The organism is Brevibacterium siliguriense, assembly GCF_900105315.1.
GTDB lineage: Bacteria > Actinomycetota > Actinomycetes > Actinomycetales > Brevibacteriaceae > Brevibacterium > Brevibacterium siliguriense.
Genome location: NZ_LT629766.1, coordinates 2,009,534 through 2,066,445, shown reverse-complemented (window position 1 = coordinate 2,066,445; position 56,912 = coordinate 2,009,534). Strand labels below are relative to the sequence as shown.

The 56,912-nt window shown below is 61.8% G+C and carries 52 protein-coding genes and 1 pseudogene (1 of these 53 cut by a window edge); 19 read left to right on the top strand and 34 right to left on the bottom strand.

Annotated features, from left to right (window positions below; genetic code table 11):
* The 6 genes in view from BLU88_RS09155 to BLU88_RS18665 are tightly spaced (at most 50 nt apart) and all read left to right on the top strand, a layout consistent with a single transcriptional unit that may run on beyond the window.
* Positions 1–938, top strand: partial view of a CobW family GTP-binding protein gene (locus tag BLU88_RS09155; RefSeq protein WP_092012748.1) — the 3' portion only. The gene continues 79 nt to the left of window position 1, outside the view; the window shows 938 of its 1,017 coding nt (coding positions 80–1,017); its start codon lies beyond the left edge, outside the window; its stop codon occupies positions 936–938.
* A gap of 27 nt (positions 939–965) precedes the next feature.
* A complete protein-coding gene (locus BLU88_RS09150; RefSeq protein WP_092012745.1) occupies positions 966–2,615 on the top strand; it encodes an ABC transporter substrate-binding protein in 1,650 nt (549 codons plus the stop codon).
* A 50-nt stretch (positions 2,616–2,665) separates the two neighbouring features.
* On the top strand, positions 2,666–3,658 hold the full coding sequence (locus BLU88_RS09145) for an ABC transporter permease (protein WP_197678120.1): 993 nt from the start codon (positions 2,666–2,668) through the stop codon (positions 3,656–3,658).
* Positions 3,655–4,563 carry an ABC transporter permease gene (locus BLU88_RS09140; protein ID WP_197678119.1) on the top strand — a complete coding sequence of 303 codons (909 nt, stop codon included), beginning with the start codon at positions 3,655–3,657 and terminating at the stop codon, positions 4,561–4,563. The genes BLU88_RS09145 and BLU88_RS09140 overlap by 4 nt, the downstream gene beginning before the upstream one ends.
* Positions 4,560–5,477: an ATP-binding cassette domain-containing protein gene (locus BLU88_RS18670; protein ID WP_231939330.1), complete on the top strand. Its 918-nt coding sequence runs from the start codon at positions 4,560–4,562 to the stop codon at positions 5,475–5,477. The genes BLU88_RS09140 and BLU88_RS18670 overlap by 4 nt, the downstream gene beginning before the upstream one ends.
* Complete coding sequence (locus tag BLU88_RS18665; protein ID WP_231939329.1) at positions 5,474–6,370, top strand: ABC transporter ATP-binding protein; 897 nt, start codon at positions 5,474–5,476, stop codon at positions 6,368–6,370. The genes BLU88_RS18670 and BLU88_RS18665 overlap by 4 nt, the downstream gene beginning before the upstream one ends.
* Positions 6,371–6,374: 4 nt before the next feature.
* Here the strand turns inward: BLU88_RS18665 and BLU88_RS09130 are convergent, their stop codons facing one another.
* From BLU88_RS09130 to BLU88_RS09085, 10 genes are all read right to left on the bottom strand, one after another.
* Entirely contained in the window at positions 6,375–7,142 is a 768-nt protein-coding gene (locus tag BLU88_RS09130) for an SDR family NAD(P)-dependent oxidoreductase (protein WP_092012742.1), read from the bottom strand.
* 65 nt (positions 7,143–7,207) lie between these two features.
* Positions 7,208–7,840: a TetR/AcrR family transcriptional regulator gene (locus BLU88_RS09125; protein WP_157689062.1), complete on the bottom strand. Its 633-nt coding sequence runs from the start codon at positions 7,838–7,840 to the stop codon at positions 7,208–7,210.
* Positions 7,841–8,025: 185 nt separating this feature from the next.
* Positions 8,026–9,204, bottom strand: a complete 1,179-nt coding sequence (locus BLU88_RS09120; RefSeq protein ID WP_092012736.1) for a lipid-transfer protein — start codon at positions 9,202–9,204, stop codon at positions 8,026–8,028.
* Positions 9,204–9,614 (bottom strand): MaoC/PaaZ C-terminal domain-containing protein, encoded by a 411-nt coding sequence (locus BLU88_RS09115; RefSeq protein WP_092012733.1) that lies wholly within the window; start codon positions 9,612–9,614, stop codon positions 9,204–9,206. The genes BLU88_RS09120 and BLU88_RS09115 overlap by 1 nt, the downstream gene beginning before the upstream one ends.
* Positions 9,614–10,081: a Zn-ribbon domain-containing OB-fold protein gene (locus BLU88_RS09110; RefSeq protein ID WP_092012730.1), complete on the bottom strand. Its 468-nt coding sequence runs from the start codon at positions 10,079–10,081 to the stop codon at positions 9,614–9,616. The genes BLU88_RS09115 and BLU88_RS09110 overlap by 1 nt, the downstream gene beginning before the upstream one ends.
* 1 nt (position 10,082) lies before the next feature.
* Positions 10,083–10,631, bottom strand: a complete 549-nt coding sequence (locus BLU88_RS09105; protein WP_092012727.1) for an FAS1-like dehydratase domain-containing protein — start codon at positions 10,629–10,631, stop codon at positions 10,083–10,085.
* Positions 10,628–12,331, bottom strand: coding sequence for an AMP-binding protein (locus BLU88_RS09100; RefSeq protein WP_157689060.1), 1,704 nt, complete (start codon positions 12,329–12,331; stop codon positions 10,628–10,630). Before BLU88_RS09100 ends, BLU88_RS09105 begins: the two co-directional genes overlap by 4 nt.
* 2 nt (positions 12,332–12,333) lie before the next feature.
* Complete coding sequence (locus BLU88_RS09095) at positions 12,334–13,419, bottom strand: acyl-CoA dehydrogenase family protein (protein ID WP_092012721.1); 1,086 nt, start codon at positions 13,417–13,419, stop codon at positions 12,334–12,336.
* Positions 13,416–14,591 carry an acyl-CoA dehydrogenase family protein gene (locus tag BLU88_RS09090; protein ID WP_231939328.1) on the bottom strand — a complete coding sequence of 392 codons (1,176 nt, stop codon included), beginning with the start codon at positions 14,589–14,591 and terminating at the stop codon, positions 13,416–13,418. Before BLU88_RS09090 ends, BLU88_RS09095 begins: the two co-directional genes overlap by 4 nt.
* Positions 14,592–14,723: 132 nt before the next feature.
* Positions 14,724–15,647: an SDR family NAD(P)-dependent oxidoreductase gene (locus BLU88_RS09085; protein ID WP_092012715.1), complete on the bottom strand. Its 924-nt coding sequence runs from the start codon at positions 15,645–15,647 to the stop codon at positions 14,724–14,726.
* 121 nt (positions 15,648–15,768) lie between these two features.
* Between BLU88_RS09085 and BLU88_RS09080 the strand changes: the two genes are divergently transcribed.
* Together BLU88_RS09080 and BLU88_RS09075 are read left to right on the top strand one after the other, a co-directional pair.
* Positions 15,769–17,958 carry an acyl-CoA dehydrogenase gene (locus BLU88_RS09080; RefSeq protein WP_092012712.1) on the top strand — a complete coding sequence of 730 codons (2,190 nt, stop codon included), beginning with the start codon at positions 15,769–15,771 and terminating at the stop codon, positions 17,956–17,958.
* Positions 17,959–18,048: 90 nt separating this feature from the next.
* Positions 18,049–18,987 (top strand): MaoC/PaaZ C-terminal domain-containing protein, encoded by a 939-nt coding sequence (locus tag BLU88_RS09075; protein ID WP_092012709.1) that lies wholly within the window; start codon positions 18,049–18,051, stop codon positions 18,985–18,987.
* A 195-nt stretch (positions 18,988–19,182) separates the two neighbouring features.
* On the opposite strand, the gene BLU88_RS09070 is transcribed toward BLU88_RS09075, so the two are convergent.
* Entirely contained in the window at positions 19,183–20,343 is a 1,161-nt protein-coding gene (locus tag BLU88_RS09070) for a steroid 3-ketoacyl-CoA thiolase (protein WP_092012706.1), read from the bottom strand.
* 217 nt (positions 20,344–20,560) lie between these two features.
* Here BLU88_RS09070 and BLU88_RS09065 point away from each other — a divergent pair, with 217 nt between their 5' ends.
* Complete coding sequence (locus BLU88_RS09065) at positions 20,561–21,304, top strand: SDR family NAD(P)-dependent oxidoreductase (protein WP_092012703.1); 744 nt, start codon at positions 20,561–20,563, stop codon at positions 21,302–21,304.
* Positions 21,305–21,401: 97 nt separating this feature from the next.
* Here BLU88_RS09065 and BLU88_RS09060 read toward each other — a convergent pair whose 3' ends face one another.
* Both BLU88_RS09060 and BLU88_RS09055 read right to left on the bottom strand, forming a co-directional pair.
* Positions 21,402–22,880: an MFS transporter gene (locus BLU88_RS09060; RefSeq protein ID WP_092012700.1), complete on the bottom strand. Its 1,479-nt coding sequence runs from the start codon at positions 22,878–22,880 to the stop codon at positions 21,402–21,404.
* 397 nt (positions 22,881–23,277) lie between these two features.
* The gene (locus tag BLU88_RS09055) at positions 23,278–25,293 is read right to left on the bottom strand and encodes an ABC1 kinase family protein (protein ID WP_092012697.1); all 2,016 of its coding nucleotides are present in this window, start codon (positions 25,291–25,293) and stop codon (positions 23,278–23,280) included.
* 393 nt (positions 25,294–25,686) lie between these two features.
* Here BLU88_RS09055 and BLU88_RS18140 point away from each other — a divergent pair, with 393 nt between their 5' ends.
* Positions 25,687–26,295 carry a hypothetical protein gene (locus tag BLU88_RS18140; RefSeq protein WP_231939327.1) on the top strand — a complete coding sequence of 203 codons (609 nt, stop codon included), beginning with the start codon at positions 25,687–25,689 and terminating at the stop codon, positions 26,293–26,295.
* Positions 26,296–26,603: 308 nt separating this feature from the next.
* Here the strand turns inward: BLU88_RS18140 and dctP are convergent, their stop codons facing one another.
* The 4 genes from dctP to BLU88_RS09030 form a co-directional block, all read right to left on the bottom strand.
* Complete coding sequence (gene dctP, locus BLU88_RS09045) at positions 26,604–27,881, bottom strand: TRAP transporter substrate-binding protein DctP (RefSeq protein ID WP_092012691.1); 1,278 nt, start codon at positions 27,879–27,881, stop codon at positions 26,604–26,606.
* Positions 27,882–28,022: 141 nt separating this feature from the next.
* Positions 28,023–29,615, bottom strand: a complete 1,593-nt coding sequence (locus BLU88_RS09040; protein WP_092012688.1) for a TRAP transporter large permease — start codon at positions 29,613–29,615, stop codon at positions 28,023–28,025.
* A complete protein-coding gene (locus BLU88_RS09035) occupies positions 29,612–30,103 on the bottom strand; it encodes a TRAP transporter small permease (RefSeq protein ID WP_092012685.1) in 492 nt (163 codons plus the stop codon). Before BLU88_RS09035 ends, BLU88_RS09040 begins: the two co-directional genes overlap by 4 nt.
* Positions 30,103–31,140 (bottom strand): LysR family transcriptional regulator, encoded by a 1,038-nt coding sequence (locus BLU88_RS09030; RefSeq protein WP_231939326.1) that lies wholly within the window; start codon positions 31,138–31,140, stop codon positions 30,103–30,105. Before BLU88_RS09030 ends, BLU88_RS09035 begins: the two co-directional genes overlap by 1 nt.
* A gap of 110 nt (positions 31,141–31,250) precedes the next feature.
* Between BLU88_RS09030 and BLU88_RS09025 the strand changes: the two genes are divergently transcribed.
* Positions 31,251–31,931 carry an aspartate/glutamate racemase family protein gene (locus BLU88_RS09025; protein ID WP_231939325.1) on the top strand — a complete coding sequence of 227 codons (681 nt, stop codon included), beginning with the start codon at positions 31,251–31,253 and terminating at the stop codon, positions 31,929–31,931.
* A 139-nt stretch (positions 31,932–32,070) separates the two neighbouring features.
* Entirely contained in the window at positions 32,071–32,295 is a 225-nt protein-coding gene (locus BLU88_RS09020; RefSeq protein WP_092012682.1) for a hypothetical protein, read from the top strand.
* Positions 32,296–32,427: 132 nt separating this feature from the next.
* On the opposite strand, the gene BLU88_RS09015 is transcribed toward BLU88_RS09020, so the two are convergent.
* From BLU88_RS09015 to BLU88_RS18660, 7 genes and pseudogenes are all read right to left on the bottom strand, one after another.
* Positions 32,428–33,213, bottom strand: a complete 786-nt coding sequence (locus BLU88_RS09015) for a hypothetical protein (protein WP_157689056.1) — start codon at positions 33,211–33,213, stop codon at positions 32,428–32,430.
* A gap of 63 nt (positions 33,214–33,276) precedes the next feature.
* Complete coding sequence (locus BLU88_RS09010) at positions 33,277–34,131, bottom strand: aminotransferase class IV (RefSeq protein ID WP_092012675.1); 855 nt, start codon at positions 34,129–34,131, stop codon at positions 33,277–33,279.
* Positions 34,128–36,554, bottom strand: coding sequence for an aminodeoxychorismate synthase component I (gene pabB, locus BLU88_RS09005; RefSeq protein WP_197678118.1), 2,427 nt, complete (start codon positions 36,552–36,554; stop codon positions 34,128–34,130). Before pabB ends, BLU88_RS09010 begins: the two co-directional genes overlap by 4 nt.
* Before the next feature lie 597 nt (positions 36,555–37,151).
* A complete protein-coding gene (locus tag BLU88_RS09000) occupies positions 37,152–37,895 on the bottom strand; it encodes a sulfite exporter TauE/SafE family protein (RefSeq protein ID WP_157689054.1) in 744 nt (247 codons plus the stop codon).
* 208 nt (positions 37,896–38,103) lie between these two features.
* Entirely contained in the window at positions 38,104–38,829 is a 726-nt protein-coding gene (locus BLU88_RS08995; protein ID WP_092012669.1) for a GntR family transcriptional regulator, read from the bottom strand.
* A 14-nt stretch (positions 38,830–38,843) separates the two neighbouring features.
* Entirely contained in the window at positions 38,844–39,653 is an 810-nt protein-coding gene (locus BLU88_RS08990) for a carbon-nitrogen hydrolase family protein (protein WP_092012666.1), read from the bottom strand.
* Positions 39,650–40,293 (bottom strand): annotated as a pseudogene (locus BLU88_RS18660) (RraA family protein). Before BLU88_RS18660 ends, BLU88_RS08990 begins: the two are co-directional and overlap by 4 nt.
* A 342-nt stretch (positions 40,294–40,635) precedes the next feature.
* On the opposite strand from BLU88_RS18660, the gene BLU88_RS08980 reads away from it, so the two are divergent.
* The 4 genes from BLU88_RS08980 (at position 40,636) to BLU88_RS08965 (ending at position 44,610) form a co-directional block, all read left to right on the top strand.
* Entirely contained in the window at positions 40,636–41,706 is a 1,071-nt protein-coding gene (locus BLU88_RS08980) for an extracellular solute-binding protein (RefSeq protein ID WP_092012663.1), read from the top strand.
* 29 nt (positions 41,707–41,735) lie between these two features.
* The gene (locus tag BLU88_RS08975; protein ID WP_092012660.1) at positions 41,736–42,875 is read left to right on the top strand and encodes an ABC transporter ATP-binding protein; all 1,140 of its coding nucleotides are present in this window, start codon (positions 41,736–41,738) and stop codon (positions 42,873–42,875) included.
* Positions 42,876–42,957: 82 nt separating this feature from the next.
* Positions 42,958–43,773 (top strand): ABC transporter permease, encoded by an 816-nt coding sequence (locus BLU88_RS08970; protein WP_231939324.1) that lies wholly within the window; start codon positions 42,958–42,960, stop codon positions 43,771–43,773.
* Positions 43,774–43,791: 18 nt separating this feature from the next.
* Positions 43,792–44,610: an ABC transporter permease gene (locus tag BLU88_RS08965; protein ID WP_092017355.1), complete on the top strand. Its 819-nt coding sequence runs from the start codon at positions 43,792–43,794 to the stop codon at positions 44,608–44,610.
* A gap of 116 nt (positions 44,611–44,726) precedes the next feature.
* On the opposite strand, the gene BLU88_RS08960 is transcribed toward BLU88_RS08965, so the two are convergent.
* The 3 genes from BLU88_RS08960 to pheS form a co-directional block, all read right to left on the bottom strand.
* Positions 44,727–45,608, bottom strand: coding sequence for an SDR family NAD(P)-dependent oxidoreductase (locus BLU88_RS08960; protein WP_092012657.1), 882 nt, complete (start codon positions 45,606–45,608; stop codon positions 44,727–44,729).
* A gap of 180 nt (positions 45,609–45,788) precedes the next feature.
* Entirely contained in the window at positions 45,789–48,374 is a 2,586-nt protein-coding gene (pheT, locus tag BLU88_RS08955) for a phenylalanine--tRNA ligase subunit beta (RefSeq protein WP_092012655.1), read from the bottom strand.
* Position 48,375: 1 nt separating this feature from the next.
* The gene (pheS, locus tag BLU88_RS08950) at positions 48,376–49,419 is read right to left on the bottom strand and encodes a phenylalanine--tRNA ligase subunit alpha (protein WP_092012651.1); all 1,044 of its coding nucleotides are present in this window, start codon (positions 49,417–49,419) and stop codon (positions 48,376–48,378) included.
* Between the two features lie 169 nt (positions 49,420–49,588).
* Between pheS and BLU88_RS08945 the strand changes: the two genes are divergently transcribed.
* Positions 49,589–51,220 carry an acetolactate synthase large subunit gene (locus BLU88_RS08945; protein ID WP_197678115.1) on the top strand — a complete coding sequence of 544 codons (1,632 nt, stop codon included), beginning with the start codon at positions 49,589–49,591 and terminating at the stop codon, positions 51,218–51,220.
* A gap of 41 nt (positions 51,221–51,261) precedes the next feature.
* On the opposite strand, the gene BLU88_RS08940 is transcribed toward BLU88_RS08945, so the two are convergent.
* Positions 51,262–51,921: a pentapeptide repeat-containing protein gene (locus BLU88_RS08940; protein WP_092012648.1), complete on the bottom strand. Its 660-nt coding sequence runs from the start codon at positions 51,919–51,921 to the stop codon at positions 51,262–51,264.
* A 72-nt stretch (positions 51,922–51,993) separates the two neighbouring features.
* Here BLU88_RS08940 and BLU88_RS08935 point away from each other — a divergent pair, with 72 nt between their 5' ends.
* Positions 51,994–52,413, top strand: a complete 420-nt coding sequence (locus tag BLU88_RS08935) for a VOC family protein (protein WP_092012645.1) — start codon at positions 51,994–51,996, stop codon at positions 52,411–52,413.
* 64 nt (positions 52,414–52,477) lie between these two features.
* Here BLU88_RS08935 and BLU88_RS08930 read toward each other — a convergent pair whose 3' ends face one another.
* From BLU88_RS08930 to infC, 5 genes are all read right to left on the bottom strand, one after another.
* On the bottom strand, positions 52,478–52,735 hold the full coding sequence (locus tag BLU88_RS08930) for a hypothetical protein (protein WP_092012642.1): 258 nt from the start codon (positions 52,733–52,735) through the stop codon (positions 52,478–52,480).
* Between the two features lie 178 nt (positions 52,736–52,913).
* Positions 52,914–53,735, bottom strand: coding sequence for a TrmH family RNA methyltransferase (locus BLU88_RS08925; RefSeq protein WP_092012639.1), 822 nt, complete (start codon positions 53,733–53,735; stop codon positions 52,914–52,916).
* Positions 53,736–53,926: 191 nt separating this feature from the next.
* Positions 53,927–54,316, bottom strand: a complete 390-nt coding sequence (gene rplT / locus BLU88_RS08920; RefSeq protein ID WP_039206669.1) for a 50S ribosomal protein L20 — start codon at positions 54,314–54,316, stop codon at positions 53,927–53,929.
* A gap of 128 nt (positions 54,317–54,444) precedes the next feature.
* Entirely contained in the window at positions 54,445–54,651 is a 207-nt protein-coding gene (rpmI, locus tag BLU88_RS08915) for a 50S ribosomal protein L35 (RefSeq protein WP_062244103.1), read from the bottom strand.
* 100 nt (positions 54,652–54,751) lie between these two features.
* Positions 54,752–55,333, bottom strand: coding sequence for a translation initiation factor IF-3 (gene infC, locus BLU88_RS08910; RefSeq protein ID WP_062861917.1), 582 nt, complete (start codon positions 55,331–55,333; stop codon positions 54,752–54,754).
* A gap of 348 nt (positions 55,334–55,681) precedes the next feature.
* Here infC and BLU88_RS08905 point away from each other — a divergent pair, with 348 nt between their 5' ends.
* The gene (locus BLU88_RS08905) at positions 55,682–56,053 is read left to right on the top strand and encodes a DUF1844 domain-containing protein (RefSeq protein ID WP_092012633.1); all 372 of its coding nucleotides are present in this window, start codon (positions 55,682–55,684) and stop codon (positions 56,051–56,053) included.
* A 110-nt stretch (positions 56,054–56,163) separates the two neighbouring features.
* Here the strand turns inward: BLU88_RS08905 and BLU88_RS08900 are convergent, their stop codons facing one another.
* On the bottom strand, positions 56,164–56,874 hold the full coding sequence (locus tag BLU88_RS08900) for a TetR/AcrR family transcriptional regulator (RefSeq protein ID WP_092012630.1): 711 nt from the start codon (positions 56,872–56,874) through the stop codon (positions 56,164–56,166).
* Between the last annotated feature and the right edge of the window lie 38 nt (positions 56,875–56,912).

Below are 56,912 nucleotides of genomic sequence, written 5' to 3'. Positions count from 1 at the left end.
ACGGTGAGCGCGTCGCGGTCATCGTCAACGACTTCGGCACGATCAACATCGATGCGGACATCATCGCCAACGATGACGGTCGGACGTGGGAGATCGCAAATGGGTGCATCTGCTGCGACCTCTCGGATGGGATGGCCGCCGCGATCGAAAGCATCCGGATCGCCTCTCCCCCGGTCACCCGCATCTTCGTCGAAGTCAGCGGGGTCGGCCAGCCCGAAGTCGTCGCCCGCTGGGGCGATCATCCCGGGTTCGTCCGAGGTGGAGCCCTCGTCTGCGCCGATGCCACCTCGATCCGCCGGGACGTCAACCGGAAGTGGGTGGGAGAGACGGTGCTGTCGCAGCTGCGCGGCGCCGACCGCATTCTGCTGACGAAGACGGATCTGGTCGATGGCCAGCAGCAGAGTGAGGTCGTCGACTGGTTGAAGACGGATCCGGGCATCACCGCCGAGATCGTCGCCCGGGACGACGTCGTGGCCGGTGGTCAGTCGCAGCGATCGACGACGGCACCCGGTGCTGATGGCGCAGTCGGCGAGGCCCGGCCACCGGTCGACGACGGGGACGGGTCCCGCTCCGCCGCAAGAACTCACAGTTCATGGTCGATCACGGCCGCCTCGGCGATCGCCCCGGAGGTGCTGTGCGATCTCATCCTCGACCTGCCGGATACCGTCGTCCGCGCCAAGGGGATCCTGCCCGACGAGCGGAGGCCCGGCCACCGGTTCCTCGTCCAATATGTCGGCACGAGGTGCGAGACCAGCGACATCACACCGGAGTGCGCGGACTCGGACGGCGACACGGTCGCCGACGGCCTGAGCACACGTGAGTCCGCGGCCCCCGACGCCTCGGGCCGCCTCGTCATCATCGCGGCCGGCGATCATGTCGGCCCTCCCGAGGCCGTGACCGCTCTGGCTCAGGCACTTCACGGGTGGGTCGGCAACTAGCCGGCCCCGAACATCAGAGAGGGAACAATGAAGTTCACCCGCAGAAAGAACGACGCGGAACGTCCGCGGCCACTCAAGCGGAAGACCGCCTGCCTACTCACTCCGGCCATCGCGATCACGGCGGCACTGGGGCTGGTGCTCGGCGGATGCGCGGCACCGTCAGCGCTGGTCGGCAGCAGCGATGACACGCTCATCTTCGGCACTGGTTCGGTCCCTCGCGTCCTCAATCCCGCGGTCCAGTCGGGGCTCGCAACGGCGACACCCGGCGCACAGCTCTTCGCCAGCCCGGTGCGACTCAACAGCAATATGGAACCCGAACCCTACCTTGCACAGTCGTGGGAAGAGTCGAAAGACGGGAAGACAGTGACCCTCCATCTCGTCGATGATGCGACGTTCCACGACGGCCGACCCATCACCTCAGAGGACGTGGCCTTCTCACTCGGGGTCGTCAAGCGTGAGCATCCCTTCGGAGCCAATCTCTTCGGCCCTGTCACCAGCGTGGACACCCCCGATGATCAGACCGTGGTGATCAATATGTCCCGCAGGCATCCGGCACTGATGACCGCGATGAGTCCGCCGTTCCTGCCTGTTATGCCGAAGCATGTCTATGGCACCGACGACACCGTCGTCGACCATCCCCAGAATGCGCACGACGTCGTCGGTTCGGGACCGTACCGGCTGCGCAGCAATCTTGAAGGAAAGCGGATCGTGCTCGACAAGGTCGATGACTTCTTCGTGCCCAACGAGGAGGCACCGCAGCAGGTGCTCATCGAGATCATCTCGGATGAGAACACCTTGGCGCTGGCTACGGAGAAGGGCGAGATCGACATGATGCTCTCGAACACTCCCTCGATCCTCTCGCGCATGGAGGACGTCGACGGAGTCACGGTTGCCGATGAGGGCTACGAAGGACTGGGTGCCCTCACCTGGTTGGGGTTCAATGTCAAAAGCGAGAACGTCTCGCACAAGCGGGTGCGCCAGGCAATCGCCTATGCGATCGACCGGGACTACCTTGTCAACGAGCTCCATCGAGGCCAGATCGAAGCAGCCACGAGCCCGATCGCCAACGGCAGCCCCTACTTCGACGATTCGCTGCCGAGCTACGACCGTGACCTCGACAAGGCCGCTGATCTGCTCGACGATGCCGGTTACCCGGTCGACGAGAACGGCAATCGCTTCACCGTCCAACTCGACTATGATCCGCTCAGCGCCGAGATGTCCTCGAGCATCGCCGAGACCATCAAAGCCAATCTCAAAGACGTCGGCATCACCGTGAAGATCCGCAGCTCCGCCGACGAACCGACCTGGGGCAATAGGGTGGCGAACTACGACTACGACATGACTCTGGACAACGTCTGGAACTGGGGTGACCCGGCAGTCGGAGTCGAACGCACCTACCTGTGCGACAACATCAAGAAGGGCGTGCTCTGGGCGAATATGTCCCAATACTGCAATGAGGACGTCGACCGGCTCTTCAAGAAGGCCGCAGCCGCGCCGGATGAGGAAACGCGCAGGGCCGATTATGCGAAGGTCCAGAAGATCCTCACCGATGAGCTTCCCGTGCTGCCGCTGGAGAACCAGCAGTACCGCAACATCTATTCGGACTCCGTGCACAATGCTCCCAATGGCCCGTTCGGCATCATGTCGCCGCTGCTGGACATTTCGATGGAAGGTTGACCATGTCTCTGACAGCTCCTCCGAAGATCAGACTCAAAGGGCGCAGAAGTATGGCCCTGTCGAGAACCCGCTCGATCGCCTCACGCATCGGGCAGGCCGTGCTCCTCCTTCTCGCCGTCATCATCTTCAACTTCGTCCTCATCCACCTCGCCCCCGGAGATCCGGCCACCGTCATCGCCGGCGAATCCGGCGGCACTACTCCCGAGCAGCTCGAAACGATCAGAGAGGCCTATGGGCTCAATGACCCGATCCTCGTCCAGCTCTGGCACTATCTCGTCAGAATCGCCCATTTCGACCTCGGATATTCGTTCTACTTCGGTCAGGATGTCACGGCGCTCATCGGCGAACGCCTGTATCCGACCGTGCTTCTTGCTGGCACTGGAATGACTGCAGGTCTCATCATCGGCACACTGCTCGGAGTGGTCGCCGCGATCAAACCGCAGGGAATCCTCAGCTACTTCGTCACCGTCATCGCCCTCGTCGGTTTCGCCGCACCAGTGTTCTGGACTTCCGTGCTGCTGCTGCTGGCTTTGTCGATCGCTCTGCCGATCTTCCCGGTGCAGGGGATGAACTCGATCATCGTCTCCCCTCATGTGCTTCCGCAGATGTGGGACACGGCGATGCACTTGGTCCTGCCCGCCACGGCGCTGGCGCTCATCTATGTGGCGCTCTACAGCCGCACGGCACGCACGAGCATGCTCGAAGTCCTCGACTCCGACTACATCCGCACGGCGTGGGCGAAGGGGCTGGGCGGCAAGGTCGTCATCTTCAAACATGCCCTGCGCAATGCCGTGCTTCCGGTCGTCACACTCCTCGGGCTCCACGTCGGTGCCCTGCTGTCGAGCGTGGTGCTCATCGAAGTCGTGTTCAACTGGCCGGGGCTCGGCTCACTGCTGCTCGAGTCGATCCTCCGCCGCGACACTCCCGTGATCCTGGGGATCCTGTTGGCCAGTTCCGTTCTCGTCATCATCGCCAATCTGGTCACCGATGTGGCCTATCGCATCATCGATCCGCGGATCGCCGTTTCAGGAGGGCCACAATGACCGACATCATGTCACTGCCGGGCACCGGTCAGGAACAGCCGGAGCCGCCGACGGAGGCTGCGAAGCGAAAGCGGCCGACGACGGCGTGGACCCTGTTCCGACGCAACCGTGTCGCCCTCATCGGACTGTCGCTGCTGGCCCTGATTCTGCTCGCCATCACCTTCGGCCCGATGATCTATCCGAACAATCCCTTCGAGATCGTCGGCATTCCGATGGAGGCCCCGGGCGAGTCCGATGTGCTGCTCGGCACCGATGCCCTCGGACGCGATCTGTTCGCCGAGCTGCTCTATGGCGGTCGCGCGACCATGCTCGTCGGCGTGGTAGCGGCCATCCTGTCGACGGCGATCGGGATCATCCTCGGCGGGTTCGCCGGCTATCACCGAGGATGGGCCGACTCTGTAGCAGTGCGCATCACCGAGTTCTTCCAAGTGCTGCCTCCGCTGCTGCTGGCCATGGTGCTCGTGACCCTGTTCACACCGAGCCTGCTGACGATCACGATCGCCATCGGCGTCGTCAGCTGGCCGGCGACCATGCGCATCACACGCGCCGAGTTCCTGCGCATCCGCGAACTCGACTACGTCAGGAACGACCGCGCTGCCGGAGCCGGAGACTTCTGGATCATCATGAAGACGATCCTGCCCAATGCACTGCCACCGATCGTCGTCATGTCGACCTTGGTCATCGGTCAGGCGATGCTCTTCGAAGCGGGACTGAGCTTCCTCGGTCTCGGTGACCCGAACACGATGAGCTGGGGGCTCATCCTCGGCAACAACCGTGAGCAGATGCTCACTGCATGGTGGCCGGTGGCCTTCCCGGGTCTGGCCATCTTCCTCGCTGTCCTCAGCGTCAGCCTCTCCGGCGACGGACTCAATGACGCACTCAATCCCAAAGGTCGTGAACGATGAACGCCACAGCGCTCACCGCTGATTCCACCAGTGGTCCCACGGCAGCCGGTGGAGACGAGTCACCGATTCTGTCGGTGAAGAATCTGTCCGTGAAGTTCCAAGACAACGTTGCTGTCAATGACGTGTCCTTCGATGTCAGTCCCGGAGAGGTCTTGGCAATCGTCGGGGAATCAGGTTCGGGAAAGTCTGTGACTTCCCTTGCCATCATGCGGCTCGTTGAACTCTCCTCCTCAGGGAAAGTCACCGACGGCCAGATGACGTTCTCTCGGGCAAGCGGTGACGTCGTGGACTTGCGCACCGCCTCGGAAGCGACGATGCGCACGATTCGCGGCAATGACATTTCGATGATCTTCCAAGAACCGCTGACATCACTCAACCCAGTCTATTCGGTGGGCAACCAGCTCGCCGAGGTGCTGCGTGTGCATAAGGGGATGTCTCGCCGAGAAGCGAAGAAGGGCGTCATCGAACTCATGGAACGGGTACGCATTCCCGAACCGAAGCGCCGTGCCCGCCAGTACCCCCACCAGATGTCGGGCGGCATGCGCCAGCGTGTCGTCATCGCCATGGCTCTGGCCTGCCAGCCGAAGATCCTCATCGCCGACGAACCGACCACGGCACTGGATGTGACGATCCAGGCTCAGATTCTCGCTCTGCTTCGTGAGCTGAAGAACGACCTCGACGCCGGGATCATCTTCATCACCCACGATATGGGTGTGGTCGCCGAGATCGCCGATCGGGTCCTCGTCATGCGGAAGTCCCACGCCATCGAAACCGGCGATGTCGCCGAGATCTTCCATCGACCACAGCATCCGTATACGAAGAAGCTCCTCAGCGCTGTGCCGAAGCTCGGTTCGATGAACGGCACCGACTCCCCTGCACTGTTCCGGCTCGACAAAGAAGAGGTCCGACGATGACGAGAATCCTCGAGGTCGAAAATCTGGTCAAGGGCTTCTCGCTCTCCGGCGGTATGCGGGTCCACGCCGTCGAAGACGTCAGCTTCCACGTAGATCAGGCCGAGACCTTCGCGCTCGTCGGTGAGAGCGGATGCGGCAAAACCACATTGGCGAATCTGGCCATGCGTCTGCAGAAGCCCGACAGCGGGATGATCAGGTTGCTCGACACCGATATCACTGATCTTGGCACCCGTGAGTTGCGACCTCACCGCCGCCATCTGCAGATGATCTTTCAGGATCCGTTCGCCAGCCTCAATCCGCGCAAGACCGTGGGCAAGATCGTCGGCGATCCGATGCGGTTGAACCGGACCGCGTCAAACAGCGATGCCGAAGACCGTGTGGCCGAGCTGTTCGAGCTCGTAGGTCTGAGCCCCGACGATATGCGGAAGTATCCGCATCAGTTCTCCGGGGGCCAGCGTCAGCGCATCTGCATCGCTCGAGCGCTCACGCTCAACCCCAGTCTCATCGTGGCCGACGAGGCCGTGTCCGCGCTCGATGTCTCAGTGCGTGCCACGGTGCTCAATCTCATGATCGAGCTGCAGCAGGAGTTCGAATTGTCGTATCTCTTCGTCAGCCACGACCTGGCCGTTGTCGAAAGGATCGCCCACCGCGTCGCCGTCATGTACCTGGGACAGATCGTCGAACTGGGGCCGCGGCGTCAGGTGTTCGAGAATCCGCAGCATTCCTATACTCAGCGCCTCATGGACGCCGCTCCGATCGCGGATCCCGCTCAGCGGCGCGAAAGGGCCCTCATCGCCGGTGAGATCCCCAGCCCTGTCTGGCCCGAGGACCAAGGACCCGAGCGGGTGAGCCTGCGCGATCTGGGAGGCGGTCACTTCGTGGCGGCCGAATGACGCCTCACTGCTTGCCGAGGATGCCGTCCCCGCCGTCGACGTTGAGCAGTGTGCCGGTGATGAAACCGGCCTCGTCCGAACACAGCCACACTGCGGCGGCGGCCTGCTCCTCAGGGCTGGAGACCCGCTTCATCGGGATCGCCTCCGTGACGGCACGGTATTCCTCGGGCGAGGCCTCGGCCCAGGAGGCGAGCGCCGGCGTCATCGTCGCCGATGGGCAGAAGGCGTTGACGCGGATCCCCTTGGCTGCGTATTCGAGCGCAGCCGTCTGAGTCATGCCGTTGACGGCCCATTTCGAAGCGTTGTAGGGCGACAGGCCCGGACTGCCGTTCTTCCCCGACATCGAGGACGTGTTGACGATGGCACCAGCCCCCTGCTTCTCCATCTGCGCCAGCTCGTACTTCATGAAGCTCATGAGGCCGAAGACATTGACGTCGAAGAGACGCTGCCAGGCCTCACGCTTCTGTTCGGCGAACGGCAGAGCCGCAGCGCCGAGTCCCGCATGGTTGTGGGCGAAGTCCAGGCTGCCCCACCGATCGACGACATCTGCGACGACCGCACGCGCATCCTCATCCGATGAGGCGTCGACGATTCGTCCTTCTGCAATGCCGCCTGCGGCTCGGATGAGTGAGCAGGTCTCCTCCACAGTGTCCTCGACGATGTCTGTGACCAGCACCTTTGCGCCGGCTCGGGCGAAGGCCAGAGCACTGGCTCGACCTATTCCGCTTCCAGCCGCCGTGACGAAGCCGTTCTTTCCGCTGAGATCTGGCATAGCTTTCCTCTCTTCGGTGCTCGAGCACCTGGTGCTGGTTGGGGTGCTGCCGATGCCTCGGCGGTTCAGGATTCGGCGCGGTTGGACCGCACTTTGATCAGCTGTGTGATCGACAGGCGCAGAACCTCCTCGAATTCGCTGCGTCGCAGACGATCATTGAGCACGGCGGACAGGGCCGCCGTCCACGAGAGCATGATCGCGTAGATCATCCTGTGGTCTTCGGCCACGGGTTCGACGATGCCGAGTACCTTGAGCACGGCCGTCTCCAGCAGCTTGTCCGACTGTGCCACGGCGATGCCGCTGCTGGCCTGAGAGGCCATCGTCGCGTTCATCATGGCTTTGGCCAAATTCGGTCGCGAGAGCAGAGAGTTGCTCGCGCCGGTGATCAGGTCGAGGACACGTTCGGCAGCATCGTCGTCGTTGAGCGAGAAGACTTCCTGGGGGCTCTGCGCACGGACATCGAGAGTCATGAGTTCATCTTCGAGGATCGCCGTGTACAGATGCGATTTCGAGGGGAAATAGCGATAGAGCGTGTTGAGCGCGACACCGGCCTGTTTCGCGACCTCCTGCATCTGCACCGCATCTTCACCATGATCGATCGTCAACGTCCGTGCGACCCTGACGATGTTCTGATAGCGCTGCCGCCCGCTGGCATTCGTCGGACGTGCCGCCGCTCGTTCGACATTCAGTCGTGGCACCAGTGTTCCTCCGCCCTCTTCGTCATCTCACGCCCTGCCCCGGCCTTCACCGGCCCGGACACCTCCAGGATAGCCTCTCGCCCGCTTCGGAGGCCGCGACGGGCCGAGGCCCCCGGCGTCCCGGTCGCCCGGCTGAAGGATCCAGCCGGCCGACCGGGACGCCGGGGTGTTCCCGACCACGGGTTTCAGTGTTCGCGGCCGAGCACCAGCGCACTTGTCGGCACACCGGTGCCCGCGCTGACGAGGACGTGGTCGACGTAGGCGGCCTGGTTGGCGGCACTTCCCCGGATCTGGCGCACACCCTCGGCGATGCCGTTCATTCCATGGATATAGGCCTCGCCCAGCTGTCCGCCGTGTGTGTTCAGCGGAGTCGCAGAGTCCATCTCGCCGAAACCGTCGGCCAGAAGATCGGGTGCCTCGCCGGGACCGCAGAAGCCGAACTCCTCGAGCTGAGCCAGCACGAACGGGGTGAAATGGTCGTAGAGGATGGCCGCATCCATGTCTTTCGGGCTCAGTCCTGTAGCCGTCCACAGCTGGTCGGCGACCAGGCCCATCTCCGGCAGGGGTCGATCCCTGTCCTGCCGATAGAAGCTGGTCATGTTGTGCTGGTCGTAGCTGACGCCCTGCGCCGAGGCGCGGATGACTGCCGATGGCTGCGCGAGGTCCTTCGCCCGTTCCCGGGACGTGATGACGAAGGCCTGCCCGCCGTCGGATTCCTGACAGCAGTCGAGGAGGTGAAGCGGCTTGGCGATCCACCGCGAGGCCTGATGATCAGCCATGGTGATCGGCTGCTCGTAGAACCATGCCTTCGGATTCGTCGCCGCGTGTTTGCGATCGAGGACCGAGACCCTGCCGAAGTCCTCGCTCGTGGCCCCATAGTTGTGCATATACCGCTGAGCGAACATCGCGATCCACGAGGCAGGGGTCATCAGACCGTGCGGCAGATACCAGGCATAGTTCGCCGCGCGGGCGTCGACGCCCCACGAACTGACGTCCAGAGCGGCTCCGAAACGGGCACCGGAGCGTTCGTTGAAGGCCCGGTAGCAGACGACGGTCTCGGCCGCTCCCGTGGCCACTGCCATGGCCGCGTGCATGATCGTGGCGCAGGCGGCTCCGCCGCCGTAGTCGACGAGACCGAAATAGCTGACGTTCTCGCAGCCGAGTCCTCGAGCGACCTCGATCGAGGGAGAGGTGTCCATCGAGTAGGAGACGAACCCGTCGACTTCGTGAGGAGCGATTCCCGCATCATCGAGAGCCGCCTTCGAGGCCTCGAGTGCCAGCTGCAGCTCTGTGCGACCGGATGCCTTCGAGAACTCGGTGGCTCCGATTCCGGCGATCGCGGCAGCATCGTGGTGACTTCTCATCAGCGTTTCCTTCCCTGCAGCGCAACTCGAACGTGGCCACTGGCATGTGTTCCGATCCCATTCGTGCCCGTGACCTCGATCAGGGCGCTGGCACTCTCCTCGTCGAATTCGCTGACGGTGCCCGTGACCGTGAAGGTGTCGCCGGGAAAGTTCGGGGCGCCGAGGCGGATGCTCACATCGGTGAGCTCGGCCTGGGGCCCGGCCCAGTCGGTGACGAAACGACCGATGAGGCCGTTCGTCGTCAGGATATTCATGAAGATGTCCTGAGTGCCCGCGGCTTCGGCAGCAGCGGTGTCGTGGTGGACCAGTGACCAGTCACGGGTGGCGATCGCTCCTCCGGCGACGAGTGTCGCGGTCACCGGAATGGTCATCTCGGGCAGTGTCTGACCCGGTTCGCATTCTGTGGGCATCACGCCTCCTTCTCATCATTGTCGGTGCTGTGTGTCGTCTCAGTCGAAGAGCGGACACAGGTCTCGGCTCCCGGCCCGAATCCGGCGGGGAGCGCCAGGTCCGGGTCGTAGAAGTGCGGCCGGACTTCGACGTTCATACCGATGGAGACGTCAGCCTCGTCGATCTCAAGATTCATCACGATGCGCACGCCTTCGGCGAATTCGACGAGTCCGACGATGTAGCCTGCCTCGAATGGGGGCACCACCGGATGATGCAGGACCGTGTAGGTCACGAGCTCGCCGGTGTCCGACAGGTCCGAGACATCCCAGTCGAAGGACTGGCAGCGCGGACAGCAGGGCACGGGCGGGTGCCGGAATTCGGCACAGTCGCCGCATTGCTGGGCGACGAGGCGCCCTTCCTTGAGCGCGTCGAAATAGAACGCATTGTCCAGGTTGAGCGCGGGACGAGGGCGCAGTGCCTCGGTCATCTCAATCCTCCTTCTTCTGTCCGGCGGCGTACCACAGTGTCCGGAATCGCATGGTTCCGACTTGGTCGCCCTCCTCGTCGCGGAAGACGAAGAGCGTGGTGATGAACATCCCCGGCCCCAGACCGGTCTGCTTGAGTTCCGAGAGCTCTTCGACGGTTTCCGTGCTGCTGATGAGGTCTCCGGGGACGATCGGGCGGTCATAGTGCTGTTCGCTGTTGACGGCGACGACGCTGGGGAAACCGCAGTCGCGAAGGATGTCATAGGCGGCGTCGACGGGACTGGCGGTGGCTTCCTCGCCGAGACAGTTCATCGTCCACACCTGCAGCGCCGTCGCCGGCGCGATGACGCTGTCATGCCCGTGCTGCTTGGCCTCTGCTTCATCGATATAGATGGGGTTGCGATCGCCCAGCACGTCGAGCAGTGTGTTGATCGTCGCCGTCGACACCCGGTCGCGAGCGCGATAGTGCCGGGCACGACCTGCGGCGATGAGCTCCGCAATCCTGCGTGCTGCCCTTTCGGGATCGATCTTCGGTTCGGTGGTGACAGTCATCGGTTGAGCAGTTCCTTTCGTCCGGAGTCCTCGAACCGTCTCAGGAGTTCCTCCACATGTGCGGGTTCGAGTCGGTGGTATTCGTTGCCCTTTCCTGGGCGGTAGTAGACCGGGTCGTCGGTGTGCCAGGCGTCCTTGCGCAGCTCCTTCTTGTTGATCTTCGCTGTGGCGGTCACCGGCAGTCTGTTGACGATGCGGATGTAGCGCGGAGCCCATTTGGTTCCCAGGTCGGCCTGAGCGTCGAGGAACTCACCGAAGCCCACCGGGTCGAAGGTCCGACCGTCGACCATCTGCAGCGCAAGCATCACCTGATCCCCGCTGATTTCGTCGGGAACGGGGTAGATCGCCGCCAGCTGGGCGTCGGGATATCGGCCGACGATCCTCTCGATCGGGGCACCGGAGAAGTTCTCCCCGTCGACGCGCAGGCGGTCACCGCCTCGACCGGCGAAGTAGAAGTAGCCCGCCTCATCCCGGTAGCCGAGGTCGCCGGAGAGGAAGTTGTTCCCGCGCAGCCGCTCGGATTCGGCCTCCGGGTCCTTGTAGTAGCCTTCGAAAGTCCCGCGTGCGCCGAGGGCGGCAAGCTCGCCGATGGCCTCATCGGCATTGAGCAGCTCGCCGTGCGTGCCGAAGCGGGCCCGAGGGCGTTCGCTCATGTCGATCGGGTCGATGACCGCAGCGGTGTATGCCGCCCCTGCGGGAGGCAGTCCCAGTGCATCCTCAGGTGTGTCGGCCGAGCGCACGAAGTTCAGTCCGCCTTCGGAGGAGCCATAGGATTCGAAGGGTTCGATTCCGAACCGGCGAGCGAATTCCTTCCTGTCGCGCACAGGCGCCTCGGTGCCGAAAGCCGACTTGAGCTTCACCAGCTTCTCTTCTTCGCGTTCCGGCTGGGCGAGGATGTAGGACAGGACGCGGCCGACATAGTTGAAGTACGTGACCTCGTACTTCAGGAGGTCGTCGAGGAAGCGACTGGCCGAGAAGCGGCGGGCCAGTACGAACGTCCCGCCCTGGTACAGCGGCGTGGCCCAGCAGCCGAGGATGGAGTTCGAGTGGAACAACGGCATCGAGTTGTAGGACACGTCTTCGGGGCCGAGACCTCCCGAACCGTATGTCGCGGCGGCGGCGAATCGGCCCGTCGAGCACATCGCGGCCTTGGGACGACCCGTGGATCCGGAGGTGAACTGCATGGTCAGTATCGTCTTCGGGTCGGCTGCGGGCGCCGATTCCGGCGGCCGGCCGTCGTCGAATCCGTTCAGCGCCTCCGTGTGCTGGTGCGCATCGATATTGATGACCTCGACCCCGGGCAGCGCCGCGGAGTCGATGAGTCCCCGAGTCATGGAATCGACGATGAGGATCTGGCAGTCCGTGGCCAGCACATCGTCGACGAGTTCCCGACCACGTCGGGTTGGATTCATACACACCATTGCCGCCCCGGACAGCGCGCATCCGCCCCACCAGAACAGGAACTCGGGCCGATTCTCCAGGAGGATCCCCAGATGCGGCGGCTGGGCGGGGTCGAGGTGCTGGGCCAGGAAATGGCTGCGACGAATCGCTGCCCGGGCGAAGTCGTCCCATGTGTAGTCGTCGTCCTCGAAGCGGATGCCGATGTGGTCATCGCCGAGGCGGGCGACCACCAGAGCCGCCGCCGTCGTCGGCAGGGCGTTTCCTGCTTCGAGGTCCTGGTTCTGACTCGTCGTGGTCATGATCATTCCTCTCGTGCGTGGGCGACGATGTCGCTGCCGAGTTCTTCGAGGAGGGCGTCCGCAGCTCCGAGGACGATCCCGATCTCGCGGACGAGGACGAAGAACCGATGGATGTGGTTGTCGAGGTCGGCACCCATTCCGCCATGCAGGTGCTGAGTGGCGTGGACTACGCGACTGCCGCCGGTCGCTGTCCACCACGCGGCCTCGAGGCCGGCTCGGGCGGCGCCGGAATCGCCCGCGTCATAGAGACTGGCGGCGTTCAACGTCGTCAGCCGCATGCATTCGGTATCGATATGGGCGTCGGCAGCACGGTGGAGCACACCTTGCTTCGATGACAGCGGTTTGCCGAATTGCACACGCTCCGATGTGTACTTCGCAGTTCGTGCCACGGCTTCCCGGCAGGCTCCGACGGCGACCGCCGACAGCGCGGTTCGCCAGCGTCCTTCGAGTTCAGCGCGGCCGACGCCGTCGAGCCTCTGACAGTCTTCGATCGAGATGTCGATCGTCACTGCGACACCGTTGTCATAGGAGAAGCCCGTCGGCGCGGTGCTGATGCCGGGGGTCTCCTTGGCCACGAACCAGAGGCAGTCGTCATCGTCGGCGATGAGCAGGTGGCTGGCGGCGGCGCCGGTGGGCACGATGCCCACGCGACCATGGAGCCGGCCACCGGTGCGGGCCACCGAGTGCAGTCGGCTGGGCAGAGCGGGGGCGGCCGTCATCGTTCCGGCGGCCATCGCCTCGACCGATTCGCTGAGTCCCGCCTCGGAGAGGATGAGGGCGGTGACGACAGAGCCGGCCAGAGGGATGCGGGCCAGCCGCGCCCCGGCCTCGATCAGGCACAGGCTCAGCCCGATCATACCGAGACCGTCGTCGCCGTCGATGAGGGCACCGATGACACCGGCTTCGGCCAGGGAAGCGTATAGGGCTTCATCCCAGCTGCATGCCTCAGCATCCAATGCGGCTACCCGCTCGTCGCCGGACTGCTTATCGATGATGGCAGTGACCAGTTCGACCAGTTCGGCCTGCAGATCGGTGGGGTGGAACGTCATCTCGCCCGTGCCTTCGGCTGCTGTCTGCGTTTCCCTCATCGTTCACCTCGTTTCATTCCCAGTGTCGTCCAGGCGACGATTTCGCGCTGGATCTCGGCCACACCGCCGCCGAAGGTATTGATCTGTGCGCCGAGGTTCATCACCGCCGGGCGGCCGTCCTCTATGCCGGTGGGGACCTCGTCGATGTGCAGCGCGTCCTCACCGAGGACCTCGAGCATGATTCGATAGATCTCTATTGCCGCCTCGGTCGCATAGATCTTCGCTGCCGAGGCTTGGCCCGGATCGACGGCCTCAGTGGCGGTGGCTTCGACGAGTTTCCAGTTCATCAGGTTCATCGCCGAGTTCAGCGCAGTCGCTCTGGCGAACGCCGAGGCCACCCAGGGAAGGTCCGCATAGGGCTGACCTGCCGGCGTCGTCTTCTGAGTGGCCCAGGTGATGACATCTTCGAGCATGCCGTCGCAGATGCCGGAGTAGGCGGCCAATCCCACGCGTTCGTGATTGAGCTGAGTGGTGATCATCCGCCAGCCGGCATCGATCTCGCCGACGACATTGCTCACCGGCACGCGGACGTCGTCGTAGTACGTAGCCGAGGTCTCGACCTGGCCGAGTGCCTCGATCGGAGTCACAGAGAAGCCTTCTGCCGTGGTCGGTACCAGGATGAGGGAGATGCCCTTGTGCTTGGGCGCTTCCTGATTCGTCCGCGCCGCCAGCCAGATCCAGTCGGCTCCGGGTCCCCCGGAGGTGAAGACCTTGCTGCCGTTGATGACGAATTCGTCGCCGTCGCGCACTGCCGCCGTGCGCAGGGAAGCCAGGTCCGTGCCGGCTTCGGGCTCGGTGTAGCCGATCGAGAAGACGAGCTCGCCAGCGGCGATCTTCGGTAAGAAATAGTCCTTCTGTTCCTGACTGCCATGGCTCATGATGGTCGGAGCCACTGTCGTGAGGGTGACCATCGGCAACGGAGCCTGGGCCCTGTATGCCTCGGAGTAGAGGATGAATTGGGCCCGGTGACCTCGGTCCTGCCCGCCGAATTCCTCCGGCCAGCCGATGCCGAACCAGCCGTCGGCTCCGATCCGCCTCATCACCTCATCGCGCACCGGTCCCCCGGCTTCCCCCTCTGCGTGGAGTCCGGCTCGCACCTCATCGGTGAGGAGCTTGTCGAAGTAGTCACGCAGCTCCCGTCTGAGCTGGAGATCCTCGTCACTGAGCTTCACGTGCATATCCGCACCCGTTCTTCCCTGTCGCTGTATCTGTCATCGCGGCCGAATGGGCGTTGCGGTCACGAAATCGTGCGCCGCTGCCGCTCTGGCACCGCAGAATAGGAGAATCGATTCTCCTCTGAATGGTCAGGCGATGTTCTCGATCCCGGTTTCGTCGAGCTCGGCCAGGTGGTACGCAGCGAAGCCGCTGCCCGGCGCTTTCGCTCGGAAATGCGCACCGATCTGCTCGGCCAACTCGGATTCGTCGAACACGCCGGTGCGAGCGACGAACTTCTCTTCGACCTCTGCGGGCTTGAGCAGGGCGACGAAGTCTCCGTAGACGATGAACACCTCACTGCTCACAGTTTCCGCCGCCGGGCCCGAGAGGTAGCCGACGAGCCGCGCCACCCTCTCGGGCGCGAGGATGTCGAGTCGCTGGGAGTCGGAATCGGCCGCGAAGACCGCTTCGGTCATCCCGGTCCTGGCCCGCGGCATGATCGCATTGGCTGTGACCCCATAGCGGCCGAGGCCCTGCGCAGTCGACAGCGTGAGACCGATGATCCCGGCTTTGGCGGCCGAGTAGTTCGGCTGGCCGGCAGCTCCCATGAGTGCGGCTTCGGAAGCAGTGTTGACGATGCGCCCGAACACCGGCCCACCGGCTGCCTTGCTGGCGGCTCTGAAGTGCACACCGGCGGCGTGACAGAGCCCGGCGTGGCCCTTGAGGTGGACGTCGATGACCTTGTCCCACTTGTCCTCGGTGAGGTTGAAGATCATCGTGTCGCGCACGATTCCCGCGTTGTTGACAACGATATCGAGCCCTCCGAACGTGTCGACGGCGGCTTCGACGAGTTCGCCGCCGGTCTTCCACTCGCTGATATCGGATTCGACCGCCAGCGCTCCGGACCCCAATGCGCGAACCTCGTCGGCGACGGCGGTCGCCCCTTCGCCGAGGTCGTTGACGACGATATCGGCTCCGAGCTCGGCCAGGCGCAGGGCCTCTGCCCGACCGAGGCCGGACCCGGCGCCTGTGACGATCGCGGTCCGCCCGCTCAGATCTGTGACTGGATTCATCAGTGACTCTCCTTCGATTCGTGATCGGCTGATTCGCGATAAGCTCTCGTATGCCTTGCCAAAGACTATAATTGCTTCTAGTTTTGGATTGCAAGCATTTCGGCTACCCGATCGGAGCACCATGAAGGAATCGATCGCCATCGGCGACGAACTGACCGAACTGGCAGAGGTTCTCGACGACTTCTGCACAGACCGCGTCTCCCCCGACCAAATCCACGCGTACATCGACGCCGAAGATCCGGGACTCCCCGAATTCTTCTCCGATCTCGTAGGCATCGGTGTGCTCGATCTGCACCTCGACGAGCAGCAGGGCGGCGCGGGCGTCGGCTTCATGGGCCTGGCCACCGCGGCTGAGGCGATGGGCCGCGGGCTGGTGCCCGGCCCGGCACTGCCGGCGATGATCACCTCGGCCGTGCTGAGACATGGGGGCTCCGTCTCGCCTGCCGAAGATGCCGCCGAAGGGCACGGCACCGCACTGGGAGCAATCGGGCTCGACCCCGGTGAGCTGCTCTTCGACCCCAGGACTGCCACGCTCAGCGGAACGAGCGCACCGATCCCTTCGGCCGCCACGGCCGAGCACGTCGTCCTGCCTGTCAGCGACGGGGAGGTTCGCAGGTGGGTGCTGCTGCGCACCTCGGCAACCGAGGTCCTCCCCTGCCCGTCTCACGACGTCACCCGGCCGTTGGCACGGGTGCGCATTGAGCAGGCTGCACCTGTGGAGATCCTCGACATCGATCCAGAGCTGCCCAGCCTCATCGCTGCGGCGGCCTTCGCCGCGGAGGGTTCGGGCATCGCCCAATGGTGCACCGACACCGCTGTCGAGTACGCCCGAGTCCGCGAACAGTTCGGGGCCGTGATCGGCAGCTTCCAAGCTGTCAAGCACCGGATTGCGGGCATGCACGTCGCGGCAGCACAGGTGCGCGCTCTGGCCTGGGACGCCGCACGCTGCCTCGATTCGGACGTCAGCACAGAGGAACGGCGTCTGGTCATCTCAGCGGCTGCCGGAACGGGGGTCGACCTCGCTCTCGACACAGTCAAGGACCTCGTCAACACGTTGGGTGGAATCGGTTTCACTTGGGAGCACATGGCCGGTTTTGCTCTGCGTCGAGCTCAGTCCAGTCGAGTCCTGCTCGGCCCTGGGGACCGCTGGCGAATGGAGGTCGCGCGGGCCGCGCAGAATGGTGCGCGTCGCGGCCCCGCGCTGACTTATCCGGAGGGGGCCGAAACGGTCCGTCAGGAGATCGGAGACGAACTCGACGCGATCCCCGGCGGCTCCGAAGCCGCAGCGTGTCTGGCGGACTTGGGATACACCTCACCGGCGCTGCCCCGCCCCTGGGGTCGAGGCGCCGATGCTCTCACCCAGCTCATCATCGACGAAGAGCTCTCCGCCCGGGGCCTCACTCCCCATGACATGGTCATCGGCAACTGGGTCGTGCCCAGCCTCATCGCACACGGCACTGCGGAGCAGAAAGAAAGGTTCATCGCACCCTCACTACGTGGCGACATCCGCTGGTGCCAGCTCTTCAGCGAACCCGGTGCAGGGTCCGATCTGGCCGGGCTGACCACCTCGGCCAGGAAGGTCGACGGCGGCTGGGTGATCAACGGACAGAAAGTGTGGACCTCAGGTGCGCGTGAGTCAGACTGGGGAATTCTTCTGGCGCGCACGGACCCCACCGCACGCAAGCACCGCGGAATCGGATACTTCCTGCTCGATATGACCACGCCCGGAATCACCGTGCGCCCCCTGCGCGAGCTGACCGGGGAGGCGCTGTTCAACGAAGTGTTCCTCGATGAGGTGTTCATCCCTGAGGAGCTCATGGTCGGGACACCGACCGATGGTTGGAAGGTGGCCGTGGGCACTCTGGCCAACGAGCGTGTGGCGATGACCGGGCATTCGATGTTCGGCGGTGGAGACGAGGCGCTCGTATCGCTGTTGCGCGGACAGGCGGCGGACGACCCGCTGAGGCTGCGGATGGTCGGCGATCTGATCTCCGTGTCGCTGTCGGGCTCGCTCATGGGGGTCAGGTCGATGCTCAAAGCGATGGAGAACGAGACGGATTCTGCGGAGTCTTCCCTGTCCAAGCTCGTATCCACCCGCAATATCCAGGACACGTGGGAAGCCGTGGTCGAATGGTCGGGCCCGGACGGCATCGACGGCATCGACATGGCCCGAGCCGAGGATGTCGCCACCCGCAGCACAGTGCCCACTTACATGTTCCTCAATACGAGGTCGCTGACGATCGCGGGCGGCACCACCGACATTCAGCTCAACATCGTGGCCGAACGCATCCTCGGGCTCCCCCGCAGCTGAGACCACGCTCGCCCCATCTTGATCGCCCGAAAGGGACCTATCCCTCTCCTGCCGCCACTCCAGTCGGCATGCACGATGAAAGGACCATCTGTGCCCATTGACATCGACACCGCGCTTGCCGCGGATCCCCAGATCAGTGAGATCTCCTGGACGACGACCGATGTCCTGCTCTACCACCTCAGCCTCGGTGCTGGTTCGCAGGCCAACGTTCCGGAGCTGACGCTGACCTTCGAGCGCGATCTGGAGGTGCTGCCGACGTTCAGCCTGGTTGCGGGCAAAGGGCCCTCGACTGCGGCGCCGGGCACCTCGGCAGAGATCACGGACTCACCGTCCGATGCGGAAGGTTACGACGACGCGGAAGCAGACGCCGCAGCTGCCGACCCGACCCGGATGCGGCTGCCCGGCATCGACGTCGATCTGCGCGCCGTCCTCCACGCAGGACAGTCACTCACCGCCCACCGGCCCCTGCCGGCCTCCGGCACGGCCGTTCTCCGACGCTCCGTCGCTCGGGTGCACGACCTCGGCAAGGCTGCGCTCATCGTCCTCGAGACGACTGCCACCGACGCCGACGGGCCGCTGTGGACCGAGCACTCGCAGATCTATGTGCGCGGCGAAGGGGGATTCGGCGGAGAACCGGCACCCGCGTCACAGCCGGTACCAGAACGCGCTCCCGATTCCAGCGTGCGAATCGCCACACGCCCGGATCAGGCTCTCCTCTACCGTCTCAACGGTGATCTGAACCCCTTGCACATCGACCCGGAGTTCGCACGCTCCGCCGGCCTTCCCAGTCCGATTCTCCACGGTCTTGCGACTTATGGAATCGTCGCCAAGGCGCTGACGGACCTCGCTGCCGACGGCCGCCCCGAACTCGTCGCCGAGGTCAGTGCGCGCTTCAGTGGGATGGTCACGCCCGGTGACGTGCTGATCCTCGACGTCTGGGAGACGGGCTCTCGGCAGCGCGCATATCGGGCATGCTTGGATGGCAGCGGACAGACGGTGCTCGACGAGGGAGTTCTCTCCCTGCGCTGAAGCGCACAGACGAAGGCGGGGCGGGCAGTCATCCACTGCCCGCCCCACGTCGCTTCCTCGCCACGGCTGCTTCGCTTCACCGCCTCACTGCCGCGCTCACTGCTGCAGTGATGTCTGCCTGCGGTGTTGCGCGTGTCTGGGGCGTTGACCGTCCGCAGCGCATTCTGCGCTCCCCGGACGCGCCCGGTCGATATCTCAGATCCGCTCGATGATCGTCGCTGGGGCCAAGGCCCCTCCTGCGCACATGGTCACCATTGCAGTCGAGCCGTCGAGCCGTTCGAGATCGTCGATGGCCTGGACGAGCAGGCGGATGCCCGACGATCCCACCGGGTGGCCGAGCGCGATGGCCCCGCCGTGCGGATTGACACGTTCCATGTCGAAGCCGGTAACCGAAGCCCACGAGAGCACGACGGAAGCGAAGGCCTCGTTGATCTCGACCACATCGATGTCGCTGAGGCTCATCCCTGATTTCTGCAGCACCGCAGTCGTGGCATCGGCCGGTCCGTCGAGATGAAAGTAGGGTTCGGCACCGACCATGACGGAGGTGTGGATGCGGGCCCGCGGCTTCAGCCCCTGACGCTGGGCTTCGTCTTCGCTCATGATGAGAGCGCCCGAGGCACCGTCGCTGATCTGTGAGCTCGTTCCCGCGGTGTGGATTCCTCCTTCGATGACGGGGTTGAGCCCGGCCAGGGTCTCAGGAGTGGTCGGGCGCAGTCCCTGATCGCGTGTGACCGTGCGCATCTGTCCGGTCGGCTTGCCGGCAGAGTCCAGCACGGGCGCCTCGACAGGGATGACCTGGTCGTCGAAGACACCGCTGTCCCAGGCCCGGATCGCCTTCTTCTGCGAGTCCGCGGCGAAGGCGTCGATATCGGCTCGTGAGATGCCGCGCCTCTGCGCGATCCGCTCGGCGGCGAGGAACTGGTCGGGCAGATCGACGTCGAAGCCATCCGGATACGGGTTGCCCGCATCGCCACCGGCCGCACCGAGGAAGACTCGGCTCATGCTCTCGACGCCGCAGGCGATTCCGGCCGAGACCGCGCCCGAGGCGATGAGGGCGTTGATCATATGCACAGCCTGCAGCGAGGACCCGCAGGCGCAGTCGACCGTTGTCGCCGCTGTCTGATACGGCAGACCTCGGTCGAGCCACGAAGTGCGTGTGATGTTGTTCGACTGCTCTCCGGCCTGGGTCACACAACCGCCGATGACCTGCTCGATGACGGTCGGATCGATTCCCGTGCGCTCGAGGAGTCCCGCCTGCACCTGTCCGAGGAGTCTCGCGGGATGGGTGCCGGCGAGATCGCCGAACCGCTTTCCATAGGGCGATCTGATTCCATCGACGATGACGGCTGCGGCCATGAGGTTCTCCGATTCTGTTCTGTACGTAGTCCACCTCCTAAACTAGAATTAATTCTATGCAAGGTCAAGACCGACTTCTGCCGGCCGCGACGCTTTGAGAAACGACACTTTGACAGGCGACACATTGACAGCTGGAGGTTAGGTGCTCTTGCACCGGCGCCTGATAGACCAGAGGAACAGAGCCGGCCGGAACCGGCTCGAACAGAGAGGAAGAACAATGAAGCTGGACAATCAATCATTCATCGTCACCGGCGGTGCCTCGGGCATCGGACTGGGCATCACCCGACGCTTGATCTCCGAAGGCGGACGGGTCATCGCCGTCGACATCAATGCCGAGACCGGGCAGCGGGTCGTCGAGGAATGCGGCGACAACGTCAGGTTCGTCAAGGGCGATGTCTCCGATCCACAGGTCGCCGCAGCCGCCATCGCCGAGGCGGTTTCGTCCTTCGGCGGCCTCAACGGCCTCGTCAACAACGCTCATGCCTCCCGGCAGAAGCCCTTCCTCGAGCTCGAAGAGGCCGATTGGGCCCTGTCGTTCTCCACCGGGTTCCAGGCCACGCTGAACTTCATGCGGGCGGCCCATGACGAGCTTGCCAAGACCAAGGGTTCAGTGGTGAATTTCGGTTCCGGGGCCGCGATGAGCGGGCAGTTGGGCCAGGCCTCGTATGCTGCGGCCAAGGAGGCGATCCGCGGGGTCAGTCGTGTCCTCGCCAATGAGTGGGCTCCGGAAGGGATCCGCGTCAACATCGTCTCCCCGTTGGCGCTGACTCCTGGAGTTCAGGCATGGAGCGAGGAGCAGCCGGAACAGTACGAGCAGACCGTGGCAACGATCCCGCTGGCGCGCTTCGGCGACCCGGAGACCGACGTCGCCCCCGTCGTCGCATTCCTCCTGTCTTCGGACGCGCAGTACATGACCGGCCAGACGCTCATGGCCGACGGCGGGATCCGCAAGCTGTACTGAGGCGAACGTACTGATGCGCGCACGCAGGTGCGCCGCAAGGCAGTCACGCTGCGGGCCCGAAGCGATTCGCTTCGGGCCCGCAGCGTGACTGCCTCACTCAGCGGTCGAGGCTCTGCTTCTGCGTCGCATACTTCTCCAGTGCCGGCCGCGGACGACGGCGGCTGCCCACGGCCAGCGACAATGCCGCCGAGAGCACCGAGGCGCCAGCGATGACCAGCGCCGCTGCCCAGAGGCCCGGGTTCGACACGAAGCCCTGCCCGGCGATCGCGATGGTGCCGATGGACATGACGACGCCGAGGACCGAGGTGCCCACGGACTGGAAGGTGTTTCGGATAACCTGCGCCATGGCTGCGGCGATGCTGACCACCGAGACGTCGACGGTCTCGACGATCATCGCGGGAATGCCCGAGAACAGGCACGAGCTGCCGACGGTGAACACGAGGATCGCAGTGAGGACGACGAGCGTGTTCGACGGGAAGACCGCAATGAGCAGGACGCCGATGATTGCTAGCCCGGAGCCCGTGACCAGTGTCGTCCTCGCCCCGTAGTTCGTGGTCATCCTGCCGATGGCCCCGGCGAGGAGGAATGCCACCCCCGAGAACGCCGCGGTCCAGAGCCCGAAGGACATGGGGCTCAGCCCGATGCCCACGCCGATGCTGGTCCCGTCGACAGCACTCGGCTGCCGCGAGATCGTCGCCGAGAGTACGGTGAACATCCCCAGCGGTCCGAACCCGAGGACGACGGAGAGGATCATCGCAGCACGCACCTTCGAATCGCGCAGGAGGCGGATCTCGAACAGCGGGTGGGCGATCGTGGACTCGTGACGAACGAAGATCGCCAGCACGATGAGACCGGCCAGGCCGAAGCCGAGCACCTGCCAGTCGGCCCACCCGCGGTCGGCGGAAGCCGTGACGGCATACAGGGCAGAGCCGATCCCGAGACCGAAGAGCACAGCGCCGAGGACGTCGATGCGACGCGTCGCTGCCAGATCCGACACTCGGTCGCGCGGCACGACTGCCGCGACGAATGCCGCCACGGCCAGAGCCGACACTGTCGTCACGACGTAGATCGAATGCCATGAGAAGACCGAGATCAGCGCACCGGCGATGAGGATCCCGAACGCTCCGGCGATGATCGCCGAAGATGACACCAGGGTCACCGCGGTCCCGGTGCGATCTTTCGGATAGCGGGCGGAGATGATGCCCATTGCCAGCGGCAGTACGCATCCGGTGACGCCCTGGAAGACGCGCCCGACGACGAGCACCCAGAACACGGGAGCGACTGCCGACAGCAGCGATCCGACGGCACCCAGAGCCAGAGCGCCGATGAGGATCTTGCGGCGACCGTACTGGTCACCGAGGCGCGCTCCGATGCCTGCGAAGATCGCGGCGGCCAGCGTATAGGCGGTCACGATCCAGGTGAGCGTGGACAACGGGACGTCGAAGAATCCCTCCGGAGCGTAGACGAGCTGAATGGACATGGTGGTCTCGAGAATCGCGACCACTTCGGCAGCGATGAGAGCACAGGTGATGAGCCAGAACTTCGTGACTCTGCCATTGTGGGACGGAACTGACATGCGGAACCCTTTCGTCCAGATTCCCCCGCAGCAGGCACTGCGCCCACTTCGCCCACTTCTTCGTGGGGAAATCTTGTCTGCAGATTGGCGTTGCGTGCTGTGAACTATAATCAATTATAGAATTGATTACAATAGATTTGTGCCAGAATGCCGCGGAAGAAATCAACGGGGATCGCTTTCGGCAGCGACGAACGTGCGCATGCCACGTCCAGAAACACAGTCCTACTCAATTAACACAGCACGGTGACCGGCGCTCACGCCGATTGGAGTATCCTTCGATGCAATTCGCATAAGGGTCAGGCGATTGCTGGTCGACCAGTTCGCAGAGTTCGACAGAAGGCTGCCGTGTGTAAGTTGAGCGCGGAAAACCTCATCGTCTGCAATCTGCGCAATGAAGCTAGCCGAGTCCTTCCCACATCATCCGCTGCCGCAATGCGGGCGCGAGCACGAGCGCAGCGAGCACACTCCCCGCGAGCAGCACCCAGGCTCCGAAATACGTGAACAACTTGAGTTCGGGTGCCAATGGCGGCCCAAAGTCCGCGGCCATGAGGATCACTCCGCCGAGGATGAGTGCAGTCGAGACGATCACCTGGATGAATTGTTCGACTGTGGAGACAAGCAGATTCTTGATAGTCGCAATATTCAGCCCGCTCGTTCCGACGTCGAGAGTCCCGTCCTGCAGGTGACCGGCGATACGCGAGATCTGTCCAGGCAGTTCGGCGATCTGTGGTGCAGTCGCCGCCGCGTAGAGCGTCATCTCGTGTCGGTCGACTCCCAGTCCCCCGACCTCACGCAGAAGTTGCTTCCCGTTCTGCGTGACCAATGCCAGCAGATTGAGTTCCGGCACGAGGCGAGTGATCGATCCCTCGAGGGTGCTGATAGCGCGGAAGGCAGTCGCCACTGAGGCCGGCATGGGGAACCCGAAGTCGACGACGAAGTCGATGAGTTCGCCGAACAATGCCGCCGACGTCGAGCCCGGAGCGCCGTCTCCATACTTGAGCATGATCTGCCCGATCTCACGCTGCAGCTCCCGCAGATTCACCTCGCTCGGCGTACCGAGCAGCTCGAGTATCGCGGCCGTTGCCGCCTGAGAGTTCTGCGAGTCGAAGGCCATGAGCAGCAATGCGATAGCCCTGCGGTCGCGTTTGTCGATGCGCCCGACGGCGCCGAAGTCGACGAGGCCAGCCCGGCCCGCGTTAGAGACGACGATGTTTCCGGGGTGAAGGTCGGCGTGGAAGATGCCCTTCCCGAGCACCTGGCGGACGACCATGAGGAAGAGATCCTGGGCGATCTCTCTGCGTGCGATCTCGGAGAGGTGGTCGACCACCTCGGCGGCGTGGGACAGAGGGGAGCCTTCAACGAAGTCCATAACGATGACGAACTCGCCGGAGAGCTCCTTGTACACGTGAGGGATATGGACGACGGAGTCGGTCTGCGTCGTCGACCGGCCGGACTCATCGGCGAGGCGGAGTGCTTCGATATGCGTGAGCTCCCCACGGTAGTCGAGCTCGCCCTGCAGGGAATCGACGAAGCTGCGGGCGAGCTTCGCGATGCCGATCCTCTTCGCCCAGTCGGTGGTGCGGTCGAGGCGGTCGGCCAGGGTGAGGACGATATCGCAGTCGGCGCGTACCTGTTTGCGGATCTTCGGCCGCTGCACTTTCACTGCGACCACGCGGCCTTCCCAGGTCACGGCGCGGTGGACCTGGGCGACGGAGGCGCCGGCGAACGGTCTCTCATCGAACTCGGCGAACACCTCGGCGACAGGGCGGCCCCATTCGGTCTCGAGCTGGTCTTTCACCTCGGTGAAGGGGACGGGCTTGACCCCGGCCTGGAGGGTGGAGAACTCCTCGACGAATTCGTGCGGGATCATGTCGCCGCGGGTGGCGATGAACTGGCCGAGCTTGATGAACGTGACTCCCGAGGCGGCCAGCGCGTCACGGGTGGTGGCTGCGATCTCTCGGAGGGAGACGCGCAGGGTCGGGATTCGGGGTCGGAGGTAGCGGGAGAGGCCGAATTTGATGAGGATCTTCTGAATCTGGGCCAGGCGGTTGACGCGGCGGTACCAGGTGGGGATTTTCGGTGCGTTGCGGATGAGTGAGCTCAGCGTGCCCGAGGGCATGATGAGCTCGATTGCGAGGAGGACGAACATCTGGATGACGATGAACCAGGCGAAGAGCAGCAGGAAGACCATGATGGCGGGGAAGCTCATCGACAGGTTCGGGTACTGGTCGGATTCGGAGATGCCGAGGAGCTTGTACGCCTGGAGGGTGATGGGCCAGATCGAGAGGCCCATGATAAGGGAGACGATGGTGTTGCGGGCGGCTCCGGTGCCGGTGAGCATCATCCGCCGGACGAGGAATCCGACGATGAGCGCGCTGAGGACGCCCAGTCCGATGGTGTAGAGGATCGTCACCCGTCAGCCCTTCCGTCGTGTGGGGCCCGCGCCCTCATCGGACACGGTTGGCCAAGTTCGGTGCGCTTCAATCCCGCGCCGCCACCAGCCTAATAGATCTAGCTTCACACTGCGGACGCTCCGTTCCTGAAAGTCGTCTTCGACATCAGCGTTCGGCATGGCGCCCTAGCCCAGCTGTGGATCTCCAAGCAGAAAATCTCGAAACTTCATACTTTTGGGGTAGGCGCCTTGCCCAATGGCCCAGATAGTGTTGGGAAGTCTTCGCCCGGCCAGGTGCGGTTAAGTTGTCCCTGGTCAGACGTAGGACACCGCAAATGGTTTCCGACTTAGAAAGCCAACCAATTGAGAACCAGATTCTGGGCCACCTCCGCCGCTGTCGTCGCTTCAAGCCTCATGCTTGCCGCTCCCCCTGCGCTCGCGGATGCCGAACCTGCTTCTGTTGCAACCAGCTCAAACACAGATGCTGAGTTCGACCAGCAGCTGGTCAATCCAGCCGATGAACAGAACTATTCGCTCGATTTCGACAACGCTTCCGAATCTGAAGGTGCGATACCTCAGCTTGAAGCTTATTCAGGGAAGGGCACTGTCTTTAGTGGTTCGAAGAAGAAACGAGTCGGGAAAGGTTCTGCTCGGGTCGGATTTTCGACTGGAGTGGTACTCAACAAATCCAAATTGCCGACGAAGGTGCAATTTGACGGCGAGTCGCAACTCTGCCTTTCGCTGCCAGCAAAGGCCAGCTCCGTCAGCTTGACGGACAAATTCACTGTGACTGGCGCCAAGATTTCTGGCACGATTGGTAGCGGCAGCTCGATCAGTGGCGGCGCCACCAATAAGACTGTGACAGTCAAACACACTAAAAAGAAGCCAGGTAAGAAGACCTGTATCAATAATGTCAACAGTGGGATTTCATTCAAAGGAGCGATCGTCCACGTGAAGCAGCAAGTCACTGGAGTTGTGAACTACAAGAACACCAAGTACACGATTCAGGTAGGAGACCAGTAAGAGTGAATGAGACTGCTCGTCGATCAGTTCTGCTCACCGGGATCAGTTATCCGCTCTTAATTGTGGGCGTGCTCCTCTTCGTTACCGAAATAACGGTAGCTGGAGCAGTGTCGTTCGCATCTGGAATTTTTCTGATTGGGGTTAACGAACTCTGCTTGTACATAGCAAGGAATAGCTTCGTAAAGCAGGATGTACTTTCGTAACATCTATTCGCGCCCCTCGACCAAATTGCGTAGTTATGGTCGAGGGGCGCTGCTGTACCCAGCTCAATCTTGAGGCCCGGTCAGTCGAACTCTAACCTCTCGCGATCACTCCGGCCGATGCTCGGACATGACCTTCTCGAACAGCTCGTCGCCGAGCTTGTCGTACTTTGCGTCCTCCGGGTACCACTCATCGAGTGAGGCGAAGTCGCCCTTGTCGTCGTAGCCCAGCTCGGACACGGACTTCGCCCATTCGGTTCCAGCGGTGCCCAGCGTCTTCGGCGCATCGGGGACGCCAGCCTTTTCGGCAGTCTTGTCCGACAGAGTCTTCGCATACTTCGCCATCTGCTTCTGCACGTCATCGTCGAAAGGCTTGACCGAACCGTCGTTGTCCTTCGCCTGCTCGACGGCCTGCGCCTTCGCACCGATGACGACCTCCATCATCGTGGAGAACGTCGTCGACATCGAGTCGAAGATGACCTGCTGATAGGCCACCGGCAGCTCCGAATACTTCTTGCCCGCCGTGATCGCACCCGCCGATCGCGCAATGCCCGCGTCCGAAGCCACACCGATGTTCGGGGCGACATCGAAGGTGCCGGCCTCCACGTTCGGAGCCAACTGACCGAGATCGCAGTCGACAGTTCCGCGCTGCAACGCCGCATAGGTCTCCGGGAACGACAGCGACACCGGAGTCGCACCCAGATCGGTCACCTGCTTGCCCGCGGCGGCCGAACCGACACGCACCTGCTTGCCCTTCCAGTCATCGAGCGAGGTCATCGGCTTCGAGCACATCGTCGAATACCCACCGGCGGCGAGCATCGGAATGAGCGGGACGAGGTTCTTCTTCTCGAACTCCTCAAGCACCTCGGGTGTCTCCCACGCTGCCTGCACACCGGCCGCGTTCGCCGCCAAGTCACTGGCCACGGGCGAGGACGGCAACGTCGACATGGCCGTGCCGATCGCGTCGAAGGCCGGGTACTCGGCCGGGGTGTACGACGGCAGAGTGAACGCGAGGTCGACGCGTCCATCGGCCAGAGCGTCATCGACATCGGCGTAGCTGGCGATCGCCTGACCCCACACGATGTCGACCTTGATTTTGCCGCCCGAACGCTCCTCGATGGCCTTCTTCACGTCGAGTCCGTTGGGCGCGAGGATCGACTTCTCTGACATCGCCGACGGCTGGAACTTCAACGTCACCGGGTCAAGATCAGCCAGAGCCTCATCGATCTCGTCCTGGGAAGCGTCATAGGCGAAGCCCTCCCCCGCTGAGTCACCGGAACCCGAGCCGTCGCCGCCGACGGATCCGGCGCATCCGGCCAACAGTGCCAGCGATGCGACCGCCGCGATGGCCTGGGCGGGGCGAGCTGCCGAGCGGAAGCGCTTCATGGGACTCCTTTGAGCGAAGGCTGAAAATTCCCTCCAATCATATGCCTGAATGAGGTGACCCTAACCATGAGTCCGCTCACACCCTTCGGGAGCCACCCGAACGTCACGGTGCACGGATGGGCAGGGCCACCTCGGCGAGGGTTATCCGGACATTCCCCCGCTGGTGCGGCTGATGAGGTCGGGCAGCCATTCGGTCATTCCGGGCACGGCGACCATGAGGATGAGGAAGATGACACCGACGGGCAGGAACCACAGCAGGGAGATGAAGATGTCGCGCAGCGTGACCGTGGCACCGAGGTTGACCTCGGGGTTCTTCGCGATCGAGTGGACGATGTAAGGGATGATGCCGACCGGCGGGGTGACCATGGCGAACTCGCCGAGGAGGACGACGAAGACTCCGAACCACAGCGGGCTCACACCCATCGTCTCGAGGGTGGGCAGGAGGATCGGGATGGTCAGCAGCATCATCGACAGGGTGTCGAAGAACATGCCCATGACGGTGTAGAGGACGATGAGGACGAGCAGGAATCCGATCCGCGACAGCCCGAGGTCCGTGATGAGGCCGGTGAGGATGGGGGCGAGTCCGGTGATGGCGAGCAGGCTGGTGAGCATGGTCGCGCCGATCATGATGAAGAAGATCGCCGAGGTGGCCGCCACCGTATCCATGGCCGATCCCGCGACCTTCCGCCACGGTTGTTCCCCTCGTTTCTCCCACAGACACAGCAGGAGTGAGCAGAGCGCGGCGGCGGCTCCGGCCTCGGTGGGAGTGAAGATGCCTGAGAACATGCCGCCGAAGAGTACGACGAGGATGACGGCGAAACCCCAGATGCCGGTCAGCGAGGTGAAGCGGTCGCGCCAGGTCGTCGTGGGGCGAGTGGTGTCTGTAGTGTTCGTTGAGTTCTGGGCGCTCTGGCCGCGACCGACGAGTTTCGGGACGATGACGCCGATGGCAAAGATGAAGGCGGCGAAGCACACGGCGAGCAGGATGCCGGGGACGGCTCCGGCCATGAGTGCGGGACCAACCGGGACGGAGGCGATGCCGGCGTAGACGACCATGAGGATCGAGGGCGGGATGAGGTTGCCCGTCATGCCGGAGACCATGATGGTGCCGACGGCCATGCGGCGGTCGTAGCCGGCCTTGAGCATCTCGGGGATGCCGGCACGGCCTAGGGCGTAGGTCATCCCGATGGTCGACCCGGTCACTGCCGACAGGCCGGCTCCGGCGAAGGTGGTGCCGATGCCGATGCCGCCGGGCAGCCAGGAGAACCAGTGGTCGGCGACGCGGTAGATCTTGCCGGAGAGTCCGGATTGGGTGAGCAGCATGCCCATGAAGATGAACATGGGCAGCACGCTCATCGACCAGTCCGAGACGGCACTGAATGGGGCGGTGGAGAGGATGTTCATCGTCGCCGGGATGCCGGATACGGCGTAGACGCCGATGATCGAGGGCACGGTCAGGGCGATGGCCACCGGGACGGACAGGAAGAGGAGGACGAGCATCATGCCGATGCACCAGGCTCCACCGATGGCAGCAGTTGGGCTGGTGAAGAGGCCGATGAGGCAGACAGCGACGAGTCCGAACCCGATACTCAGTGCCAGGGCGCCGGGGCGTTCGCGACGGGAACCTGTCGGGAAGAGCGCGGTGGAGTTCGGGCGTTGGGTACTGGTGACGTTCGCGCTGTTCGCGTCGTCTGGCGGCAGGGGTGCACCGGTGAGGTCGGTGTTCGCGTTCACTTCTCCTCCCCTGCCTCGGTGCGGCGGAGAATCGCGACGACGTCGAGGATGTACAGCACAGCGAGGAGGATGAACACGACCGGCACGAGGTAGTACACCGGCCACGTGATGACATCGGAGACATCGGCGGTCGATCCGATGCTCGTGTTTTCCAGTGCCTTGCTCAGCCCCAACCAGGCGAAGGCGATTGACACGAGTGCGCCGAGGAGGCACGCGAGGAGCGTGAATACCGCAGCGGTGGCGGGTTTTACCCGCTCGATGGCCATGGTGACGGTGATGTGTTCCTTCTGCAGCTGGGCGGCGGGAATGCCGAGGAGAGCCACGATGGGCAGGTACCAGTATTCGACGATCTCATTGGTGCCGTAGATCGGGGCGTGGAAGATCGACCGGGCCAAGGCATGGGTGACGATGTGGAGCATCATCACGATGATCGCCGCGGCCGTGGTGACCGTCAGCCACCGGTCGAGGACTCTGGTGAACGTGCTCATCAGGAGTCACTGTAACCGTCGGCCGAGGTGCCGGCGGCGGTTGCACCGCTAGCGACTTCTGCTGCATCGGCGCCGGTTGGCGCGCCTGTCCCACCGACGGCGATATCGGCGGCTCGCAGCGCATCGATGAGATCGACCACCTCGGAGGCGTCTGCCAGACCGTCGGGGATCAGCGCGGAGACTCGACGGGCGCCGGCCTCTTCCAGGGCGATGGGGTCGATGCCCGCGATTTGGGAGTAGCGGCGGGCGCTGCGGGGCAGCAGTGCGACGCCGAGTCCGTTGGCCACGAGTGATTGGATGGCTCCGGGGTTGTCCGTGATGTGGCGGGTCCGAGGTTCAAAGCCGGCGGTGCGGCAGAGGCGTTCGGCGGTGGACCGGCAGCGCACGCATCCCATGATCCACGGCAGTTCGGCGACGTCGTTGAGGTGTTGGATCTGCCCGGCACGGTTCCAGCGTTCGGGGACGAGCAGGTCGAGGTGGTCGGCGCCGAGGTCGACGGTCGTGTGTCCGGGGAGCTCGGGCGGGGCTTCGTCTTCGTGATGGAAGAGGAACGCGATGTCGATGGCACCGTCGTCGAGCAGGCGAAGCGCTTCGGGCGGTTCGGCCTCGGAGACTTCGTAGGAGTGGTGAAGCGGTGAGTCCGTACTTGTGCCGGCGTTTGCCTCGAGCCGGCCGAGTGCTGCGGCCAGTGGGCCGATGACGAAGCTGGGGAAACCGGCAAGGCGAACATTGCGTCCGCCGAGGCCGAATGCTTTCGCGAGGTCGCTGCGCAATCCCGTCACCGAGGCGGCCACCTCGTTGGCTCGGATGCGGGCGAGTTGGCCGGCGGTGGTGAGCCGGATGCCGCGTGGAGTGCGGTCGAAGAGGGTGACGCCGAGGTCCTTCTCGAGCGCAGTCATGTGTTGGGACAGTGCCGGCTGGGACCAGCCGAGGACGCGCGCGGCGGCGCCGATGCTGCCGGATTCAGCGATGGCGCCGAAGATGAGGAGGCGTTTGGGCTCGCCGAGGTCGAGAGCCTGTTCGAAGACAGTAGCCATAAGTCCAGCTTATGTGACAGCAGAGCGAACTGGGTCTACCGGAGGTGGATGATACGCACCACACTAGAAGTAATCGTCGTGAAGTGACTGGTGAGTTAAGGAGTGGAAGTATGCGCAGGATCGGTCTGCTGGGTGGAATGAGCTGGCATTCGAGCATCGAGTACTACACGAAGATCAATGATGCCGTGGCGAAACAGCTCGGTGGTCACCATTCGGCGCAGATCCTCCTCGACTCATGCGACTTCGCAGATATCCGGGAGCTACAGGAAGCCAACGATTGGGCGGGCAATGACGCGTCGCTCGTGGCGACGGCACAGCGTTTGGTCGACGGCGGCGCCGAGGCCGTTGCAATTGCCACGAACCTCATGCATAAATGCGCTCCGGCGATCGAGGTCTCAGTCGATGCGCCTCTCATTCACATGGTCGATTCGATCGCGACTATGGCGAAGCGCCAGGGCTATTCGACGCTGGCGGTTCTGGGCACCCGATGGACGATGCTCGAAGACTTCTATACCGGCCGGCTCGAAGCCCAGGGCATCAAGACTCTGGTACCGGATGAGGCAACGTGCCTCGAGGTCGATCAGATCATCTGGGACGAACTCACCCAAGGAGTCTTCACTGACAATTCGCGGGCCCGGTACGTCGAAATCATGAACGACCTCAAAGATCGCGGAGCTGACGCAGTTGCACTGTCGTGCACAGAGATCGGCCTCCTCGTCCCCCGGAGACCGCTCCCCTACCCGCGATCGACTCCGTCGACGCGCACGTCGCTGCGATCGTGGAGTGGATGATGGCGGAGGAACCCGCACTCGCTCAAGCGTAATTGCTGCCTAGGTCTGGGCTGTCGTCCAAGTCGACCTTCCTGAAAGTCCCCAACTGCTGATTCTCTAGGGGTTACCGCAGGGAGCCTGTCCGAACTACAGTCAGCACATGACAACTCAGATCTCGCCGAAAGCGGGAATCGATCGGTGGGGCCCACTACTGATTATCTTCGGCGTGTGGTTCGTTACTTTCGTCATCTTCTTCATCACGTGGCTGCTGGCGTCCGACACTGCGGTCGGCAATCCCTTTCAAGGTGCGGGCTTCGGCTGCTTTGAAACCGAACGACAAGGAAAGGAATTGAGTTCCTCGGGTTCCGCATCGGCCTGCCGGTGACTTTCGAGTGCATCGTCCTCGGTCTGGTCGTGACGTCGCTGGTCGGCCTGATCAAAAACTTGCGCTGGTGGTGGAAGGGCTTACTCTCACTTGGCATCTGCCTCGCCCTTGCCACCGCCATCGTCGCCATCATTATTCAGGTTCGCTAGATCCCGCTGATTCCGGCATCCGAGCCTCTTCAATCTTCTTCTGACGGCGTTTGAGATTACTGCGACTTGCGAAATAGGCCAGCAGGACAAGCAACCCAATACGTAAGGTGGTCGTCACCCAGTCCGGGACTCCCAGGGATATGTCCGGGATCCACCCGAACAGCAGATTGAATAGCCACTCGAAAAACTCACCGACCGGAGCCAGCACCGACTGCAACCAGTGAGCGATCGGCTCAAACCACGGCCACAAATGGTTCTTCATCCATCGTGCAATCGGATCTAACAACCAAGCAAGCAAGGCGCCCAGCCCAAGCAACGGGAGAAGCAACCGCACCAGGGTCGTCAACCCAGAGACAAGCGCATATCGCTCCGGATACGCCGCACGTCGACGCTCACGCGCCTCGGAACGACTGCCGGCCTCGGGCAGCAATGGCACAACATCGAGATCTTTCCGGACCTCGACCTCACCGGCACCGCCCATCGCCGCACTCGTCACGTGAATTTCTTCCCGCGGAGGCATCGATCCGATCTCGGTCCGCCGATGAACTTTGAGCCGAGTCTTCAGCCATCCACTCGACCGGACGGCTACCTCAGGCTCATCCTCGGTGCCTGCCGAAGATCGACGACTGATCGGGTATTCGACGCCGTCGATGTCAATGTTGGTGACTGTCGTCTTCCAGGGAGTATGTTTGGCCGTCACCGAGTACTCGTGGCCGAACGCGCTGCCGGTGTAACTGGTGGTCGCGACAAACCTCGAATCTTCGGTCACAGAAGTCCCTCCAACAATGCAAACGAGCTTGCCATCCGTTAAGACAGACATACTTGTCAGTTTTCACATGCCCGGAGAGACCTTAATCGTTTCCAACCATTCACGCCAACGGCCGAGCCGGACCGCATCCGCACGGGGCCCGCTTCTACGCTTAGTCCAAGCCTGATTCGACTCACCGCCGCGCTGCACACTGTCGTGAAAGTCACGCCCGTCAACGAATTCACTCCCTCGCCGAATCCCGTGGAGCGCGTTGACGAGCCGCACCTCGTGCCCGAAAAGTCCCTCGGGCCGCACTCGCCGCGACTCGACCGGAACAGATCGATTGAGGGCTTCCTCGACGATCACCGCCGAGGTGACACTCGGCAAAGCACCCAACTCCAGATCGGTCACACACAATGTGTCCCCGTCCCACCACAGCAGGCTCGTCGTTGCTCCCTCGATGACGTACCCGTCCCCATCGATGAGCAATACCTCGTCACAGCCATACAGCTCACGGGCATCCGTCCGCAGCCCCTCAAGCAATGCGATATCCGGACCCTTGCGTCTCGGAGTACTGCGTGGGTCGGAATAAGGCGGGACGAGAACCTTCAACTCCTGCGTCCGAGTCGGTGCCGGCCGCAATCGGAATGCCAACTCACAATCGACGTCAGGCGAAACCTCAAGGACATCCACGCGAGGGAACCACTCCCCCGTCGCCGGGATCTTCTCGATCGCTGCCGCCCAGAAATCGTCGGTGATCGCATGACCCATCCCCACCTGTGTAGCTGCATCACCGAACCGTGCCCGGTGACGGTCTAACGCTCGTACCCGCCCGTCTTCAACAAGCCACGAATCCGCTGCAACCAACGTCCAGGAGCTGATGTCCGACGTCGGCTCCTCGAAACGGAGATCCTGTTGATTCCACAGCCACACGTTCATCGCTCAACTCCACCCAAATATTCGGCCACAGCGGTATCGGCCGGTCCGACCTCCTCGGCAGGAATCACGGCGTGGAAGTCAACATCGCCTGTCTGATCAATCGAATGGATACGTGTCCTCAGTTCGGACGGATCGTCCGCATAAATGACCACTTCGCCAGGGAACTCCGCTCCACCGAGCAACCTCAGCATCGGTGCCGCTTTCACCACCGCCTCCGCATACTCCTCGTCGGAGTCCGAGAGCGCGACGATCGCTCCGCCGACCCCGTACCTCAGCGTCTCGCCCTGGACGACGAGCGCGCGGATGACGACGCTGAGATCGACGGCACCGCCGAGCGAGAAATACCCGACCGCGCCGCTGTACACCCCACGCGGGCCGGCCTCGAGCTCATCGATGATCGCCATCGTCCGCAGCTTCGGCGCCCCGGTCATCGACCCCGGTGGGAACGCCGCCCGCACACACGCCACCGGACTGGCGTCCTCGGCCAAGCGTGAACTCACCGTCGAGACCATCTGATGCACCGTCGCATAGGACTCGATCCCGAACAGCGTGTCCACCTGCACCGATCCCAGCTCGGCCGTGCGCCCGAGGTCGTGCCGGACGAGATCGACGATCATGAGATTCTCCGACCGATCCTTCACCGAGGCTGCCAGCTCAGCCTTGATCGCCTCGTCCTCGGCCAGGTTCGCACCCCTAGGCCGAGTACCCTTGATCGGCTTCGACTCCACCCGGCTGTCAGCGCCAATCCGCAGAAATCGCTCAGGTGAGGTACTGAGAATTGACGCCTCACGCGTGCGAATAAATGCTCCGAACGGAGTCGGGTTGTCCGCGCGCAGCCGCAGGTACATCGTCAGTGGCGACTCATACGGGTCGACGGTGCCCTCGAGCATGTTCGTCAGACAGACTTCGTAAGTCTCGCCATCGGTGATCTTCTCTTGCACTTCGTCGATGAGGTCGAGGTACTCGTCCCGACTGTGCCGTGCCGAGAGAGTTGGATTGCGGCGATTCGCCGGGTCTGTGGTGTCCATCTTCGCCGAGGCGATGTTCGGTTGGTGAGCGCCAGTGACCTTATCGATGGAGATCGACGCGATCCGTGCGCGTGTGTGGTCGAGCCAGACCTGGTTAGCTGCTTGGCCGTCTGAGTCATCGGCGCGACGCAGTGACAGAAGGTGGATGCGATCAGTGTCGTGGTCGATGACCAGGGCGCGATCGAGGAATATCATGACGGCATCAGGCAGGTCGGATTCGTGCCGGTTCGGTGAGCCGACCTCGGCCTTGTGCTCGTAGCCGAGGTAACCGACCCACCCGAGTCGGAAATCGAACGGCAGGTCTTGGCTGTCCGCGCGCATGACGGGGTTTTCGGATCCGGCGCTGGGCGGTTCAACCCATGTGCCTGACACTGAGATAGTCATGCCAGCGAGCTCAGCATCGAGCCAGTCGAAAAATCCGGATGACTGAATGATGTTCTCTGTTTCGCAACTGGCCGAGCGAACTTCGACAGTCCCTTTCGGCACCGAGGCGGTCGCAACTTTGCTCAGTGGACCGGACGGCGCGCCCATGATTGAGAACCGGGAGGAGTCATTGCCAGGTATGTTTCCGTCGAGCCAAACGGCCTCAGGTGCATCACCGAATAGCTCGGCGAAGAGACGTTCGTCGGAGACCTTTTGAGGTACCACATCGGTGTCGAGAATGTAATGGTGTCGAGGGTTAGAAAGACTGGTGGTCCTTTGGGACGGATCGAGTGCTCCGCACTTCCCCGCGGGGACGTCGGAACCGGAGGCCACATCCTTGCCAACCCAATCCTCCGTACCCGGCAGGTCATTCTCGTACTGACCGCGGCGGTTCCACGCCTCTGTCAGCTCCGCAAAGTTCTGCAGCAACGTCCGTGCGTGCTCGGACGCGATCGATTCCGGATGGAACTGGACTCCCCACTGTGGCCTGGTCCGATGCCGCAGCGCCTGGATGACTCCATCTTCCGACCACGCGGTCGCTTCCAAACAAGAAGGCAAGCTAGTCACCGCCAGGGAGTGATACCGCACGGCTGAGAACGGCGAGGGGATACCGGCGAATAACTCGGCCTCCGAATGCCGAATCATCGAGACTCGACCGTGTCGAGGCTCGGGAGCGTGCGCAACCATTCCCCCGTGCACATGAGCGATACCTTGATGACCGAGGCACACGCCGAGCACCGGGATCAGGGAATGTTCGATCACCTCGGCGCAGATGCCGAAGTCGGACGGCCGCTCGGGAGTTCCCGGTCCCGGGGAGATGACAACATTGTCGAACTCGTCGAGCACGCTCAGCTCGAATTCTTCCCAGTCGTTGGGCACGAGCGTCGGCGCGCACTCATTCACCTCGGCAAGGAGGTGGACGAGATTGAGGGTGAATGAATCGGCATTGTCGATGAGCAACGTCCGGATCACGCCTGCCTCCTCATACACAGTGGCCTGGCACCTCAACGAATCCAACCGTCCGTGCGTCGTGGAAGTGAGGCAGGAATAATCGTATTCGAAAGGCGAGAGCAGCTGGTAGCGTCGCTCACGATCAGAACAAATGAGACAGGAGGACGTCGCTGTTCACAAGCTTGAAACTGACTGCGTGGATTCTTGTCGGCCTCGGGCTGATTGTGAACGTGGCATTCCTCGTGGGCCCGAACAGCGGTCCGTACCCGGTGTGGGCACTGCTGCCGATCATCGGCGCACTCGTTCTGATGATTCCGATTGTCCGAAGCAGCCGGAAGCAGGACCGACGATGAACAGGCTTTGATCATCACGCAGCTCAATCGAGAACCTCGCTTAAGCCGCATAATCGTCAACTCCTCGCGGCGCGGTCAGCCAAGCACCATCCGTCGTGTCCTATCCGACAAACCACCGGCCGCCTCGGCGAGCAACGACTCCTCCGAATTCGCACCTGCACGCACGAAACGCCCAATGAACGCGTCCAGTGTCCCCGACGCCAGTGCCAACGCAGATGACTCTGTCGCCTAAATGAAGACTTTGATAGCGCTTACCGAAGCTTAATTATACTAGTTGAATCGCTGCGCCAATTAGAGTCCCAGTTGCGCCCATTGCCGAGACTCCAATTACCAATTTATGCCCGGTTGCCTCAGACATCTTATTGATCAATTTTGATCCCAACAACAGTCCGAGCATACATCCAGCAACAGCCACCAACGCGATGTCGCCACCCACCACGAATCCACTTTGAGTGTCTTGAAACATAAATTTTGCTCCAAGAACTGCCAAGCCTGAAACTATAAAGAATGGTTGCGCGGTATCTACGAAGATTCGGTGCGACCAACTTACAGAGGCCGAAAACACCCCTAGCAAGGGCCCCGCAACACCCGCAGTCGCATTCAAGAAACCGGATACTAGTCCTGCTGCAGCCGGGCCGTAGCCACCGCGCAGTTGCCGCACCTTGACGTTGAGCACTAAACCAATTGTGCAGCTCAATAATAACCCACCAACAACCAAGCTTATGACGGCCTCCGGTACGTGGTTCAAGAGTAAAATTACCGGAAACGCCACAACTACGCTCGGCACAGACAGTGCGACGAGGTGCTTCCACTCAATTCCTCGAAATGATCGAATCGTCACTATCAAACTTGTCACAGCACTGTTGATGACTATGAGTGTCACACCGTCCAACGGCCCAACCAGCGGAATCAACAAAGCAAGTACCACCAGCGAGAATCCGATACCTGTCATTCCTTGCACTGCTGCTGAAATAATAAAAATCGCAGCAACTGACGACAATACAAGCAATCAAACCACCTCAATGGGAAAGCAAATGATGATATAGCAATCACGAAATGAGGCTAAGGTATATAGTTCGATCCTTTTTTCAGCTGCAATACGCAGTGGACAAAGACTCCAGGGTAGGCGGCAATCGATTAAAGCGAAACACCATCCGGTGACAATCGTCAAAATCGCCCGCCCGGAATTGTGCTCAACTGACGTTGGAGCCAGATGATCAGCCTGTAAAAATTCCAGTCAGCTCGTCAAGGCTTTCAATCAGGTGAAATTCGAGTCGATCCAGTGCTAGAGGAGCATCAAAATCACGAATCGCCTCTGCGATTTTTGCGTGCTGATGGATAGCCTTACACGGTCGTCCTTTGACTGCGTTAAACATGGCTACTCCAATGCGAACCTGGCGGTCGTGCAACGTATTGTACAGCTGCGAGAATTCGGTATTCCCGATAGCTTTAACTAACGACCAATGAAACTCTTTGTCGATTAATACCATCTCAAGTACTTGCGTGGGATCGCGACGGTACACAGCCTCTTGCTCTTCAATGATCTTGAACAAATCGTTTGCGACTGGGATCTTTCTGTTGCAGATTGACTCGACGCCATAGCCTTCAAGTACAAGTCTGGTCTGGGCCTGTTCGGTAATCCCTCGAAGAGTAATTTCGGGAACAGCTGCCCCCCGCCTCGGAATAATTTCAAGCAGCCGCTCACCCTGTAGCCGGAAGAACGCTTCGCGGACAGGAGTTCTGGATATGTCTGTCGCACTAGCCACTTCCTTCTCTGTGATGATTGCGCGTGGCGGCAGCTCCAGGGTGACTATAAGGTCCTTCAGATACCTATATGCATATTCCGCCGCCTTTATTGACGGATCCCTCTTACCCGGCGGCAGATCTACCGAAGCGGTCCATCCACCAAACCGGGCAAGAGAGGTATCGTGTAAACTGTTCATCTAGCCATTATGGGTTACTGCGCTGGTACAACGTCGAACCGACGATTGTTCAGGCTTGGGTTGGCCTTGCGAACAGCAGCAACTCGCTCACTCGTAACAGTTACGGTCGCTACTGCGCCTCCAGCCTCACCCGCGTTGGCCAGAACAACTCCCATAGGGTCCACGATCTGGCTGAGTCCTGTACACGACGGTCCAGTTTGCCCGGCGCCTGCGAAATAAACTGTGTTTTCAATAGCCCGAGCACGGATTAGTGCCTCCCAATGGAACTCTTTGAGAGGGCCAGCCGCCCAAGCCGCGGGGAGCGCGATCATGTCGACGTTTCGAAGAGCGACCCACCGCACTACTTCGGGGAATCGCAGATCGTAACAGGTCAGAGCTCCGACCTTGACTCCGTTGATCGAGAAGACCAAAGGATTCGCGATTGGGGCAGGTGTAACTTTGTCCGACTCCCGGTGGCCAAACGCATCATACAGGTGGATTTTTCGGTAAACGCCAGCCAGCTCACCTTCAGGAGTCACTTGAACCAAGGTATTGAACGGCCGATTCGCATCGTCCCCGTTGGTTTCGGTGATACCCGCGAGTATGTTTGTTTCGTACTTGGCTGCCAGCTCTCTAAGCGCAGATGTGAACTCTCCGTCCAGCGACTCCGAGTAGCGAACGTCTGGCGCCTCCTTACTCGGATCGGAATACATACAATTCTCCGGAAGAATCACAAGGTCGGATTTCTCAGCCGAGCCTGAAACGATCGTTTCGACTTCGGAAAAGTTGGAATCCACATCGCGTTGAGCTTCAAACTGGCCCACGGAAACCCTCAGCTGTGTCATTTCATCGCTCCGCTCATGGTGAAGTACTTAGCTGCTCCGGAATTCTCTGACAACTTGGCACCTGCGCTGATCTGCTCCTTCAATGCAGGCTCGGCTGCTTCCTTTTCTTGGAGTATTCCGACAACTTCAGCAATCTCATCTGGCTTGAGGACCGCGATGCCGTCCGAGTCCGCAAGGATGGCGTCACCGGGTTCGACGACGGCGCCTCCAACCGTCACTGGTACATTGATGCTTCCTTCAATCCCCAGAATTCGTGTGGTCCGGGCTGAAACGCCGCGCGAATAGACAGGAAGTCCAAGCTCGAGCACTTCGTCAAAATCATTCGTTGCACCGGAGAGAATTGCTCCTACAGCTCCGCGTGCCTTTGCAGTGAATGCGCACATTCCCCGAAGCTTGAGCGATCATCACCGGATTGCTCTACAACGAGAACGTCGTTTGGCCGAAGTCTGTCGACTGCAACGTGCAACGCCGACGAATCGAGGTGCGGTAGACGCACAGTGACCGCTGTTCCGGCAAAAGCCAAGGGCCGGCGGTTTGGAGTCAATCCGCGAATGAAGCCATAGTCGCGGAGATGACCCAAAGTCGAAGTTTGGACAGTCAATAGAGCTTCGCGCTGCGCTTCGGTGATCTGATGAGGCATTACATTTTCCGTGAACATCAGTGTCCTTTCGGATTGGAGTCGTTGAGTGATCCTTGAGACGAAACTTCTTCGGAGGTATTGCAATCTCGAAGCGTTCGTAGTTCTATGTATACACGACGTATGTACACGTTATACACACCTTGAGACAGACTGCAAGCATCGATCGTGATTGAGCTCAGGTCGTTAGGATGTTCAACTCTTAGGCGGTTCGAGCAAGTAATTGCCTATGCGCTCGGTGGTTGCAGATCGTAGGTTTGATCGCGAAGTAACCACTCAAGCCAAGAAATTCTTGGACATGACGCCAAAGCATTTTGGCTGTCTAGTTGATCGAAGGAGATCAAAATGGCCCATACGAAGATGTCACGGCTACCCAAACTGGCAATCGCAGTTGCCGGGTGTATTTCCCTGTTTGCTCTCACTGCATGTGGTGGTCCTGCGCAGCAGGAAGACTCCAAGACTTCAGGAACCGTCACCTTACTCGGCTATTCAGCCGTCGTGCAGGACAACTATCAGAAGGCCGTCATCGAACCCTTCGAGAAAAAGTATCCGGACATCACTGTCGAGTATGTTCCCGGTGACAACGCTGCCAAAATGCTCGGAACTCTACGCAGCGAGAAGGATAGTCCACGAACTGATGTCGTCATCATGGATACCTCGGTGGCCGAGACTGGTGTAAAGGAAGGGCTGTTCGACGAACTCACGCCAGAAAAGGTTCCCAACGTGGATAACGTAGTCGATCAAGGCGTAACCAAGGGTGGTTATGCTGCTACGTTCGACAGCTACGTAATGCTTTATAACAAGGAGAAGGTAGACAAGGATCCGACCAGCTGGAAGGCCCTCTGGGAAGCACCCGACCAATCGGTCGCGCTCGATGCGGCTCCGGACATTCAAGGCATCTCGCTCCAAAGAATCGTCTCCGAAATGCAGAATAAGGATTACAAAACTGATTCAAAAGATGCCGTCAAGGAACTGAGCAAACTCGCTCCAAAGGTGAGCTCCTGGGCGCCCTCACCAAGCTCGTACCAAGCAATCACTGATGGCGGAGTGTCCTACGCCACTGGGTGGAACGCGCGAGCCCAGTTGTTCTCAGATGAGTCTCCGGACGCTCTCGGAGTCGCGACTCCCGATGAAGGAACCGTATTCCAAATCAACACCGTCAATATGACCAAGAACTCTAAGCATAAAGAAGCTACTCAAACGTTTATCGACTACGCGTTGTCCACCGATGCTCAGAAGGCATTCTCGGAGCAGATGTATTATGCCCCGACGGTGAAGGACGTAAAGCTCAACGACGACGCCTCGAAGCGGGTTGTGCAACCCGGCTCCGACGCTTTGCTCGAAATGGACTGGAGCTGGATAGCAGAGCATCGCGATGCTTGGACTGAAGACTGGAAGCGGGAGGTCATCCAGTGACGGCAGCTACACTCACAGATAAGGTAGTCATGACTGACACTCCGGCGCCAAAATCCGGCGCATTGCAAGTAGAAAATCTTCGTAAGACCTACGGAGCAGAGAGTTCACCGGCAGTAGCAGATCTGAGCCTTCGGGTAGATCCAGGCGATTTCGTTGCATTTCTTGGACCGTCCGGTTGCGGCAAGACGACTACGCTGCGAATGATTGCCGGCTTGTTGGAACCTACTAGTGGGCGCATACGAGTCAACGACAATGACATCACCCACGTGCCTGTTCACAAGCGCCAGATGGGGATGGTGTTCCAATCATATGCGTTGTTCCCCCACATGACAGTTGCGCAAAATGTCGGCTTCGGCCTTGAAATGCGCAATGTTGAAAAGAGCGAACGGTACCGGCGAATTCAAACAGCCTTAGACATGGTCGAACTCGGGCACTTAGGCCGGAGAAAGGTTCAAGCGCTCTCAGGCGGTCAGCAACAACGCATCGCCCTTGCACGAGCGTTGGTCGTCGAACCGACTCTGCTCCTACTTGACGAGCCGCTTTCGAATCTGGATGCCAAGCTTCGCGACACAATGCGTACGGAAATCAAACGCATCCAGGAAGAACTTCGAATCACGACCCTGTTTGTCACACATGACCAAGATGAGGCGCTCTACATGGCTGACCGCATCGCGATCATGTATAACGGCGTAGTTGAGCAATTCGGAACTCCATATGAGGTGTACGAACGACCAGAATCAGAATTCGTTGCTTCGTTCGTAGGCCGCGCCAACCTGCTAGAGGTCGAAGTAACAGCCGGGTCTTCTACGATCAACAACGAATCGACATACGAGTACTCTTCACCGTTGATAGGAACAGGAAAGTCAGTCGGCCCTGCTGCGCTAAGCCCAGGGAGAAACAAACTGCTGATTCGGCCCCATCGACTGACTATCGGACCGGAGGACGCTCGCACTGGATCGCCCGGCCACCATTCAGTTCGTGGCAGCGTTAAGCTCCGCGGATACACCGGCGATATGCTCATGCTCGAACTGGACGTTGCCGGCGAAACCCTGACTGCTGAGGTTCCAACGACCGAGACCTGGCTACCACGTGTTGGCGACGCGGTGTCCATTTCGTGGCGGCCAGAACAGACCTATCTGATACCGCGAGGTGACGAGTCAAGTGTCTAACTCAGTCGCGGTACAAGAACGACCGCCTCAACAGCTGAAGAATGCAAATCGAACATTCCGGAGACGGTTTATACCTCTGTGGTTGCTGATACCTGCTCTTGTTGCAATCCTGATCAGCTTCATTATTCCTCTGATCGTTCTGGTCAGAATGTCATTCAATGAAACGGGCCCAGGCACCACGCTTATCTCCGCGTGGAGTCTGGAAACCTATATCCAAGCAGTGGGTGACCCCTATTATTGGGAAATCATTCTCAACACCCTCAAACTCGGTATTGTAGTCAGCGTCATCACGATAATTCTGAGCTACCCCATCGCGCTATTCCTCACTAAAACGACAAGCAAATGGAAAGGTTTCCTATTCGCGCTAGCGATCGGCCCTCTCCTTACTTCACAAATTGCGCGAACATTCGGATGGATTGCCCTCCTCGGAAACGAAGGGGCAGTGAATTCAGCTCTGCTGAAAATTGGGCTCATTGATACACCGCTGCAGATGTCCAACAATTTCACAGGCACCGTGGTGGCGCTGGTCGAAGTTCTGATGCCTTACGCCTTGCTTGGAATGGTTTCTGGTTTCAGTCGAGTTAGCACTGAACTTGAGCTTGCCGCTGGCGTCCTGGGGGCAAGCCCGTTGGTTAGGTTCTGGAGAATAACGTTGCCCCTCAGCCTGCCTGGGGTGTTCACGGGCTTCCTGTTGGTTTTCGTCCTGACCATTAGCTCTTTTGTGACACCACACCTGCTTGGCGGAGGACGAGTTCACGTCTTAGCTACAGAGATCTACGATGAGGCAACTCAAACACTGAACTGGCCTCTGGCCGCTTCTCTGGCTGTCATCTTGCTGATACTCTTCGGAGTTCTTGTGAGTGTATACCAAAGCCTCACCAAGAAGTTGGGTTCATAAATGTCTAACACTATTCAAATGGCTTCACCGCAAAAGCGGCCATTAAACAGCCGCACGGTTTTCAATATTTTCCATAAATTACTGCTTATTATTCTGTATCTCTTTTTGCTGTCACCGCTATTCATAATCGCAATCCTCTCATTCAATTCAGGATCGTCTTTGAACCTTCCGCTTGAGGGATTTTCGCTTCGGTGGTATGGCGAGCTGTTCAGCAACGGTCCACTGATGGACGGGTTCAAAGTCAGTTTGATCGTTGGTGTGATCATTGCAATAGTTGATCTCTTCATCGGCGTTTCAGTCGCATTTGTCATTGACCGATTCGAGTTTCCAGGCCGTGCTGCACTTTCAGGTTTGTTCCTGGCGCCGCTCATGGTTCCGACAGTTGTTCTCGGACTCGCACTGCTATTGGTCCTATCTCCGTTGTTCCTGACCGGGACCTATCTTGGTATCGCCATTGCACATTTTGCAGTGACAGTCCCATATGTGGTGCGCACTACGTTGATCAATCTGCAGACTGCGGACACTTCCTGCGAAGAAGCTGCCCGAGTACTTGGAGCTGGTCCCATAACAGTGTTTCGACGGGTAACACTCCCCATCATCATGCCTGGTGTACTCGCGGGAGCCGTGATGGCATTCATCATCTCTTTCGACGAGGCAGTCATTTCGCTGTTCGTCGCTTCTTCTGGAAGAGTCACGCTACCAGTCGAAATGTTCCGTTACGTTGAATTCCGAGCTGATCCCTTGGTTGCCGCTCTTTCGTTCCTGCTTATCCTGCTGGCTCTTGGAGCTGTGCTTATCGTGGAACGTGTTGTGGGTTTGAGGGGTGCGCTCAAATAGAACAATCTACTTTCGCGGCCCCCGGATACTCTCCGGGGGCCTCAACTAGTCGATTTTCGGAGTGTGCAGTTTAATTCACTTTGTTCGTCCCACCGCAAGTGGACTTGGCATTCAAGCTAGCCAAGCACCATCCGGCGGGTCGAATCCGACAGCCCACCGGCCGCCTCGGCGAGGAGCGACTCTTCCGAGTCCGCGCCGGCACGGACATACCGGCCAGTGAATGCATCAAGGCTTCCCGATGCCAGAGCCAAGGCCAGGTCCGTGACCTGCTCGGGTGAGGTCCAGTCATCTCCCTGGCGGAAATCGTGGACGGGCATCGACTTCGTCATGGAAGTCTCGACGACACCGGGTGCCATCTCGAAGATCCGCAGCCCCTTGTCGTGACCGAAGTGCACGACCGAATCGGCGAGACGGAACAGTGACGCCTTCGACGCCGAATACACAGCATACGCCGGTGTTCCCTTCGCTCCCGACCCCGAGTTGAGGTCGATGATGCGGCTGGGACGGCTGGTCGCCTCGGCGCCGGCCATGAGCACCGGTGCAAAGGCATTGATCATGAGCGCAACCCCGGTGACGTTCGCGTCGACGACGGCCTTGAGGCTCTCCGGATCGGCGTCCCACAACGGACCCTCGGACGACTCGATGCGCCCGGCATTGTTGATGAGCACCTGCAGACGCTTGCCCGTCTCGGCCTCGAGCGCGACCACCGACTCACGCAGCGCCTTCACCGCAGCAATGTCATCGGTGCACAGCCCAACACCGGTCACCTCTCCCCCGGTCGCTTCAGCGATCTCGTCGGCCGCAGCCTCCGCATTGCTCGCCGAGGTGGCTGTCACGATCACGTGATATCCGGCACCAGCGAATGTCTCCGACAGGTGGCGTCCGATTCCGCGGACACCGCCGGTGATGAGCGCGATCGTCTCGGACGGGACCGCGGTCGCCTCAGGGGTTCCATCGGTGGTCGGCATGTTTGTTCCGTAGGGCAGCTTCTCGGACATGGTCGGGACTCCTCAGCGGTGATCTGATACGAGTGGTCAGGTGGCGTGCTGCTCAGCACAGGGCCTTCACGCCCACGTGTTCGGATGTTCTTGTGCGCTCTACCGTGATGCTTCGAGCGGCAACGGCAGAGCCCGGTCGAACCACTGTAGCGGTCGACCAGGCTCTGTGACGCACTCTTCTCAGCTGCGGACTTCAGCGCCGTGACGCTCGGCAGCCAACTTCGTCGCCGCCTCACGCATCGCAGAGGCCTCATCGGCCTTGAGCGTACGATCCGAGGCGCGGAAGGTCAGGCGGAATGCCAGAGATTTCTTGCCCTCGGGCAGCTGGTCGCCGGTGTAGAGGTCGAAGGTCTCGAGCAGTTCGAGCTCCTCCCCTGCACCTTCACGCAGCGTCGCGGCGAGAGTCTGCGTCGGCAGGTCCGCATCGACGATGAGCGCGACGTCCTGACGGGAGACTGGGTAGGTCGACAGCGCACCGTCCCAGGCCCGCAGATCGTCCTGAGCCAGCAGGGCGTCGAGATCGATCTCGAATCCGACCGTCCGTGCCGGCAGGCCGAGGTTCTCGCACACCTTCGGGTGCAGTTCACCGGCATGACCGAGGGTCTGCTCGTCGGCAAGGACGAACTTCGCAGCCCGTCCCGGGTGCCACGGAGCGATCTGATCGGCCTCGACAGTGACCTCGAGGCCGTTCGTCTCAGCGATCCGGCGGACGGTGTCGATGACGTCGGTGGCCTCGGCCTTGCGCCCCTTGCCCCAAACACCTGGCATCTCCGCATTGCCGGAGATGATGCCGGCGTAGTGGTAGGGCTGGTGCGGCACCGAAGTATAGATCGCCTCGAGCTCGTCATCGCTCGGGTGGTATCCGGGCAGGTGACGCGGTCCGGGACCCTCAGGCAGGCCCGCCGAGGTGGATACGAGTCCGGCCTCGAACAGTGCCACGTCTTTCGCCCCGCGGCCCTGGTTGCGAACCACGAGGTCCACCAGCGTCGAAAGCAAGTTGGTGCGCATGAGCGGCAGGTCTTCGGACATCGGGTTAGCCAGGCGCACGTGTTTGCGACGCACATCATCGACCTCGAGCCGCAGCTGGTCATCCCGCTTATCGTTCGTGAATGGGTAGGACAGCACCTCGGTGAAACCGTCGGCAGCCAGCAGGTTCGAGATCCGACGTCGTGTCTTCTGGGCCACCGTCAGACCGTTGCCGGCCCGAGCAGCAGGCTGGACCGAAGGAATTCGGTCGTAGCCGCCGGTGCGGGCGACTTCCTCGATGAGGTCGACAGTGTCGGTGATGTCTGTACGCCAACTGGGCACGGTCACGGCTAGACGGTCCTTGCCGATGACCTCGACGGTCGCGCCGATGCCTTCGAGCAGTCCGGTCACCTCGGCGGTCGTGTACTCGACGCCGACGAGTGAGGCGACGCGTTCGACCGGGAGTTCGATGACGGTCGGCTCCGGAGCCTGCCCGACCTGCGTGGTGGCAGGGCTGAGCGTGCCGCCGGCGAGTTCGACGAGCAGGTCGGCGCACCGACGGGCCGCCACGGGTGCGAGCTTGGGGTCGACTCCGCGTTCGAAGCGCCGCGAGGCCTCCGAAGACAACTTGTGACGACGTGAGGTGCGGGCGATGGAGATCGGGTCGAAGTGAGCGGCCTCGATGACGACATCGGTCGTTCCCGAGTGAACCTCGACGTCGGCACCGCCCATGACACCGGCAAGGCCGATGATCTTCCCGCCCGTGCCGCTGGGTCCATCCCCGCGGTCTGTGATGAGCAGGTCCTCGGCATCGAGCGTCCGCTCGACATCGTCGAGAGTCGTGAACTTCTCCCCCGCACTCGCACGGCGAACGACGATCTCCGATCCGAGCAGCGAAGTGTCATAGGCATGCAGCGGCTGGCCGAGTTCGAGCATGACGTAGTTCGTCACGTCCACGGTCAGGCTGATCGGGCGCATACCCGCCTGCTGCAGGCGACGCTGCATCCAGAACGGGGTCTTGGCGGCAGGGTTCAGGCCGGTGACCTGATGGGCGGTGAACTGGTCACAGCCGGCCACCTCGTTGATGGGGTTGTTGTCCTCGACCGATACCGGGAATCCGTCGTCGGTGGCCGCATTGGTGGGAGCCACCTCGGCGGAACCGATATCGGTGAACTCCTGTCCCTTCATCTGCGCGTATTCGCGTCCGATGCCGCGCATCGACAGCTGGTACCCACGGTCGGGGGTGACGTTGACGTCGAGGGTGACCTGGTCGAGGCCGAGCAGCGAGATCGCGTCATCGCCAGGCTCACCGGACAATCCCAGATCCGACAGCACGATGATGCCGGAGTGATCTTCGCCGAGGCCGAGCTCCTTGGCCGAGCAGATCATGCCATCGGACTTGTGACCGTAGGTCTTGCGTGCCGCGATGGCGAAATCACCAGGCAGGACCGCTCCGGGCAGGCAGGCGACGATGAGGTCACCGGGCACGAAGTTGTGGGCACCGCAGATGATGCCGCGACTGGGCACCTCGGGACCGGGCTGCGGGTCCTTCGGATCATCCTGAGCTTCGTTGTGTTCGGGTCCGACGTCGACGCGGCACCAGTTGACAGTCTTGCCGTTCGAGTGCTCTTCCTTGACGAGTTCGAGCACGCGACCGACGACGAGTGGGCCGGTGATCTCGGGTCCGAAGAAGTCCTCTTCCTCGAGACCGATCGAAGCGAACTCGGCGGCAAGAGCATGGGGATCGGTCTCGGCTGGGAGATCGACATAGTCGGCCAGCCAGTTCAGTGGGACGCGCATATCAAGCCTTCATTCCGAAACGGGCCGAGAAGCGCACATCGCCTTCGACCATGTCATGCATATCGTTGATTCCCTCGCGCAGCATCAGTGTGCGTTCGATGCCCATGCCGAAGGCGAAGCCCTGGTAGACATCGGGGTCGATGCCGGCGGCGCGCAGCACATTGGGGTGGACCATTCCGCAGCCACCCCATTCGATCCAGCCGGGGCCGCCGACCTTATTGGGGAACCAGAAGTCCATCTCCGCGCTCGGTTCGGTGAACGGGAAGAAGCTCGGGCGCAGACGAGTCTTCGACTCGGGGCCGAACATCTCGCGGGCGAATCCGTCGAGGGTGCCCTGCAGGTTGGCCATGGTCAGGCCCTTGTCGATGGCGATGCCTTCGATCTGGTGGAAGACCGGGGTGTGGGTGGCGTCGAGCTCATCGGTGCGGAAGGTCTTGCCCGGGCACACGACGTAGAGCGGCACGCCGCGCTGCAGCAGAGAGCGCGACTGCACCGGTGAGGTGTGGGTGCGCAGAACGAGGCCGGCATCTGCTGGGTCGACGAAGAACGTGTCCTGCATCTGGCGGGCCGGATGGTCGGGTCCGAAGTTGAGCGCGTCGAAGTTCAGCCACTCGGATTCGATCTCCGGTCCTTCGGCGACCTCCCAGCCGAGGCCGACGAAGTAGTCCGCAGCCTGTTCCTGGATGAGGCTCAGCGGGTGGCGAGCGCCGAGGCGGCGACGATCGGTGGGCAGGGTGACGTCGATGGCCTCTTCGATGAGCACGGCGGCATCGCGTTCGGCTTCGAGTTCGGCCAGACGTGCGTCGTGGGCCTGCTTGACCGCTCCCCTGGACTTGCCGACGATCTTGCCGGCGGCGGCCTTATCGGCCTTGTCGAGTGAGCCGATGGCTCGGTTGGCGAGCGCCAACGGGGCTTTGTCGCCGGTGTGGTCGATCTTCGCCTGCTTGAGCTCGTCGAGAGTCTTCGAATCCGCGAAAGCCTTGAGTGCCGCGTCGACGGCCTGCTTCACGGCCGACTCGTCCAAGGGGTCGAGTTGGTCTGTCATCAATGTCCTTTTGTCCGTGTCGATGGGACGTCATTTCTCTTCGTCAGCAAGTCTATCGTCTCCCCAGGCAGGGCCCTGGTCGGGTCCGCTGGGTGAGTGGGCCGCCTCGGTGCCGGTGATGTGGGGCCGGTCATAGGGAACGAGGCGACAAAAGCGTAGGGTCGGAACCATGACGATTCAACGTGCATCAGATGTCATGGTCAGCGCCCTGGAGAACGAAGGCGTCGAACGTATCTTCGGCATTCCCGGCGAGGAGAACCTCGACTTCGTGGACTCCCTGCGGAACTCATCGATCGAGCTCATCCTCACCCGCCACGAGCAGGCGGCCGCGTTCATGGCAGCGACCTACGGTCGGCTCACCGGCAAACCCGGGGTCGTGCTGACGACCTTGGGGCCGGGCGCACTCAACCTGGCGACCGGTGCCGCGTACGCCCACCTCGGCGGAATGCCGGTCATCATGATCACCGGGCAGAAGGGCATCCGCACGGCCGAGCAGGCGGCGTTCCAGATGGTCAATACGGTGGCGACGATGGACCCGCTGACGAGGGTGAGCAAGCAGATCACCTCGGCCGCGATGATTCCCACGATGGTCCGTGAGGCGTTCCGCGCCGCTCAGGCCGAGCGTCCGGGACCGGTGCACCTCGAGCTGCCCGAGGACATCGCGGGGATGCCGGTCGAGGGATTCGAGCTCATCGAACCGCATACGAACGGTCGGCCCGTCGCCGGGGATACGGCGATCGCGAACGCCGCGAACGTCATCAAAGAGGCGAAGAACCCGCTGCTCATGCTCGGTGCGGATGCCTCCCGGGCTTCGTGCAGTGAGGCTCTGTCGCGTTTCGTCGCCGAGATGCGCATCCCCTACGTCACCACGCAGATGGGCAAGGGATCGGTGACGGGCGCGTCGGATCTGTACATGGGCACGGCGGCGCTGACGTCCGGTGACTACGTCCACGACGCGATCGATGCCGCCGATGTCATCGTCACCATCGGTCACGATACGACGGAGAAGCCGCCGTTCACGATGGACGAGACCGGGCCGACCGTCGTGCACATCGGGTACCGTCCCGCCATCGTCGAGCAGGTGTATTTCCCGCAGTTCGAAGTCATCGGCGACCTTGGTCCGTCCCTGGATAAACTCGCCGAGGCGCTCGGCGGTCCCGTGCCCACCGCCGAGGCGCTCCTGCCGATGCGCGATGAGATCCTCATCAAGATCCACGAGGGTGCCGATGAGGATCGGTTCATCCCGCAGCGGATCGTCCAGGAGGTCCGCGACGTCGTACCGACCGATGGGATCGTGGCCCTGGACAATGGGATGTACAAGATCTGGTTCGCCCGCAACTACCGTACGACCAGGGCCAACACCCTGCTGCTCGACAATGCTCTGGCGACGATGGGAGCCGGGCTGCCCTCGGCGATCGGGGCGAAGCTGACCTACCCGGAGCGACGTGTCATGGCCGTGGTCGGCGACGGTGGGTTCATGATGAACAGCCAGGAGCTGGAGACCGCTGTCAGGCTCGGGCTGGACCTCGTCGTGGTCATCCTCGAGGACAACGCCTACGGCATGATCCGCTGGAAGCAGGAATGTGACGGTATGCCGGACTTCGGTCTGACTTTCGGCAACCCCGACTTCGTCAAGTACGCGGAGTCGTATGGGGCCACCGGCACCCGCGTCGAGGATGTCGACAGCATCAGCGATGCCCTGGAGAATGCGTTCTCAGCCGGCGGAGTGCACGTCGTGGTCGTACCGATCGACTACTCGGAGAACAAGCGTGTGCTCATCGATGAGTTAGGGAAGCGGTAAGTCGCTGCCAGACCATGCTTCTCCGCAAGGTCGCCGTCCGCTCATTCCACAGTGATGCCGAGTTCGGAGGCGAAGAGGTCGGCGAAGAGCATGAGCTGGGTATCGTCGATGGTCGCTCCGCGCAATGAGTGCACACCAGAGATTCTGTGCGGTTCCAGTCCCCGGATATCGACATTGCCGAGAGTGGCACCTTCGCATTGGAAGACTCCTACGCTGCTTCCCGGAAATGCGACCCGGCTGACCTTCGCACGGTCGAGGTCGATCTCGTCGATCTTGCAGTCGCGGAACTCGACGTCGATGAGCTTCGACTCACGCAGGTTGAGGTAGGAGATGCGGCAGTTGATGAATCGCACCTTCTCCCACACGCTGTCATAGACGACGCCGGCCCCGATCCGGGTTCCAGAGATATCGGTGTGCAACATGCTTCCCCGGGGCATGCTCCAGGTGTCGGCGCGGCAGTCCGTGATCTCCGTGCCCGAGATCCTGGCTCCGTTGAGGTCAGTCGGAGCCTCGACGTCACCGAAATTGACGTTTGACCATCGGCAGTCGAGGAATGTCGCTTGGGTGGCGTCCGTCTCGGCGAGGTTGAGGTCGGTGAACTCCATGCCCTCGAGGAATTCCTCTGGACCGATATCGCCGAGGTAACCCCCAACCAGATCGCCGACGTTGAGTTTCGGTGGGCGCGGGGCTGAAGTCACCATGCGTCCACCTTAACTGCTGCTGGTGACACGGCTGCCCTGCCCAACCGTGTTCGTCCCCACTAGACTGCAGGCATGAAACCACTGACAACGATCCTGTCATTGCCCGTCGCCGACCCGCAGGCCACCGCGAACTTCTACGCCGATGGACTCGGACTCGAAACCGACGGAGTGGAAGATGGCATCGTCGCCTTCGAACTGCCCAATCTGTCGATCTTCTTCATCACCGCAGACGAATACGGCCAGTACCTCGAGCTCTCAGGCCGACCCGGTTCGAAGAACCCTGTCCCGGGCGCCAGCATCATCTCCTGTGCGTTCGCCACCCGAGCCGAGATCGACGAGGTGCTCGACCGTGCTGCCTCCGCCGGCGGATCAGCAGATGGAGGCCAGGACGTCGATGGATCGTACATGGGCTACTTCGCTGACCTCGACGGCTACATCTGGGAACTCGTCGCCAATGAGCAGACCGCCAAGGCCGCAGCAGCGGCCGAATAAGTTCGTAACTGACGGTCGGTCTCCGAGGTCGTTCGCGTGCTATGAACCCAAAGTCGTCCGCGATTCAGTGTCGGTAGGAAGCTGAGGTGTCCGCCATAGCCGCCTTCGGAACATCGATGAATCCCAGTCTCTTCACTGCTGAGGCGTAGACGACATATTCCTTGAGAAGTGCAGCAGGCACCGTCACCGTGACCAACAGCTGCGGTACCGACGGTGAAGCACCCGTGGCGAAATCGAGGAGCCAGAAGATCCCCGCAACAGTTGAGAAGACGACGACCGATTCGACCGCCTCTTTGAGGTGATGGCTTCGCAGCGTTGACAAAGATTTCGGCGCCTCGGATAACTCAACCACGCTCGTCTCACCGCCCTGACTGCTGCTGTTAATCGACTAGCTCACTTGTCGTCACAGTAGCGCAGAACGGCGCAGAATTGAATCACTTCCGCAGTTCAGCGAGCCAGTCAGGAGCACCTTCCCCAAACTACCGAGGCCGCCCTGTCCCTCACATCCGCTGGTTGCGAGCACTTTCGTAGATGCAGACTCCGGCGGCGGTGCCGAGGTTGAGGCTCTCGGCCGAGCCGTAGATCGGGACGGCCACGGACGAATCGCACAGCTCCAGATCCTCGGCGCTCATCCCCCACGCCTCATTGCCGAAGACCCACGCAGTTCGTGCAGTGAGGTCGAGACCGGTGTCCCACGGGTGGTGCAGATCGTGGGCTTCATCGTTCGCGTCGGCGGCAAGCACCTGCAGGCCGCGGGCACGGGCCAGTTCGGTCACCTCGGAGAGCCCGACTCCGGTGACGACGGGAATGTGGAAGAGCGAGCCGGCGGTCGAACGCACGACCTTGTCGTTGTAGACATCCACCGACGATGAGGTCAGCACCACGGCATCGGCCCCTGCGGCATCGGCCAGGCGAATGATCGTGCCGGCGTTGCCCGGATCGCGCACTTGCGATAGGACGACCACGAGCTGCGCTTCCTTGTCGAGCACGGAGGTCAGCTGCACATCGAGGGTCGTGCACACGGCCACGACGCCTTGTGAGTTCACGGTCGATGCGAGCTCGGTGAGCACCTCGGGGGTGACGATGCTGCACTGCATGCGACCGTGCTTTGCCGCGGAGACGAACGAGGGATGCTCCTCGGCGGCCTCCTCTGTAATGAAGAGCTCGACGACGGAGCCATTGCGCGCCAGGGCCTCACGGACGGCCTGCGGACCCTCGACGAGGAACTGCCCCGTGGCCTTGCGATCACGGCGCTTGAGCAGCTTCACGGCGTTCTTGATCCGCTTCGACTGAGGTGAGGAGATGACGTCAGGGAGTTTCATGAAACCGTATTCTCGATCCGTTGAATGCTGAAGTGGAAGAGGTGCGAAGTGAAGACGCGGAAGCTGAGCTGAGAGCAAGGCGAGTCCTGGTCAAAAGACCGACGGCCCCGAACCTGCAGTTCGGGGCCGTCGTCGATCACCGTGGCGATCGGTCAGTCACCGTGGTGACCGAATATTCAGAGTGACGCTGCTCAGGCGGCGTCGGTCTTCGCTGCGTTGACGTCAGCAGGAAGAGCTTCCTTGGCGACCTTGACCAGGTGCGCGAAGGTGGCCGAGTCGTTCACGGCGAGCTCGGCGAGCATGCGACGGTCGACCTCGACTCCAGCGGCCTTGAGGCCCTGGATGAAACGGTTGTAGGTCATACCGTTGGCGCGGGCACCGGCGTTGATGCGCTGGATCCAGAGACGACGGAAGTCGCCCTTGCGCTTGCGACGGTCACGGTAGCTGTAGACCAGCGAGTGGATGACCTGTTCCTTGGCCTTGCGGTACAGGCGCGAGCGCTGTCCGCGGTAGCCGCTTGCCCGGTCGAGGATGACCCGGCGCTTCTTGTGAGCGTTGACCGCTCTCTTCACACGTGCCACGTGTTACTCCTTTAGAAAGTTCGTATCTGCCGGCAGTGCCGGACTCTGGTTCAAGCTGTGGGAGCCGCTTTCGACTGCCCGTGGGAGATCCCGGAGACTGTCCGGGAAAGAAAGACCCGAAAGGGGTCTCACCTGCCCTTGAGCTTGCCCAGAAGCTTGCGGGCCATGGCGCGGTCGCCGCCGGTGATCTCCTGGTCGGTGGACACGCGGCGCTTACGAGCCGAGGACTTGCCCTCGAACTTGTGCTGGTTGTTCACGCCTTCACGCATGATCTTGCCACTGCCAGTCACGCGCATGCGCTTCTTGGCGCTGCTGTTCGTCTTCTGCTTCGGCATAGTGCCGTTCTCCTTTGCAATTCGTTGCCTGCGTCAACCGCTGGCAACTACTTCACACGCACAGACCAGGACAGACCTGGAACGCGACGTACTTAATTTCTCACGCGTCCGGGCGAGCTGAGTTCTTCTCTGCAGCAACCCGATCGCGACGGGACTTCACCTCAGCAGACTTGCCCTTGGCACCAGCCGATGCCTTCCGGGCCTCCGCCTTGGCGTCAGACTTTGACTTGTGCGGGGCGATGACCATCACCATATTGCGTCCGTCGACTCGCGGTGAGGATTCGACGGAGCCGAGGTCGGACACATCTTCGGCCAAGCGGTTGAGCAGCTTGATGCCCATCTCGGGGCGGGACTGCTCACGTCCGCGGAACATGATCATGACCTTGACCTTGTCGCCGCCTTCGAGGAAGCGGGTGACGTGGCCCTTCTTCGTCTCGTAATCGTGTTCGTCGATCTTGAGACGGAAGCGGATCTCCTTCAGCGCAGTGTTCGCCTGGTTCTTCCGGGCTTCTCTGGCCTTCTGGGCAGATTCATATTTGAATTTTCCGTAGTCCATGAGCTTGGCTACGGGTGGCTTCGCCTGCGGGGCTACCTCGACGAGGTCGAGGCCAGCTTCACCGGCGAGATCGAGTGCCTTGCGAATGGCAACGATACCGACCTGTTCACCATTGGGTCCGACCAACCGGACCTCGGGAACCCGAATCCGGTCATTGATGCGCGTCTCGCTGATGTGTTCACTCCTTTTTGCTCCAATGTGGTCGTGACAACGAAAAAGGCTCCCGTTGACACATGCCAAGGGAGCCTGCACACACGAGCAGTACGGTCAACGTACGTTCAGTGAATACACCTCGATCTACACCCGATCAGACTATGTCTGATGGACAGATCTTCGGACCCGATCGCTCTTCGCGATCAAGGTGGGAGACAGACTCCGCTTCGCACCAGCTACCAGTGTACTACGCTTCATGACTCTTCGCACATCGAGGGCCTGCTGTGATCGTCGCGTTGATTTATATGTCAAGCTTATGGCATGAGTTCTGAAGAATCTGTACCCGCCGAGGCGATCGCCGACGTTACGCGCGACATCGCCGAGGTCCCTGCTGTCGAGGTCATCACCTCCAGCGCCGTCCACCTCATGTCCGCCGCCGCCGTCAAGTGCGGCCTGGCCGAGGACACCGCCGAAGGCCGCGGCGCCGACCTCAAGGACCTCGACGAGGCCCGCAAGCTCATCACCGCACTGGCCGGCTTCGTCACCGGTGCCGCCACCGTCATCGGCGACCACCATGCCCGCCCGCTGCGCGATGGACTGCGCAGCCTGCAGCTGGCATTCCGCGAGGCTTCGGAGATTCCCGACGCCCCCGGCGAAGGCCCCGGAGAGAAGTTCACCGGCCCCGTCCGCTGACTCTCCCCCACTGACCGTTCAGGCCGCGGCCCTCGATCAACGATCGAGGGCCGTTGTCGTATTCACATTCGCCGAGGCGGCCGACGCCGTCCGCGCCGATGTTCACCGAGTCACGCGCCGAGGCGACCGATCACTCCGGACATGAGTTCGTCTTCTAGGCGCTCGAATCCGGGCCCGAACTGGCCGAACCGCAGACCGTTGATCAGCCCGACGACCGCAACCCAGATGGTCACGGTGTCCAAGATCACGTGATCGTCATACTCAAGGCCGAGTTCCGCAAGCCCGTCCCGCAGAGGCTGCAGCGCGGCTCCCCCACCCGGCTGCCCCTGACCGCTCGTCGGACTCGTCGCCGCTGCCTCCCTCGACTCCACGCGATCTCCGGGCCCCGCCTCGGTGCCGGTCGTCGACTCCGCCACCAAGGATGCCAAGGCGACCATGATCCGCGTTCCCGGCACCACGGTCTCCTCTCGGGGAGCTTCATAACCGGCGATCGGAGTGCCGTAGATGAGCGCCCACCGATTCGGATGACCCTGCGACCATGTAAGCATCGCCAGCGCCAGAGTCTCGATGCTGCGATGACCGGCCAGAGCCTCATCGACGGCATCGGCGATCTGTGTGAAGGCGTCGCGGATGAGGATCGTCAGCAGTTCATCGCGGCTCTTCACGTATCGGTACACCGCGCTGGAGACAACCCCGAGCTCACGGGCGATCGCCCGCAGCGACAGCCCGTCGACGCCGCCCTCGTCGACCATGCGATTGCCGATGGCCGTGATCTGCGCTTCCGTCTCGATGCGGGCGCGCTGCCGCGGGGTCTCAGTCATGGCTTCACCCTACGCTCCGAGAGCACCGCAGACAACAG

Excerpts from the sequence above, each read along its gene's own strand:
- rpmI (WP_062244103.1), bottom strand. The coding sequence starts at position 54,651 with ATGCCGAAGCAGAAGACGAACAGCAGCGCCAAGAAGCGCATGCGCGTG.
- pheS (WP_092012651.1), bottom strand. The coding sequence starts at position 49,419 with ATGACAGACCAACTCGACCCCTTGGACGAGTCGGCCGTGAAGCAGGCC.
- BLU88_RS09020 (WP_092012682.1), top strand. The coding sequence starts at position 32,071 with ATGACAACTCAGATCTCGCCGAAAGCGGGAATCGATCGGTGGGGCCCA.
- BLU88_RS08900 (WP_092012630.1), bottom strand. The coding sequence starts at position 56,874 with ATGACTGAGACCCCGCGGCAGCGCGCCCGCATCGAGACGGAAGCGCAG.
- BLU88_RS18670 (WP_231939330.1), top strand. The coding sequence starts at position 4,560 with ATGAACGCCACAGCGCTCACCGCTGATTCCACCAGTGGTCCCACGGCA.
- BLU88_RS09140 (WP_197678119.1), top strand. The coding sequence starts at position 3,655 with ATGACCGACATCATGTCACTGCCGGGCACCGGTCAGGAACAGCCGGAG.
- BLU88_RS09085 (WP_092012715.1), bottom strand. The coding sequence starts at position 15,647 with ATGAATCCAGTCACAGATCTGAGCGGGCGGACCGCGATCGTCACAGGC.
- BLU88_RS09035 (WP_092012685.1), bottom strand. The coding sequence starts at position 30,103 with ATGAGCACGTTCACCAGAGTCCTCGACCGGTGGCTGACGGTCACCACG.
- BLU88_RS09130 (WP_092012742.1), bottom strand. The coding sequence starts at position 7,142 with ATGCCAGATCTCAGCGGAAAGAACGGCTTCGTCACGGCGGCTGGAAGC.
- BLU88_RS09030 (WP_231939326.1), bottom strand. The coding sequence starts at position 31,140 with ATGGCTACTGTCTTCGAACAGGCTCTCGACCTCGGCGAGCCCAAACGC.
- BLU88_RS09150 (WP_092012745.1), top strand. The coding sequence starts at position 966 with ATGAAGTTCACCCGCAGAAAGAACGACGCGGAACGTCCGCGGCCACTC.
- BLU88_RS09100 (WP_157689060.1), bottom strand. The coding sequence starts at position 12,331 with ATGACCACGACGAGTCAGAACCAGGACCTCGAAGCAGGAAACGCCCTG.
- BLU88_RS08925 (WP_092012639.1), bottom strand. The coding sequence starts at position 53,735 with ATGAAACTCCCTGACGTCATCTCCTCACCTCAGTCGAAGCGGATCAAG.
- BLU88_RS09105 (WP_092012727.1), bottom strand. The coding sequence starts at position 10,631 with ATGACTGTCACCACCGAACCGAAGATCGATCCCGAAAGGGCAGCACGC.
- BLU88_RS09145 (WP_197678120.1), top strand. The coding sequence starts at position 2,666 with ATGGCCCTGTCGAGAACCCGCTCGATCGCCTCACGCATCGGGCAGGCC.
- dctP (WP_092012691.1), bottom strand. The coding sequence starts at position 27,881 with ATGAAGCGCTTCCGCTCGGCAGCTCGCCCCGCCCAGGCCATCGCGGCG.
- BLU88_RS09065 (WP_092012703.1), top strand. The coding sequence starts at position 20,561 with ATGAAGCTGGACAATCAATCATTCATCGTCACCGGCGGTGCCTCGGGC.
- BLU88_RS09095 (WP_092012721.1), bottom strand. The coding sequence starts at position 13,419 with ATGAGGGAAACGCAGACAGCAGCCGAAGGCACGGGCGAGATGACGTTC.
- BLU88_RS09025 (WP_231939325.1), top strand. The coding sequence starts at position 31,251 with ATGCGCAGGATCGGTCTGCTGGGTGGAATGAGCTGGCATTCGAGCATC.
- BLU88_RS18140 (WP_231939327.1), top strand. The coding sequence starts at position 25,687 with ATGCTTGCCGCTCCCCCTGCGCTCGCGGATGCCGAACCTGCTTCTGTT.
- BLU88_RS09110 (WP_092012730.1), bottom strand. The coding sequence starts at position 10,081 with ATGACCGAGGCACTGCGCCCTCGTCCCGCGCTCAACCTGGACAATGCG.
- BLU88_RS08980 (WP_092012663.1), top strand. The coding sequence starts at position 40,636 with ATGGCCCATACGAAGATGTCACGGCTACCCAAACTGGCAATCGCAGTT.
- BLU88_RS09060 (WP_092012700.1), bottom strand. The coding sequence starts at position 22,880 with ATGTCAGTTCCGTCCCACAATGGCAGAGTCACGAAGTTCTGGCTCATC.
- pheT (WP_092012655.1), bottom strand. The coding sequence starts at position 48,374 with ATGCGCGTCCCACTGAACTGGCTGGCCGACTATGTCGATCTCCCAGCC.
- BLU88_RS08905 (WP_092012633.1), top strand. The coding sequence starts at position 55,682 with ATGAGTTCTGAAGAATCTGTACCCGCCGAGGCGATCGCCGACGTTACG.
- BLU88_RS09010 (WP_092012675.1), bottom strand. The coding sequence starts at position 34,131 with ATGAACGTGTGGCTGTGGAATCAACAGGATCTCCGTTTCGAGGAGCCG.
- BLU88_RS08965 (WP_092017355.1), top strand. The coding sequence starts at position 43,792 with ATGGCTTCACCGCAAAAGCGGCCATTAAACAGCCGCACGGTTTTCAAT.
- BLU88_RS18665 (WP_231939329.1), top strand. The coding sequence starts at position 5,474 with ATGACGAGAATCCTCGAGGTCGAAAATCTGGTCAAGGGCTTCTCGCTC.
- BLU88_RS08995 (WP_092012669.1), bottom strand. The coding sequence starts at position 38,829 with ATGAACAGTTTACACGATACCTCTCTTGCCCGGTTTGGTGGATGGACC.
- BLU88_RS09120 (WP_092012736.1), bottom strand. The coding sequence starts at position 9,204 with ATGAGAAGTCACCACGATGCTGCCGCGATCGCCGGAATCGGAGCCACC.
- BLU88_RS08940 (WP_092012648.1), bottom strand. The coding sequence starts at position 51,921 with ATGGTGACTTCAGCCCCGCGCCCACCGAAACTCAACGTCGGCGATCTG.
- BLU88_RS08945 (WP_197678115.1), top strand. The coding sequence starts at position 49,589 with ATGACGATTCAACGTGCATCAGATGTCATGGTCAGCGCCCTGGAGAAC.
- BLU88_RS09115 (WP_092012733.1), bottom strand. The coding sequence starts at position 9,614 with ATGCCCACAGAATGCGAACCGGGTCAGACACTGCCCGAGATGACCATT.
- BLU88_RS08975 (WP_092012660.1), top strand. The coding sequence starts at position 41,736 with ATGACTGACACTCCGGCGCCAAAATCCGGCGCATTGCAAGTAGAAAAT.
- BLU88_RS08960 (WP_092012657.1), bottom strand. The coding sequence starts at position 45,608 with ATGTCCGAGAAGCTGCCCTACGGAACAAACATGCCGACCACCGATGGA.
- BLU88_RS09070 (WP_092012706.1), bottom strand. The coding sequence starts at position 20,343 with ATGGCCGCAGCCGTCATCGTCGATGGAATCAGATCGCCCTATGGAAAG.
- BLU88_RS08990 (WP_092012666.1), bottom strand. The coding sequence starts at position 39,653 with ATGACACAGCTGAGGGTTTCCGTGGGCCAGTTTGAAGCTCAACGCGAT.
- BLU88_RS08935 (WP_092012645.1), top strand. The coding sequence starts at position 51,994 with ATGAAACCACTGACAACGATCCTGTCATTGCCCGTCGCCGACCCGCAG.
- BLU88_RS09080 (WP_092012712.1), top strand. The coding sequence starts at position 15,769 with ATGAAGGAATCGATCGCCATCGGCGACGAACTGACCGAACTGGCAGAG.